This window comes from Phycicoccus sp. (genome assembly GCF_035325325.1).
GTDB lineage: Bacteria > Actinomycetota > Actinomycetes > Actinomycetales > Dermatophilaceae > Phycicoccus.
In genome coordinates this window covers 93,727-141,458 of record NZ_DAOLAC010000005.1, presented here as the reverse complement: position 1 = coordinate 141,458, position 47,732 = coordinate 93,727, and the positions used below count along the sequence as shown (strand labels likewise).

Genomic DNA, 47,732 nt, shown 5'->3' with positions numbered 1-47,732 from the left:
CGTGGTGGAGATGGGGATGCGCGGAGCCGGGCAGATCGCCCAGCTCGCCGCCCTCGCGCCGCCCGACGTCGCCTGCGTCACGGCCATCGGCCCGGTGCACCTCGAGCTCCTCGGGACGGTCGAGGCGGTCGCCGCGGCGAGGGCGTGGCCGTGGGGGGGCCGCGCCGGGGGGCTCGTCGTCGGCGGCGCGCTCGTCGCCGCCCTCGTCGGGAGACGCCGCTGGAGCGGTCCGTCGCGGCGCTACGAGGCCCCGGGCTCCGCCGAGGGCCACGTCGCCGGCCGCCGGGGCGAGCGGGTGACGAGCGCCTGGGACGACCTCTCCGAGGGGCGCGACCCGACCGACGTCGGTGACGGCGCCGGAACCTGACAGAATCGACCCCGACACCACGCACCCCGGGCCGGCCCGCCGGCCCCCGACTGCAGAGGCGGACCCCATGGACGAGCACGAGGACCACGGCCACAGCGTGGCGGCGTGGACCGCGGTCGCGATCATCATCGTCGCGGCGGTCGTCATGTGCGTCGCCGTGATGTTCCCGAACCCGTGGCTGTTCGTCGGTGGTGCCGTGCTCGCGGTCGTCGGCGCGGTCGCCGGGAAGGTCCTCTCCATGGCCGGGTACGGCGCCGCCGACCGCGACCGCGGCGAGGCCCCCTCGATCCGGTGAGCGGGTCCCGCCCGTGACCTCCGTCCTCGACGGCATCGTCGCCGGGGTCCGCGAGGACCTCGCCGCCCGTGAGCACGCCCTCCCGCTCGACCGGCTGCGCGAGCGGGCCGCCGCTGCTCCACCGGCCCTCGACGCCGAGTCGGTGTTCCGCCGGCCGGGCCTCTCCCTCGTCGCCGAGGTCAAGCGGGCCAGCCCGAGCAAGGGTGCCCTCTCCGACATCCCCGACCCCGCCGCGCTCGCGGCCGAGTACGCAGCCGGCGGGGCGAGCGCCATCAGCGTGCTCACCGAGCAGCGCCGCTTCGGCGGCAGCCTCGCCGACCTCGACGCCGTCCGCGCGGCGGTGTCGGTCCCCGTGTTGCGCAAGGACTTCGTGGTCAGCGACTACCAGGTCTGGGAGGCCCGGGCACACGGCGCGGACATCGTGCTGCTCATCGTCGCAGCCCTCGACGACCCCACCCTCGCCGCGTTGCTCGCCCGGGTCGGCGAGCTCGGGATGACCGCCCTCGTCGAGGTGCACGACGAGGCCGAGACCCAGCGCGCGCTCGACGTCGGCGCCTCGGTCATCGGCGTCAACGCGCGCAACCTCAGGACGCTCGAGGTGCACCCGGACACCTTCTCGCGGCTGCGGCCGCTCGTGCCGGCCGGCGTCGTCACCGTCGCCGAGTCGGGCATCGCCGGGCCCGCCGACGCGGCGGCGTACGCCGCGCAGGGCGCCGACGTCGTCCTCGTCGGCGAGGCCCTCGTCCGTGACGGCGACCCCCGCGCGGGGGCCGCCGCGATCATCGCCGCCGGAGCAGTGGAGGCCGCGCCGTGACCGAACCCACCGCCACCGACACCGACGCCGACACCGGCCTGACCGTCGAGGAGCTGCCGCGCCCGGGCCGGTTCGGCCGGTTCGGCGGCCGCTACGTGCCCGAGGCGCTCGTGCCGGCGCTGGAGCAGCTCGACGAGGCCCGCCAGAAGGCGGCCGTCGACCCCGAGTTCCAGGCCGAGCTGGCCCGGCTGCACGCCACGTACACCGGCCGGCCGAGCATCATCACCGAGGTGCCTCGGTTCGCGGCGCACTGCGGCGGGGCCCGGGTGGTGCTCAAGCGCGAGGACCTCAACCACACCGGCTCGCACAAGATCAACAACGTCCTCGCCCAGGCGCTCATCACCAAGCGGATGGGCAAGACCCGCATCATCGCCGAGACCGGCGCCGGCCAGCACGGCGTCGCCACCGCCACGGCCGCCGCGCTCATGGGCCTGGAGTGCACGGTCTACATGGGCAAGGTCGACACCGAGCGGCAGGCCCTCAACGTCGCCCGGATGAAGATCCTCGGCGCGGAGGTGGTCGCCGTCGAGCACGGCAGCGCCACCCTCAAGGACGCCATCAACGAGGCGCTGCGCGACTGGGTCACCAACGTCCGCACGACGCACTACGCCATCGGCACGGTGACCGGCCCGCACCCGTTCCCCGAGATGGTCCGCGACTTCCACGCGGTCATCGGCGAGGAGGCCCGCGCCCAGGTCCTCGAGCTGACCGGCCGGCTGCCCGACGCCGTCGTCGCGTGCGTCGGCGGCGGCTCGAACGCGATGGGCATCTTCCACCGCTTCGTCCCCGACGAGGGCGTGCGGCTCATCGGGGTCGAGGCCGGCGGCGAGGGCGTCGAGTCCGGGCGGCACGCCGCACGGTTCGCCGCCGACGCGACCCCCGGGGTGCTGCACGGCGCGATGAGCTACCTCATGCAGGACGACGACGGCCAGACGGTCGAGTCGCACTCGATCAGCGCCGGCCTCGACTACCCGAGCGTCGGCCCGGAGCACTCCTTCCTGCGCGACACCGGCCGGGCCGAGTACCGCTACGCCACCGACGAGCAGGTGATGGAGGCGTTCGCGCTGCTCTGCCGCACCGAGGGCATCATCCCGGCGCTCGAGTCGGCGCACGCCCTCGTCGGGGCGATGCAGGTCGGCCGCGAGCTCGGGCCGGACGGCCTCGTCCTGGTGAACCTCTCCGGCCGCGGCGACAAGGACATGCACACGGCCGCTGCCTGGTTCGGCCTCGCCCCGGAGGGGACGCAGTGACCACCACGACGACCGCCGAGGGCTTCGCCGACGTCGTCGCGCGCTGCCGGGCGGAGGGCCGCGCCGCCCTCGTCGGCTACCTGCCGGTCGGCTTCCCGAGCGTCGAGGGCTCGCTCGAGGCGATGCGCGTGCTCGTCGAGGCCGGCTGCGACGTCGTCGAGGTCGGCGCGCCCTACAGCGACCCCGTCATCGACGGCCCGGTCAACCAGGACGCCATGGCCGCGGCGCTCGCCGCCGGCACCCGCGTCGACGACGTGTTCACGGCGGTCGAGGCGGTCCGCGAGGCCGGCGCCGTCCCGCTCGTCATGACCTACTGGAACCTCGTCCTGCACCGCGGCGTCGAGCGGTTCGCCGCCGACCTGGCCGCCGCCGGGGGAGCGGGCCTCATCACCCCCGACCTCATCCCGGACGAGGCCGAGGACTGGCTCGCCGCCAGCGACCGGCACGGGCTCGACCGGGTCTTCCTCGTCGCGCCGAGCTCGACCCCCGAGCGGCTCGTCAAGGTCACGGCGGCGTGCCGCGGGTTCGTCTACGCCGCGTCGACGATGGGCGTCACCGGGGCCCGCACGAGCGTCGACGCCGACGCCCGCGGCCTCGTCGAGCGGGTGCGGGGGGTCACCGACCTGCCGGTGTGCATCGGGCTCGGGGTCTCGACCCGCGCGCAGGCCGCCGAGATCGCCGGGTACGCCGACGGGGTCATCGTCGGCTCGGCCCTCGTCCGCACGCTCGGCGGCGACGGGGAACTCTCGCAGCGCCTCGAGGCGTTGCGCACGTTGACCGCAGAGCTGGCCCAGGGCGTCCGGGAGGGGCACCGATGAGCACGACCGCCGACGAGGCGCAGGAGACGGACACCGTCGCCTGGTACCGCAACGAGCGCGTCCGCGACGTCGTCGGGCTGCTCGCCCGGCTCTTCCTCGGCATCGTCCTGATCGTCGCGGGGGCGGCGAAGGTGGGCCACCCGGTCACCTCGCAGCGCGCCGTGCAGGCGTACCAGATCTTCCCCTTCGAGCTGGCCGGCTCCATCGGGCTCGTGCTGCCGTTCCTCGAGATCATCCTCGGCGTCCTGCTCGTCCTCGGCCTCTTCACCCGGCTCGCCGCGGTGGCCTCGACCGTCCTCATGGTGGCGTTCATCATCGGCATCTCGCAGGCCTGGGCCCGGGGCCTGGCCATCGACTGCGGATGCTTCGGCGGGGGTGGCCAGATCGCCCCCGACGCGACGAAGTACCCCCAGGAGATCGCCCGCGACCTGAGCTTCGCCCTCGCCGGCGCCTGGCTCGCGTGGCGGCCGCGCTCCCTCGCATCCCTCGACCGCATCCTGTTCGGACACTGAAAGGCACCACGACCACCATGGCGAAGAACTCGACCAAGGGCCGGCCCGCGGGCAACGCGCGGCAGGCGAAGATCCAGGCCGCGCAGAAGTCCAGCGGCGGTGGCGCCAACAAGATCGTCGTGGCCACGGTGGTGGTGGTCGTCGCCATCGTCGCCGTCGTCGCCGGGGTGATCTGGTCCGAGACCTCGAAGAAGAGCGCCGTCGTCGGCAGCGGCAAGGAGCTCCCGCCCGGCGTCACGGCGCTCGGGGCCGGCTACCCGGCGTTCTCCGACGTCACGCCCGTCGCCGGCGCCCCGACCCTCGACCTCTACGAGGACTTCCAGTGCCCGGCCTGCAAGTCCTTCGAGGACCAGTTCGGCCAGACCGTCGAGGACCTCGCGAAGGCCGGCAAGGTCAAGCTCGTCTACCACGTGAAGAACTTCCTCGACGACAACCTCGGCAACACCTGGTCGACCCAGGCCGCGAACGCCGCGTTCTGCGCCGCCGACGCCGGCAAGTTCCAGGAGTTCCACGACCAGGCGTACGCGAACCAGCCGACCGAGGGCGCGGGGTTCACCGACGCCCAGCTCAAGCAGTTCGCCCAGGCGGCGGGGATCTCCGGTGCCGCGCTGACGACCTGGCAGCAGTGCTACGACGCCGGCAAGTACGTCACCTACGTGCAGTCGGTCGAGGACTCCTCCGCGCGCCAGGGGGTCACCGGCACGCCGACCCTCAAGCTCAACGGCACCCAGCTCGGCAACGCCGAGCTCGCCTCCCCGGACGCGCTGACGAAGGCCATCCAGGACGCCACCAAGTGACCCCGGCGCCCTCGCCGGCCGGGACCCCGTCGTGACGGCGTACCTGCCCAGCCCGACGGTCGCGGCCTTCCACCTCGGGCCGCTCACCGTGCGCGCCTACGCGCTGTGCATCCTCGCGGGCATCGTCCTCGCGGTGTGGCTCACCGGGCGGCGGCTCGCCCAGCGCGGCGTCGACTCCGGCGTCGCCCTCGACGTCTCCGCGTACGCCGTGATCCTCGGCATCATCGGCGGCCGGCTCTACCACGTCATCACGACGCCCGAGCCCTACTGGGGCAAGGGCGGTCACCCGATCGACGCGCTGAAGATCTGGAACGGCGGCCTCGGCATCTGGGGCGCCATCGCCCTCGGGGCCCTCGGCGTCTGGATCGGGTGCCGGCGGGCCAACGTGCCGTTCCTCCTCTTCGCCGACGCCGCCGTACCGGGCGTGGCCTTCGCGCAGGCCATCGGGCGCTGGGGCAACTGGTTCAACAACGAGCTGCACGGCGCGCCGACGACCCTCCCGTGGGGCCTCACGGTCCACGAGTGGGACCAGGCCGCGGGCCGGGCGGTCACCGACGCCTCCGGGAACGCCGTCGTCGCCGGGGTCTACCAGCCGACCTTCCTCTACGAGTCGCTCTTCCTCCTCGTCCTCGGGTTCGCGCTGCTCGCCGTCGACCGGCGGCGGCGCCCCTGGGCCGGTGCCCTCTTCGGGCTCTACGTGGCCGGCTACCCGATCGGGCGGATCGTCGTCGAGAAGATGCGCACGGACCAGGCCGAGCTGATCCTGGGGCAGCGGCTCAACGTCTGGACCAGCGTCCTCGTCTTCCTCCTCGGGGTGTGGATGGTCTGGTTCACCCGCCGGCGCGCCCGCCGGCGGGCCGAGGCCGGGCTGCCGCCGGAGCGGGAGCTGGCACCCGTCGACCACCCCCACGAGGAGCCGCTGGACACCCGGCCCGAGTCCCAGGATGTGGGATAGGCCGGCTCGAATGGCAAGACGGCAGGGGTCGGGGCTACGATTCCCGGACGTGGCCGTAGTCGTCCGCGCCTGACCTTGCCGTGCCCGGCCCCACCCGTGGAGCCGTCGACCCCGAGGACGGTGACCCGACGTGTCCGTCGCCCGCTTCTCCGCCCATCCCGACGACGTCGGCCTCTACCGCCGTGAGCACGAGCACGACGCCTGCGGCGTGGCCATGGTCGCCACGATGCGGGGCACGGCGGGGCACGACATCGTCGTCCACGCCCTCGACGCCCTGCGCAACCTCGACCACCGCGGCGCCACCGGTGCCGACCCGCTGGTCGGCGACGGCGCGGGCATCCTCACCCAGGTCCCCGACGGCTTCTTCCGGGCCGTCGTCGACGCCACGCTGCCGCCCGCCGGTTCCTACGCCGCCGGCATGGCCTACCTGCCCACCGACTCCGCCGACCGCGCCGAGGCCGAGCGCCGCATCGAGGAGATCGCGGCCGAGGAGGGCCTCACCGTCCTCGCCTGGCGCGACGTGCCCGTCGTCCCCGACCTCGTCGGCGCGGCCGCCCGCGCGACGATGCCGTTCTTCCGCCAGCTCTTCGTCGCCGCCCGCGACGGGCGCGCGGGCATCGAGCTCGACCGCGTCGCCTTCGCGCTGCGCAAGCGGGCCGAGCGCGAGGCCGAGGTCTACTTCCCGTCGCTGTCGGCCCGCACGACCGTCTACAAGGGGATGCTGACCACCGGCCAGCTCGAGCCGTTCTTCCCCGACCTGTCCGACGAGCGCTTCGCCACCGAGCTCGCCCTCGTCCACTCGCGCTTCTCGACCAACACCTTCCCGAGCTGGCCGCTCGCGCACCCCTACCGGCTCATCGCGCACAACGGCGAGATCAACACCGTCAAGGGCAACCGCAACTGGATGCACGCGCGCGAGAGCCAGCTCGCCTCGGACGTGCTCCCCGGCGACCTGTCGCGCCTGTCGCCGGTCTGCACGCCCGAGGCCTCCGACTCCGCCTCCTTCGACGAGGTCCTCGAGCTGATCCACCTCGGCGGGCGGTCGCTGCCGCACGCCGTGCTCATGATGATCCCGGAGGCCTGGGAGAACCACGAGGAGATGGACCCCGCCCGCCGCGCGTTCTACGAGTTCCACTCGACGTTCATGGAGCCGTGGGACGGGCCGGCGGCGGTCTGCTTCAGCGACGGCACGCTCGTCGGGGCCGTCCTCGACCGCAACGGCCTGCGCCCGGGCCGGTACTGGGTGACCGACGACGGCCTCGTCGTCCTCGCCTCCGAGGCCGGGGTCCTCGACCTCGCCCCGGAGAAGGTCGTGCGCCGTGGGCGCCTCCAGCCCGGCCGGATGTTCCTCGTCGACACCGCCGCCGGTCGGATCGTCGGCGACGAGGAGGTCAAGTCCGGGCTCGCCGGCGAGCACCCGTACGAGGAGTGGCTGCACGCCGGCCTCATCGAGCTCGGCGACCTGCCCGAGCGCGAGCACATCATCCACACCGCAGCCTCGGTCGCCCGCCGCCAGCGCACCTTCGGGTACACCGAGGAGGAGCTCAAGGTCATCCTCGCCCCGATGGCGCGCACCGGCGGCGAGGCCCTCGGCTCGATGGGCACCGACACCCCGATCGCGGTCCTCTCCGAGCGGCCGCGGCTCGTCTTCGACTACTTCACCCAGCTCTTCGCGCAGGTGACCAACCCCCCGCTCGACGCCATCCGCGAGGAGCTCGTCACCTCGCTGGCGAGCTCGATCGGGCCGGAGGGCAACCTGCTCGACGCCAACCCGGCGCACGCCCGCCAGGTGGTCCTGCCCTTCCCGGTCATCGACAACGACGAGCTGGCCAAGATCGTCCACATCAACGCCGACGGCGACCTGCCCGGCTTCGAGACCGTCGTCGTCCGCGGCACCTACGACGTCAGCGGGGGAGAGGCCGCCCTGCGGGCCAGGCTCCACGAGATCTTCGCGGAGGTCTCCGAGGCGATCGCCGGCGGTGCCCGCTTCGTCGTCCTCTCCGACCGCGACTCCGACCGTGACTTCGCGCCGATCCCGTCGCTCCTGCTCACGAGCGCCGTGCACCACCACCTGATCCGGGAGAAGACCCGCACCCAGGTCGGCCTGCTCGTCGAGGCCGGCGACGTCCGCGAGGTGCACCACGTGGCGCTGCTCGTCGGCTACGGTGCGGCGGCGATCAACCCCTACCTCGCCATGGAGTCCGTCGAGGACATGGTCCGCCGCGGTGACATCACCGACGTCACCGAGGAGAAGGCGGTGGCCAACCTCATCAAGGCGCTCGGCAAGGGCGTGCTCAAGGTGATGTCGAAGATGGGCATCTCGACGGTCGCCTCCTACCGTGGCGCCCAGGTGTTCGAGGCGATCGGCCTCTCCCAGGAGCTCGTCGACGAGTTCTTCACCGGCACCGTCAGCCAGCTCGGCGGCGTCGGGCTCGGCGTCATCGCGGCCGAGGCCGCCTCCCGCCACGAGATGGCCTACCCGCCGGACGGCATCCGGCAGGCGCATCGCAAGCTGCTCGTCGGTGGCGAGTACCAGTGGCGCCGCGAGGGCGAGCCCCACCTCTTCGACCCCGAGACCGTCTTCCGGCTCCAGCACGCCACCCGGCAGCGGCGCTACGACGTCTTCAAGCAGTACACGCAGCGCATCGACGAGCAGTCCGGGCGGCTGATGACCCTCCGGGGGCTGTTCCAGCTCGGTGGCGCCGAGCCCCGGCCGGCCGTGCCGATCGAGGAGGTCGAGCCGGTCGAGTCGATCGTCAGGCGCTTCTCCACGGGCGCGATGAGCTACGGCTCGATCAGCAAGGAGGCGCACGAGACCCTCGCGGTCGCGATGAACCGCCTCGGCGCCCGCTCGAACACCGGTGAGGGCGGCGAGGACCCGGACCGGCTGATGGACCCGGTGCGCCGCTCGGCGATCAAGCAGGTCGCCTCCGGCCGGTTCGGGGTCACCTCGCTCTACCTCACGCACAGCGACGACATCCAGATCAAGATGGCCCAGGGCGCCAAGCCGGGCGAGGGCGGCCAGCTGCCCGGCCCGAAGGTGTACCCGTGGGTGGCCCGTACCCGGCACTCGACGCCCGGGGTCGGGCTGATCAGCCCGCCGCCGCACCACGACATCTACTCGATCGAGGACCTCGCCCAGCTGATCCACGACCTGAAGAACGCCAATCCGGCGGCCCGGGTCCACGTCAAGCTCGTCTCCGAGATCGGCGTCGGCACCGTCGCGGCAGGGGTGAGCAAGGCGCACGCGGACGTCGTCCTCATCTCCGGGCACGACGGCGGCACCGGCGCCTCGCCGCTCACCTCGCTCAAGCACGCCGGCGGGCCCTGGGAGCTCGGCCTCGCCGAGACCCAGCAGACCCTCGTGCTCAACGGGCTGCGCGACCGGATCGTCGTGCAGGTCGACGGCCAGATCAAGACCGGCCGCGACGTCGTCATCGCCGCGCTGCTCGGGGCCGAGGAGTTCGGCTTCGCCACGGCGCCGCTCGTCGTCTCCGGGTGCGTCCTCATGCGGGTCTGCCACCTCGACACCTGCCCGGTCGGCATCGCCACCCAGAACCCCGAGCTGCGGGCCCGCTTCTCCGGGAAGCCGGAGTTCGTCGAGACCTTCTTCGAGTACATCGCCGAGGAGGTCCGCGAGCACCTCGCCGCGCTCGGGTTCCGCACCCTCGAGGAGGCGGTCGGGCAGATCCAGCACCTCGACGTCAGCCGGGCGGTGCAGCACTGGAAGGCCTCGGGCCTCGACCTCGCCCCGGTCCTCACCCGGGTGCAGAGCCCGGACGGCTCGGGCATCCGGCACCGGGTCAGCCAGGACCACGGCCTCGAGAAGGCGCTCGACCACCAGCTGATCGCCGCCGCCCGCGACGCGATCGACCACGGCGAGCCGGTCCGGGCCCGCTTCGGCATCCGCAACGTCAACCGCACGGTCGGCACGATGCTCGGCCACGAGGTGACCCTCGCCCACCCCGAGGGCCTCGCCGACGGCACGATCGACATCACCCTCACCGGCTCGGCGGGGCAGAGCTTCGGGGCGTTCCTCCCGGCCGGGATCACCCTGCGGCTCGAGGGCGACGCCAACGACTACGTCGGCAAGGGCCTCTCCGGCGGACGCGTCGTCGTCCGCCCGGCGCCCGGCTCGGCGCTCGTCGCCGAGGAGAACGTCATCGCCGGCAACGTCATCGGCTACGGCGCGACCTCCGGCGAGCTGTTCCTCCGGGGTCGGGTCGGCGAGCGGTTCTGCGTGCGCAACTCCGGTGCGACGGCCGTCGTCGAGGGCGTGGGCGACCACGGCCTCGAGTACATGACCGGCGGCACGGCGCTCATCCTCGGCCCGACCGGCCGCAACGTCGCGGCCGGGATGTCCGGGGGCGTGGCGTACGTCCTCGACCTCGACCGGGAGCGGGTCAACCCCGAGCTCGTCGACCTGCGGCCGCTGCGACCGGAGGACGAGCTCGTCGTCCACGACCTGCTCGAACGGCACGTGCGGTGGACCGACTCGAGCGTCGCCGCCCGCCTGCTCGCCGACTGGGGCAGTGCCCGGTCGGCCTTCACCCTGGTCCTCCCGCGCCAGTACCAGCGCGTCCTCGACGTGCGGGCCAAGGCGGAGGCGGAGGGCCTCGACCCCGACGGCCCCCAGGTGTGGGAGCGGATCATGGAGGCCTCCCGTGGCTGACCCCCAGGGTTTCTTGAGGACGCGAGAGCGCGAGCTGCCGCGGCGGCGCCCGGTGCCGGTCCGCATCCGGGACTGGAAGGAGGTCTACGAGGACCAGCCGGTCCCCGAGCTCCAGCGCCAGGCCGGACGCTGCATGGACTGCGGTATCCCGTTCTGCCACAGCGGATGTCCGCTGGGCAACCTCATCCCCGAGTGGAACGACCTCGCGTGGAGGGGCGAGTGGCGCGAGGCCATCGAGCGGCTCCACGCGACGAACAACTTCCCCGAGTTCACCGGCCGGCTGTGCCCGGCACCGTGCGAGTCGGCCTGCGTCCTCGGCATCAACCAGCCGCCGGTGACGATCAAGCAGGTCGAGGTCACGGTGGTCGACCGCGCCTTCGAGAACGGCACGATCCTCCCGCAGGCCCCGGAGCGCCTCTCGGGCAAGACGGTGGCCGTCATCGGGTCCGGCCCGTCCGGGCTCGCCGCCGCGCAGCAGCTGACCCGCGCGGGGCACACGGTCGCGGTGTACGAGCGGGCCGACCAGCCCGGCGGCCTGCTCCGGTACGGCATCCCCGAGTTCAAGATGGAGAAGGCCGTCCTCGACCGTCGCATCGCCCAGATGAAGTCGGAGGGGACGCGCTTCCGCACCGGCGTGAACGTCGGCGTCGACCTCACCGCGGCCGACCTCCGCAAGCGCTTCGACGCCGTCGTCGTCGCCGTCGGGGCCACCGTGCCCCGCGACCTGCCGGTCGCCGGCCGCGAGCTCGACGGCGTGATCCAGGCGATGGACTTCCTGCCGCCGGCCAACCGGGTCGCGCTCGGGCAGACCGTCGAGGGTCAGGTCACCGCCGCCGGCAAGGACGTCGTCGTCATCGGCGGCGGCGACACCGGGGCGGACTGCATCGGCACCGCGCACCGCCAGGGCGCACGCTCGGTGACCAGCCTCGAGATCATGCCGCAGCCGCCGGTCGACCGCGCCGACGCCCACCCGTGGCCCACCTACCCGATGCTCTTCCGCGTCGCGTCGGCCCACGAGGAGGGCGGCGACCGCGTCTACGCGACGACGACGAGCGAGGTCGTCGGCGACGAGCAGGGCCGGGTCCGCGCCTTGCGTCTGCACGAGGTCCGGATGGGGGAGAAGGGTTTCGAGAAGGTCGAGGGATCCGAGCGCGAGATCCCGGCGCAGCTCGTGCTCCTCGCGATGGGCTTCCTCGGGCCGCAGCCGGAGGGCCTGCTCGAGCAGCTCGGGGTCGAGAAGGACGAGCGGAGCAACGTCGCGCGCGACGGGCACTTCATGTCCTCGGTGCCGGGCGTCTTCGTCGCCGGGGACGCCGGCCGCGGCCAGTCGCTCATCGTCTGGGCCATCGCCGAGGGGCGCTCGGTCGCCCACGAGGTCGACGCCTGGCTCATGAGCAAGCCCTCGCGGCTGCCCCGCCCGGTCAACCCGACCGACCGCCCCCTGACCGCCTGAGCACCGGGTCCTGGGAGCGGGTGACCACGGTGTGGCCCGCGTCACGGTGGAAACGGTTGCACCGATAGGCTCGGGACCATGCGTCGCGCGAAGATCGTCTGCACCCTCGGCCCGGCCACCTCGAGCGCGGAGAACCTCCGTGAGCTCGTCAAGGCCGGGATGGACGTCGCCCGCCTCAACCTCAGCCACGGCACCCACGCCGACCACGAGCGGGTCTACCTCGACGTGCGCCGCGCCAGCGACGCCGTGGGGCGGGCCGTGGGCGTCCTCGTCGACCTCCAGGGGCCCAAGATCCGCACTGCGCGGTTCGCCGGCGGCCCGGTCGAGCTGGTCAACGGGGCCACCTTCACCATCACCACCCGCGACGTCCCCGGCGACGTCCACGAGGTCGGCACGACCTACTCGGGGCTGCCCGGCGACGTCCACTCCGGCGACCGCATCCTCATCGACGACGGCAAGATCGCCCTCATCGCGACCGACGTCACCGAGACCGACGTCGTCTGCCAGGTCCTCGAGGGCGGCACGCTGAGCAACAACAAGGGCATCAACCTGCCCGGCGTCGCGGTGTCCGTGCCGGCGCTGTCCGAGAAGGACGAGGACGACCTGCGCTGGGGCCTGCGGGTCGGTGCCGACATGATCGCGCTGTCCTTCGTCCGCAGCGCCGACGACATCCGCCGGGTCCACGAGATCATGGACGAGGAGGGGCAGCGGCTGCCGGTCATCGCGAAGATCGAGAAGCCGCAGGCGGTCGAGAACCTCGACGAGATCATCCGCGCCTTCGACGGCGTCATGGTGGCCCGCGGCGACCTCGGCGTCGAGATGCCGCTCGAGCAGGTGCCGCTGGTGCAGAAGCGGGCCTGCGAGATCGCCCGTCGCCGCGCCAAGCCGGTCATCGTCGCCACCCAGGTGCTCGAGTCGATGATCGAGAACAGCCGCCCGACCCGCGCCGAGGCCTCGGACGCCGCCAACGCCGTCCTCGACGGCGCGGACGCCCTGATGCTCTCCGGCGAGACGAGCGTCGGGAAGAACCCGTTCGCCGCCGTCCGCACGATGGCCCGGATCATCGAGAACACCGAGACCCACGGGCTGCACCGCATCCGCCCGCTCGGCACCCGCCCGAACTCCAAGGGTGGCGCGGTCACCGCGGCCTCCGCCGAGATCGGCGAGCTGCTCGGCGTGAAGTACCTCATCACCTTCACCGAGGGCGGCGACTCCTCGCGACGCCTCGCCCGGGTGCGCCCGCGCATCCCGATGCTCGCCTTCACCCCGAACCAGGCCACCCGCAGCCAGCTCGCGCTCACCTGGGGCATCGAGACCTTCCTCGTCGGCAAGGTCCGGCACACCGACGAGATGGCGATGCAGGTCGACGAGGTCCTCCTCGGGCTCGGCCGGGTCAAGGAGGGCGACCAGGTCGTCATCGTGGCGGGCTCCCCGCCCGGCATCCCCGGCTCGACGAACGCGCTGCGCGTCCACCGGATCGGCGACGCGAGGAACCGGGTCGCCCCGGCCTACGTCGACGCCGCGAAGGACGGACACGCCTGAGCCCGGCCCCCGGCCCCTCGATATGCTGGCGGGGCCCCGGCCGGGGTGGTGGAACGGCAGACACGGCGGACTCAAAATCCGCTGCCCGCGAGGGCGTGCGGGTTCGAGTCCCGCTCCCGGCACATGACCCAGAGTGCAGCCCCCGCCGCCCGTCGCGTCCTCGTCGCCGAGGACGAGGCGATCATCCGGCTCGACCTCGCGGAGATGCTCCGTGAGGCGGGCTACGACGTCGTCGGCCAGGCCGGCGACGGCGAGCAGGCCGTCGAGATGGCCCGCTCGCTCACCCCGGACATCGTCATCATGGACGTCAAGATGCCCGTGATGGACGGCCTGACCGCCGCCGAGACGATCGGCGCCGAGCGGATCTGCCCGGTCGTCATGCTCACCGCGTTCAGCCAGCGCGAGCTCGTCGAGCGGGCCCGCGACGCCGGCGTCATGGCCTACGTCGTCAAGCCGTTCACCCAGAGCGACGTGACCCCCGCCCTCGACATCGCGCTCTCGCGCTGGGCCGAGCTCAAGGAGCTCGAGGCCGAGGTCGCCGACCTCGGGGAGCGGCTCGAGACCCGCAAGGCCGTCGACCGCGCCAAGGGCGTCCTCATGAGCAAGCTGAAGATCAGCGAGGCCGACGCGTTCCGGTGGATCCAGAAGACCGCGATGGACCGCCGGATGGGCATGCGGGAGGTCGCCGAGGCGGTCATCTCCGGGATGGAGAGCTCCTGAGCGTCCCGTCGTCGGGGACCGCCGTGGCCACCGGATCCGTGGCCGTCGGCCTCGACGTCGGAGGAGTCCGTGCGGACGGGACTTCCCCCGGGGGCCGCGTCGGGCATAGTGTCCGTGGTCGGTGCGGCTCCCACCGGAGCCGGTGATGGTCAGGAGGCGAACGTGGCGCGACGTCCCGTCGAGGTGTCAGCGGTCGGGGCCGACCACGAGGCGCTGACGACGTTGTGGCGCGAGGCCAAGGTCGACTCCGGCACCTCGCCCGAGGTCTGCGACAGGGCCGTCTCCGACGGCCGCCTCGCCTCGGCCCTGCGCCGCCCGGGGGTGCAGGCCTTCGTCGCCCACCTCGACGGCGAGCCGGCCGGCTACGTCATCACGACCGACAACCCGTTCGGCCTCGCACCGACCCCCGAGGTCGCCATCGAGCAGCTGTGGGTCACCCCGACGGCGCGCCGGCACGGAGTCGCCAAGCAGCTGCTCTCGGCGGTCCTCTCCGCGGCCGAGCGCGCGGGCTGCGAGCACGTCGTCTCCAACGTCCCGACCCCGAGCCGCGAGGCGCACCGCTTCTTCGCCCGGCTCGGCTTCGGCTCGGTCGTCACCCGGCGCGTCGTCGCGACGAGCACGCTCCGGCGGCGGATCGCCCCGGAGACCGCGGAGACCGGTCTCGAGCTGACCCGGCGGCGCCGCAGCCTGCGCCAGCGGGCCTTCTCGACCCGCTCGGCCTGACGCGCGCTCCGGCGCGGGGTCAGGCGCGGGCCGCGAACATCCCGAGCCGCCCGGTGGGCACGCCAGGCAGGACGGTCGAGGCCGTGAGGCCGCAGCGCTTCTCGAGGATCTCGGCGAGCACGACCCGGTAGTCGGTCGTCGCCCGGAGGTCGCCGGCCTGGAGCTGGTCGGCGGCGAGGCCCGGCCAGCTGCCGTAGACCGTGCCGCCCCTGACCCCGCCGCCGAGGACGAGCGAGACGTTGCCGTAGCCGTGGTCGACGCCGCCGGAGCCGTTCTCGGCGACCCGCCGCCCGAACTCCGAGAGCGTGACGAGGGTGACCCGGTCGGCCGCCGTCCCGAGGTCGGTCATGAACGCGGCGAGCGCCTGCCCCGCCTCGGTCAGCTGGCGGAACATCCAGCCGCCGGTGCTGCTGCCGAGGTCGGAGTGCATGTCCCAGTTCCCGGAGTCGATGGTGACGGCGCGCAGCCCGACGCCGGCCTTGACCAGCCGTGCCGTGTCGCGCAGCGCGTCGCCGAGGCCGCCCGAGGGGTAGGTCGCGCCGGTGGCGGGGGTGTAGCCGGCGGCCTTGAGGGTCGCGGCCGTGCCGAGCGCGTCGAGGGTCGTGCGGGCCGGGACCCCGACGACGTCCGGGGCGCCGGCGTGCAGGGCCCGCAGCGCGGTGGTCCAGCGGGCGGTCTCGGTGGCGTCCCAGGCGCCGCTCAGCGCGAACGAGTCGACCGAGCGGAGCGCCAGGTCCGGCTGCGGTCCGAGGAGGGAGCGCGGGGCGCTCGAGCTGCCGATCGCGGTGCCGGCGAACGGTCCCGGGGTGGTCGTCGCGCCGACCATCCGGTCCAGCCACCCCGTCCGCAGGGAGGAGCCGGGAGCGGCCCGCTCCATCTCGTCCAGGTCGGTGAAGTGCGAGCGGGTCGGGTTCGGCTGGCCGACCGCGTGGACGACGGCGAGCTTCTTCGCCGTGTACAGCGGGAGCAGCGGGGCGAGCGCCGGGTGCAGGGCGAAGCGGGTGTCGAGCTGCAGGCCGCGCGACTGGGGCACGGCGATCGACGGACGCGCGGCGTAGTACGCCGGGTCGCCGACGGGGGCGACGACCGAGAGCCCGTCGATGCCGCCGCGGAAGGACAGCACGACGACGGTGTCGCCGGTGTACCCGGCGTCGGCGAAGGTGAGCCGGGTCAGCGCCTCGGCGGGGGAGGCCAGCGCCAGGGTGGCCCCGGCCGCGCCGAGGGCCGAGGCTCCGGCGAGGACGATGCGCCGGCTCGGGGCGAGCGGGCCGCCGCCCTCGGGGCAGCCGCACGCTGCGTGGGCGGGGGTCGCCGCGTCGGAGACGGAGGTCGTCGGGGTCGTCATGTCGTCCTCAGCGGGTCGCGAACTCGGGCGTGTCGAGGACGAGCGCCACGACGTAGGGCAGGCGCCAGCCGACGGCGGGGTCGGTGGCCTTCAGCGGGGCGGCGGCCGTCTTGTCGAGGAAGGCGCACACCGCATCCCGCTTGGCCGCGGGCAGCGGCCCGAGGAGCAGCCGGGCCGCCAGGGCGTCGACGAGCCCGCCGTGGGTCGCGGGGAGCGTCGCCGGGAGGAGGGTGCGCAGCGCCGGGTAGGCGACCCGGGTCTGCGGCACCGCCGATGCCGTCCAGCCCTGGCCCATCGTCCAGTTCCAGCACGCCAGCGTGACGCCGGCGCCCGCCCACGCGCCCGCGACGTCGGGGTAGCCGTTGGGCGCCGGCCAGCCGAGTGGCGCCTGCCCGGCGACGCGCGCGTTCCACACGAGCTCGGAGAGCCAGGCGCGGGTGTCCGTGCCGGGGGCGACGCCGAGGGCCCGGCTGGTGGAGATGATGCGCTCGAGGGGGCGCTTGGTCTTCTGGCCCGCGGAGGCGGCGAACTCGGCCGAGGTGAACAGGGCCCGCAGCACCGGCGCGACCTGCGTGCCGTGGTCGAGGTAGACGCGGGCCAGGGTGTCGACGAGGCCGGCGGGCGGGGTGTCCGAGACGAACCGGACGGCGAGCTTGGTGGCGACCCGGCGGGCGGTGCTGGGGTGCTGCGCGAGGTGGCGCAGGTACGCGATGCCGACGCCCTCGCCGCGCGGGGACGCGTTGGCACTGGACCAGCCGAGGATCGACAGCGGCCCGGTGTGGTGGCGGATGTGCCGGTAGAGGTACTCGCCGGACTCGTCCTCGGTCGAGATGCCGGTCAGCGCGAGGGCGGAGGTGCGGACGTCGGACTCGGCGTAGCCGCCGTCGACGCCGACGGTGTGCAGCTCGAGCACCTCGCGGCCGAAGTTCTCGTTCGGGGCCCGCTTGCTCGAGGACTCGTTGTCGAGCTGCGCGAGCATCGCCGGGTGCATCGCCGCCGCGACCAGCAGGTCCGAGTAGCGCCCGAGGGCGTGCCGGCGGATGACGTCCTCGTGGTAGCGGTGCACGCAGTCCCACGTCTCGCCCCAGGGGGCGGTGACGACGAGGTGGTTGGTCCAGAAGTCGACCATCACCTCGAGCAGCTGCCGCTTGGACCACAGGGCCCGCGCGACGTACGCCTCGACGACGTCGGTGCCGAGGTCGCCGGTGCTGTTCGGCCAGTACCGGTCGCGCACCTGCCACGTCTCGAGCCGCAGCCGGGGGAAGAGGTTCGCGAGCAGGCCGTCGACGACCGGGTCCGCGATGCCCTGCGGGCTGAGCTGCGCCTCGAGCCACGCGGCGCCGCCGACGGCCGTGATCTCGTCGACGAGGGCGGGCGTCGCACCCCAGGTGGCCCGGCGGGCGAGGTGGAGGGCGGCCGCGTCGCTCGTCGAGCCCTTGGCGAGGCGTGGTGCGGTGGCCCGCAGCGCGGTCGTCCGGGGGCGGGTGGCCGCCCATCCGGTGACCGCCGCCCGCGGGGTGTACGCGGCGTCGACGGCGCGGGCCGCCGCGGTGGTCGACGGGGCCGTGACGGCGGCCGGCTCGCTCCTCGGCGCGGCGGGCGCCGGGACGGGCGTGCGCGCCGCCGTGGCGCGCGCGGCGGCGCGGGCCGTCGCGGACGGGTCCGGGACGACCGCGCCGGCGGCGCCGAGGGCGGCCTGCAGCGCGGCCGAGCGGCGGGTGACGGGGGAGGACACCCGATGATGGTCCTCGGACCCAGGGGGGTGTGGCCTCGGCCGTTCGGACGGCCCCGGGTGGCCCCAACGGACCGCGGCACAGGGGTTCTGACCTGCGCTTTGCCCTCCCCTTGCCGGCGCCTGACGAAACCCTCAGGAACCGGGGGCGGCGTCCCGGATGAGGCAGGTGATGCGGCTCGTGCAGACTCGGCGGCCGTCCTCGTCGGTGACGACCACCTCGTAGCAGGCGAGGGTGCGGCCCAGGCTGAGCGGCGTCGCCGTGCCGGTGACGAGGCCGGAGCGCGCCGCCCGGTGGTGGGTGGCGTTGATGTCGAGCCCGACGACCGCCTTGTCCTCGCCGGCGTGCAGGGCGGCCCCGATCGACCCGAGGGTCTCGGCGAGGACGACCGAGGCGCCGCCGTGGAGCAGGCCGTATGGCTGGGTGTTGCCCTCGACGGGCATCGTCGCGACGAGGCGCTCGGGGCTCGCCTCGACCACCTCGATGCCCATCCGGTCCATCAGCGAGTCGGGGTTCATCGCGCGCATCCGCTCGACGCCGGCCATGAGGTCGGGGGCGGGGTCCGGGGCGCCGGTGGTGTCGGTCATGGTCGATAGGCTGCCACGCGTGAAGCTCCTCCTCCTCGACGGACACTCGCTGGCCTACCGGGCGTTCTTCGCCCTCCCCGTCGAGAACTTCTCGACGAGCACGGGGCAGCACACGAACGCCGTCTACGGCTTCACGGCGATGCTCATCAACGTCCTGCGCGACGAGGCGCCCACGCACGTCGGCGTCGCCTTCGACGTCTCGCGGCAGACCTTCCGGCTCGAGGAGTACAGCGAGTACAAGGCCGGGCGCAGCAAGACGCCCACCGAGTTCTCCGGGCAGCTGCCCCTGCTGCGCGAGGTCCTCGACGCCCTGCACATCCGGCACGTCGGGGTCGAGGGCTTCGAGGCCGACGACGTCATCGCCACCCTCACCCGCCAGGCCACCGAGGCCGGCCACGAGGTCGTCATCTGCACCGGCGACCGCGACGCCTTCCAGCTCGTCACCGACAAGGTCACCCTGCTCTACCCGGTGCGCGGGGTCTCCGAGGTCTGGCGGATGGACCCCGCGGCCGTCGAGGAGAAGTACCTCGTGCCGCCGGAGCGCTACAGCGACCTCGCCGCGCTCGTCGGCGAGTCCAGCGACAACCTGCCCGGTGTCCCCGGGGTCGGTCCGAAGACCGCCGCGAAGTGGCTCGGCCAGTACGGCGACCTCCAGGGCGTCGTCGCCCACGTCGACGAGATCAAGGGAAAGGCCGGCGAGAACCTGCGCGCCCATCTCGACGACGTCCTGCGCAACCGCCGCCTCAACCGGCTCGTCGACGACCTCGAGCTGCCGCTCTCGGTCGCCGACCTCGAGCGCCAGGGCTGGGACCGCGAGGAGGTGCACCGGGTCTTCGACGGCCTCGAGTTCAGGGTCCTGCGCGACCGGCTGTTCCAGACCTTCGAGGTCGAGTCCGACGAGGTCGAGGGCGGCTTCGACCTCGGCGGCGAGGTGTTCACCGCCGACGACCTCGTGGTGCGCTTCGGCGACGGCGCCCCCGGCCGCCGGGTGCCGCACGGCCTCGTCGTCTCCGGCCACTACCGCGCCGGCGCGGGCGACGCCGGGGCGGTCGCCCTGGCCGGCGAGGACGGCGCCACCGGCTACCTCGACCTCACGACGCTCACCCCGGAGCAGGAGGCCGTGCTCGCGTCCTGGCTCGCCGACCCCGACGCGCCGAAGGTCCTGCACGACGTCAAGCCGCAGCTGCAGGCGCTCTCCTGCCGGGGGATGACGCTGCGCGGCGTCACGAGCGACACCGCGCTCGCCGCGTACCTCGTGCGCCCCGACCAGCGCTCCTACGACCTCGAGGACCTCGTCGTGCGCCACCTCGGCCGCGAGCTGACCGCCGAGGGCGACTCCACGAGCGACCAGGGTGCCCAGGTCACGTTGTCCTTCGACGTCGACGCCGACGACGACACCGCCGAGCGTGACGCGATGGTGCGCGCCCGGGCGGTCCTCGAGCTGTCCGCGGCCCTCGCCGAGAAGGTCGCGGAGACCGGCGGCACGGCGCTGCTCGCCGACCTCGAGCTGCCGCTCGTCGACATCCTCGCCGAGATGGAGCGCACCGGCATCGCCGTCGACGAGGACGCCCTCACCGCGCTGGAGGCCGACTTCGCGGCGAAGATGCGCCAGGCCCAGCAGGACGCCTACGACGCCATCGGCCGCGAGGACGTCAACCTCGGCAGCCCGAAGCAGCTCCAGGAGGTGCTCTTCGACCAGCTCGGCATGCCGAAGACCAAGCGCACCAAGACCGGCTACACGACCGACGCCGACGCCCTCGCCGACCTCTTCGTCAAGACCGAGCACCCCTTCCTCGAGGCGTTGCTGCGCCACCGCGACACCAGTCGGCTGCGGGTCACCGTCGAGGGGCTCATCAAGTCCGTGGCCGCCGACCGGCGCATCCACACGACCTACCTCCAGACCATCGCGGCGACCGGTCGGCTGTCCTCGACCGACCCCAACCTCCAGAACGTCCCGATCCGCACCGAGGAGGGCCGCCGGATCCGCGAGGTCTTCGTCGTCGGCGAGGGCTACGAGTCGCTGATGTCGGCCGACTACAGCCAGATCGAGATGCGGATCATGGCCCACCTGTCCGGCGACGAGGGACTCATCGAGGCCTTCCGCACCGGTGAGGACCTCCACCGGTACGTCGGGGCCCGGGTCTTCGCGGTGCAGCCCGAGGACGTCACCCTCGAGATGCGCAGCAAGGTCAAGGCGATGAGCTACGGCCTCGCGTACGGCCTCTCGGCGTTCGGGCTCTCCAAGCAGCTGACGATCAGCACCGGCGAGGCGCAGGGCCTCATGGACGAGTACTTCGACCGCTTCGGCGGGGTCCGCGACTACCTGCGCGAGATCGTCGTCCAGGCCCGGGCCACCGGCTACACCGCGACGATGCTCGGCCGGCGCCGCTACCTCCCCGACCTGCTGAGCGACAACCGCCAGCGTCGCGAGGGGGCCGAGCGGATGGCCCTCAACGCCCCCATCCAGGGCTCGGCCGCCGACATCATCAAGCTCGCGATGAAGGGCGTCCACGCGGCCCTGCAGCGCGAGGGCGCGAGGAGCCGGATGCTGCTCCAGGTGCACGACGAGCTCGTGCTCGAGGTCGCGCCGGGGGAGCGGGCCGACGTCGAGTCGCTGGTCCGGCGCGAGATGGGCGCCGCGGTCGAGCTCGACGTGCCGCTCGACGTCAGCGTCGGGGTGGGCCGCTCCTGGCACGACGCGGCGCACTGACCCCCGGCTCCTCGCGGGCGGGCCGCCGGGCGGCGCCGTGCCGCACGAGCAGCGCGACGCCCCAGGCGACGACGACGAGACCGCCGGCGAGGAGGGGCAGGGCGACGTCGGCGATGCCGCCGTGCCGCCATCCGACGACCGCGACGACGACCGCCGCGACCGTCCACACGACCAGCCCCATCCGGTGGTCGCCGCGGGAGAGCCGCCAGTAGACGAGCACCTGCGCGACCGACCAGGTGGCCCCGACGGCCGCGAAGAGCGGGGCCAGCGGGGCGAGCTCGGCGTACCGCTCCCCGCCGACGACGAGGACGAGGGGCCGGGCGAGCAGCGCCGCGCCGCCGACGACGGCGACACCGATGCCGGCGGTGGCCCAGACGGCCGCGAGGGCCGCCCGACGTCCGGAGCCGGTGGCCATCCGCGGGTAGAGCAGGGTGGCGAGGAACGCGGGTCCCCAGTAGGCGGCCTTGGCGAGGACCGCGAGCACGGCGTAGCGGCCGGCGTCGTCCGGGTGGAGCAGCGCGCGGGCCAGCGGCACGTCGAGGTTGGTCACGACGAGCAGGGCCGCGGTGGCCGTCGTACCGCGCAGGACCTCGCCGACCCAGGTCGGGCGCGCTCGCGCCCACGCGGCCGGCAGCCCGTCACGCACGAGGACGAGGGCAAGGCCGGCGGCCAGCCAGCTGGCCAGGACCGTGAGCCCGAGGACGCCGCCGACCCCCCAGCCGAGGCCGCCACCGACGACGGCCGCGGCGAGGCGGCCGACCGCGACGGCGACGAGCACGGCGCCGAGCGCGACGAACCGCTCGCGACCCTGGAGGCAGCCCTGCGCGGCGTAGGCGAGGTAGACCGGCAGCACCGCGAGCGCGAGGAGCACGGCCAGCCAGCCGCTCGGCAGGTCGAGCACGGCCGACAGCACGGGCGCGAGGGCGAGGACGACGGCGGTGCCCCCGAGGCCGACGACGAGTCCGGTGCGCAGCGCGCTGCCGACCGCGGCCGGCAGGTCGGCCGGAGGTGTGGAGCGGGTGCGTGCCACGTGTCGCGCCGTGACCAGCTGCAGGGCGAGGGCCGGGACGCCGGCGATGACCAGCAGGTTGCCGAGCGCCGAGAAGGCACCGAGGTCGGCCGGCGTGAGGGCCCGGGCGAGCACGAGGAACACGCCGTAGACGAGGACGTTCGCGCCGAGCGTCGCGGCCGCCATCACGCCGGCGGAGGCCCGCAGGCGTGGACGGGCCGGGCTCGGTTCGGACACGCGCACAGGCTAGGGGCACCGGCCCGACCCCGTGCCCGCCTAGGCTTCCGGCGTGCCGAGCCTCACGTCCGACCCGCCGGGACCGGCCAGGACCGGTCGGCCCGTCGCCGTGGCCGTCGTGGTGGGGGCGGTGACGACGGCCGTGCTGCTCTTGGGGAGTGTCGGGTCCCGGATCCGCCTGGTCCGTGACGACGTGACCGTGCCCGACCCTGCCCGGCCGCTGCACGGGTGGTTCCCATCGTCGGCAGCCGAGCTGCGGGCATGGCCGCTCGACGGCGTCACCTGGCTGCTCACCCGGGTCGCGCCCTCGGGGGTGGTGCAGTCGGGCGTCACCGTGCTGGCCGTCCTCGGGGCCGGCGTGGGGGTCGGCGTCCTGCTGCGTCGGCACGGCGCCGCGGCGGTGGTCGCCGGAACGGTCGCCGCGACCTGGAACCCCTACGTCGCCGAGCGGCTCCTCGTGGGCCAGCCCGCGGTGCTCCTCGGGTACGCGGCGATCCCGTGGGTCGTCCTCGTCGCCCGGAGCACCACGCGGCTCGGCCGTCGCCTGGTGCTCCTGGCGCTGGTGGCGGCTCCTGCCGCCGTCACGCCCTGGGGCGGCCTCGTCGTCCTCGGGGTCGCGCTCGCCGCCTCCGCCTCCCCGCCCGGACGGGCCTGGCGGGACGTCCTGCCGGTCGGACTCCTCGGCACGCTCTGGTGCGCACCATGGCTGGTGCCCGCGCTCGTCGCGGGCGGGGTCGGGGCCGACCCGGACGGCGCGGCGGCCTTCGCCCTCGCCGACGACACCGGCGGCGGCGCGTGGCTCTCGGCCGTGCTCGGCGGCGGGATCTGGGCGACGGGCGCCGTCCCGGGGTCCCGCGCGAGCGTGCTCGCCCTCGGCTGCTCGCTGGCGCTGCTGGCCGCGGCCGTCTGTGGTGTCGTCCTCGTCGCCCGGCGCGACGGCAGGCGCGGGGTCGTGGCCGTGCTGCTGCTCCTCGGGCCGGCGACGCTCCTGGCCGTCGCGTCCGGTCCGGCACTCACCCTCGTGACCCGGGCGCAGGCGATTGCGGGCGTCGCACTGTTCCGGGACCAGCACCGACTCCTGGCACCGGCGGTGGTGGCCACCGCCGTCCTCGTGGGGCTCGTGGCCGGCCGAGCGGCGTCGTGGGGCGCCCGCCCGGTCGGTACCGGCGTCGGGCTGGTCGTGGTGGCGCTCTCGGTCGGCACCGTCGCCGACCTGCCGACACTGCTCCGGGAGTCCTACCGACCCGTGTCCTTCCCCACGGACTGGCCGGAGGCCGTGGGCGCCGCCGGCGCGGGCGACGGAGCGGTCCTCTCCCTCCCGTGGCAGCCCTTGCGGCGCCCGGGGTGGCGCGGTCCCGGCCCGGCGTTCCTCGACCCGACGCCCCGAGCGGTCGGCACGCCCGTGCTCACCTCGGTCGTCCTCACGGTCTCGCGGGACGGTCGGGCCGTCGAGGTCGACGACGCGCCCACGGCCGACGGGACGGACTGGGCCCGCGGGGTCGTGTCGGACGAGTCCCTCCGGCGGCACGGGGTCACGCGGGTCGTCGAGTGGCTCGACACCCCGGGGGCGCTGCCGGTCCCGGGACCCGGGTGGGTGTTGCTCCACGGGGGGCCGGCCTTCCGTGTCTGGGACGTCAGCCGGGCTTCCCGAGCGTCGTGACGGACCCGGTCGGCGAGTCCGTGGTGGTCTTCCGGGGGACCCGCTACGATGCGCAGGATACTGATGAGTAGGAAGGCCCTCTTCGCATGAGCCAGACCCCCGCGATCGGCGCAGGCCGCGCCGGCATCGTCATGCTGCTCCTGAGCATCATCGTGGGGCTGGGGATCTCGTTCGCCGCCGCGGCGACGATCATCCAGGCGAACGGGCCGAAGGACTCCAACGCGGTGACGACCGGTCCCCAGGACGTGCTTCCCGCCGACCAGCTCCTGGGCTACGGCAGCTGAGACCCGAGGGCCGCGGCCGGGTCCACCGGTGACACGGTGTCCGTCCCACCGACGGGCACCGCCCCCGCGACCTGCGCCGCCAGCAGCCGCTCCCACGCCGAGACGGTGGCCGGCCAGGTGAAGTGCTCGGCGTGCAGCACCGCCTCGGCCCCGAGCGCCGCCCGTGCGTCCGGGTCCCGCAGCAGGGCCTCCACCGCGGCCACCATCTCGTCGAGGTCGTCGACGAGCCGGCCGGTGTGACCGTCGACGATGGACTCCGACAGGCCTCCGGCATCGCGGTAGGCGACGGTGGGGGTGCCGTGCGAGGCCGCCTCGACCACGCACAGCCCCCAGCCCTCCTTGACGCTCGGCGCGAGGGCCAGCCAGGCCGACGCCAGCTCCCGGTGCTTGGTGACCTCGTCGACGTGGCCGAGGAGGTCGACGCGGTCCGCGACGCCCAGGGCCTGCGCGCACGCCCGCACCTCGTCGGACCACCACCCGTCGCCGACGACCCGCAGCCGCAGGTCGGGGTGCCGGTCCGTGAGGCGGGCGAGCGCCTCGACGGCGTGCTCGACGCGCTTGTGCGGGACGACCCGGCCGAGGACCACGACGCGGGGGGACGGGTGCCGGGGGGTCCCCGTCGCGAGGGCCGGCTCGGTGCCGTTGTGGATCACCGTGACGCGCTCGGGCTCCACCCCGAGCTCGGCGAGCTCGGAGCGCGTCCGCTGCGACACGGCGACGTACTGCAGGCCGCGCAGGGCGACCGGTGCGAGCCGGGACTCGACGAGCCAGCCGATCCGGGACTGCACCGGACCGAAGACGATGGGCCACTGCTCGCGGTGGACGTGGTGGACGAGCACGACGACGGGCGCGCGGGTCGCCAGCCGGGCGAGGAAGGGGACCCCGTTCTGGGTGTCGACGACGACGTCGAAGGGACCCTCGGTGCGCTCGAGGCGGCGCAGGGCCCGCAGGCTGGCCGGGTACACCCCGAGGCGCCCGCCCTGACGGAGCACCCGGACCCCCTCGCGCAGCTCCTCGGTGCGGGCGTTCCCGTGGTGCGCACAGAGCATCGTCACGTCGTGCCCGCGGGCCGCCAGACCGGCGCAGACGGTCTCGGCGTACTTCTCGGCGCCCCCACCCTCGGGGTGTGTAGAGTCGCGCCAGTTCAAGAAGGCGATGCGCACGTGTGCCCTTCCAGGAGACCGGAGACGGATGGTACCCCACGCCCTCGCGCTTCCCGGTGCGCGTGATGGACGTGCGACGCTGGCTCGCTCGGTCGCCCTCTTCCGGGCCTTTCGCGTCGAGCAGACCGACCCCGACCACTTCTACGGCGCGCTCGCGGCCGACTCGGTGGCGATGATGCGTCGCTGGGTCGCCCTCAGGGGTGCGAGCGTCCTCGACGTCGGCGGCGGGCCGGGGTACTTCGCCGACGCCTTCGCGGCGGCCGGAGCCCGGTACGCCGGACTCGAGCCGGACGCCGGTGAGCTGACCGCTCGTGGGGGCGTCACGGGCAACACGGTCCGGGCCTCGGGGCTCGCGCTGCCGCTGGCCGACCGCTCGCTCGACGTCGCCTTCTCGAGCAACGTCCTCGAGCACGTGCCGGATCCGGTCGCGATGGCCGAGGAGATGCTTCGCGTCACCCGCCCGGGGGGTGTCGTCTTCCTCTCCTGGACGCCCTGGCTCTCGCCCTGGGGTGGGCACGAGACCTCGCCGTGGCACTACCTCGGCGGGCACCGGGCCGCCGACCGGTACGAGCGCCGCCACGGCCACCGGCCCAAGAACGACCTCGGCCGCACCCTCTTCGCCTGCCCGGTCGGGCCGATGGTCCGCTGGGCCCGCGGGGTCGCGGACGACGGCCGCGCCGAGCTGCTCGCCGTCCTCCCGCGCTACCACCCGTCGTGGGCGCAGTGGGTGATCCGGGTCCCCGGACTGCGGGAGGTCGTCAGCTGGAACGCCGTCATCGTCCTGCGGGCTCGGGCGGAGTGAAGCCCCAGCTCGGCGATCGCACGAGCCCCGACGACGTGGAGCTGCGCGCCGACCAGCAGACCCTGTGGCGGTTTCGCCTCGGGGCGGGGGTCCTGCTGCTGGCCGCCCTGTCGTTCAACCAGTCCGGGGGGCGCGTCGTCCCGGATACCAAGCTCGACCTGACCGCCGACCCCGGGCCCTTTCTCGCGCGCGCCCTGCACATGTGGGACCCCTCGGGCGCCTTCGGCCAGCTCCAGAACCAGGCGTACGGGTACCTGTTCCCGGTCGGCCCGCTGCACTGGGCCCTCGGCGTGGTGGGAACACCCGCGTGGATCGTCCAACGGCTCTGGTGGACCGTGGTGCTCGCGACGGCGTTCGTCGGGTTGTGGCGGCTCGCCGGCGCGCTGCGGCTGGGGACCCCCTGGAGCCGGTACGTCGCGGCGCTGCTGTTCGCCCTGTCACCACGGTTCGTCTCGGAGGTGGCCGTCACCTCGGTCGAGGTCTGGCCGATGGCGCTGGCCCCGTGGGTGCTCCTCCCGCTCGTGGACCCGACGCCGCGCAGCTGGCCCGCCCGGCTGGCACGGTCGGGGGCCGCGGTGGCGCTGCTCGGGGGCGTCAACGCGGTCGCCACGGGCGCGGCCCTCGTGCTGCCCACGGTGTGGTTCGTGACCCGCCGTCCCGCCGGACTCGCCCTCCGACGCCTCGCGCAGTGGTTGACGGTCGTCGTCGCCGTCAGCCTGTGGTGGCTCGTCCCCCTGCTGCTGCTCGGGCGCTACAGTCCACCGTTCCTCGACTGGATCGAGAACGCACCGGTCACCACGCGCTTCGCGAGCCCCTTCGAGTCGCTGCGGGGGACGACGACCTGGCTGTCCTACCTCAGCGGCTCCGGGGGCCCGGCCTGGCCGGCCGGGTGGCAGTACGTCACGGTCCCTGCCCTGGTCCTCGCCACCGCCCTCGTCGCCGTCGCAGGGCTGGTTGGCATCGCCCGGGTGCCGGAACGGCACCGTGCGTTCCTGGTCAGCGCCGTGCTCGTCGGTCTCGTCCTCGTCGGCCTCGGACACACCGGGCCTGCCGCGTCACCGCTCGCACCGTCGCTGCAGGCCCTGCTCGACGGTGCGCTGGCGCCTCTGCGCAACACCCACAAGTTCGAGCTCGTCCTGCGCGTCCCACTCGCCCTCGGCCTCGCAGTGGCTGGGGGGTCGATGAGCGCGGCGGTCCGGCGCACCGGACTTGCGCGCTGGCTCGCTCCCGTCGTCACCACCGCACTCGTCCTCATTGTCTGCGCGCCAGCCGTCGTCGGGGGCATGGCCAAGCCGGAGGGATATCGCGCAGTCCCGACGTACTGGCACCAGGCCGCGGACTGGCTCGATGAGCGGGCGGAGCCGGGCACGACACTCGTCGTCCCGGCGGCCGGCTTCGCTGACTTCGTCTGGGGCTCGACGAAGGACGATCCCCTGCAGGCGCTGGGCTCGGCGGCGTTCGCGGTCCGCGACGCGGTTCCGCTCGGCAGCGCCGGCGGCACCCGATGGCTCGACGACATCGAGAGCCGACTGAGGTCCGGCCGTCCGGGGGACACCCTGAATGCCGAACTGGCGTCGGCCGGAGTTCGGTTCGTCCTCGTCCGCAACGACATCCGCCCCGACGCAGCTGATCGCTCGAGCGGCACCCTGCTGCGCCTCCACCAGTCGCTCGCGGTGGCCGGCCTGCAGCGCGTCGCGTCCTTCGGCGCCCCGGTCGGGGTTCCCAAGGGGGTGCCGGAGTCGCCGGACACGACGACCGACCAGCGATCCCTCCTGCCTTATCCCGCAGTCGAGGTGTACGCCACCGGGACCGGCGCCGACGCGACGTTCGTCGACGGCGGTGGCGTCGCGGTCGTCCGGGGCGGCCCCGAGGACGCGGCGGACGTCGTGGCCGCCCTCGGTGGTGACCGGGTCGCCGTCCTCGCGAGGGATGCCGGTCCGCTGGGTGCCGTGCCGGAGGTCCTCACCGACGGCGACCTGGACCGCGAGGTGTTCTTCGGCCGGGCCGCCGACAACACCTCCGCCGTGCGCACGCCGGGGGAGGCGCGTCGGACGCCTGCTCGAGTCAGCAGCTACGTGGTCGACCCCCCGGCGCCGCTGACGGAGCGGGCGTGGACCGGTGACCTCGCCTCCATGTCGGTGTCGTCCGCAGCCTCGGACGCGAACGCCTCGCTCCGACTGGGGCCGGGTTACGGGGCGCAAGCCCTCGTCGACGGGGACCCCGCGACTGCGTGGGTCTCGGGTGATTTCGGTGCGTCGGTCGGGCAGTGGGCCCAGCTCACGATGCGCACCCCGGTTGACCCCGCAGGTCTCTCCGTCGGGCTCGAGGGTGCCGTACGCCTGGCCCAGCGCCCGACCCGCCTTCGGGTCGACACGGACCGGGGCTCGCGGACCACCGCCGTACCCCCCGGGGTGAGGACCGTCGTCTTGGCGACTGCCCCCGGGACGACGAAGCGGATCCGAGTGACGGTGCTCGGGACGGATGCGGGGCTCGGGGGTGCCGGCGTCGCCCTGACCGAGGTCACGGTGCCGGGCGTGCAGGTCGGGTCCGCGCTCGTCGTCCCTCCGGCGGTGGGGAGTCGTCCCACGGCGCTCGTGCTGCGCCGCGCCGCAGATGGTCGCTCGGCCTGCCCCCTGGTCGGGCCGCGTCCGCTGTGCCTCGCGGGCACCGGACGACAGCCGGAGACCGAGGGAGGCCTCCGCCGTGTCCTCGACCTCCGCGCTGCCGTGACCGGCGACGCGAGCGGCACCGTGACCCCGCGACCGGGCGCCGCGCTGGACCGTCTCCTCGACGGATTCCAGAGGGTCTCGGTGACGGCCTCCAGCCGGGCGGTCGCCGACCCAGCCGGCCGGCCCGGCGCCGCGGTCGACGGAGACCTCGGGACCGGGTGGGTGGCCGGTCGAGACGACCAAGAGCCCCGGCTCACCATCACCTATCCCTCGGCCGTGACCTCGGACGGCCTGCAGCTGCAACGAGACGCGAGCCTCGCCGGCTCGGCCGCGCGCGAGGTGGCAGTGACCTTCGACGGTCGCGGCACCCGCCAGCTGCGCGTTGACGACGAGGGCTTCGTCCGATGGCCGGCCACGACCTTCAGGGTCCTGGAGGTCCGCGTCGTCTCGACGACGCCCCTCCGATCGACCGACTCGGTGTCCGGTTTCGTCGACACCCTGCCGGTCGGCGTCTCCGAGCTCGTGGTCCAGGGGGCTCCGCCGCCCCGCGCAGTACCGGTCTCCATCCCCACGGGGGCGCCCTGCGGTTTCGGGCCCGACCTCGTCGTCGGGGCCACCTCGTACGCCACCCGTGTGACGGGGACGGTGGGCGACCTCCTCGGTGGCCGGCGCCTGCGGTGGAGCACGTGCGGCGCGGGGATGGTCACCGTTCCCGCTGGACGCTCCGACCTCGTCGTCGCCCCCTCGGCCGAGTTCGACCCGAGCGAGGTCGTGGTTGCTCCGGCGGTCCCCCGTCCGGATCGGGCCCCGCGCAGCGTCGTCCTCCACCGGAAGGATCCGGCGACGGTCCAGGCCAACCTGACCGCGCGCGACACGTGGGGGCTGTTCGTCATCCACCAGAACGACAACCGCGGCTGGACCGCAAGGGACGCCACAGGACGCACCCTGACGCCGGTACGGGTCGGTGGCTGGCAGCAGGGATGGCTGGTGCCACCAGGGGATGCGACGACCCTGACCGCCACCTTCGCTCCGGACGGGGCCTACCGCGCCGGCCTGCTCGGCGGCGGAGTCCTGGCGCTGGTGGTGCCGGTGGGCCTGGCGTGGCTCGGTCGCCGTGGCACGGAGCCTGTCCTCCCGTCACGGCGGCCCCGCGGCACCGGCTGGACCCTGGCGGTCGTCGGCCTCCTGTTCGTCCTGGCCGGAGGGTGGGGACTCGGGTCCGTCGGAGTCGCCGCGCTTGCCGCGCTCCTACTGCCGCGCAGCCGGGCGGCCGTCGTCGGGACGGTGGGGCTGCTCGCGGGGCTCGTCGCGGCATTGAACCCCTGGACACGGGGCCTGGCAGGTGTCGACGGCCTCGCGCCTCAGGCGCTCGCGTTGGTGGCGGTCGCGACCGTCGCCTGGGGGGAGACCCGGATCCGCCGCGTCCGGCGGCCGCGCCTCATCACGGGCCGCTCGAGGAGGTAGTGGCTCGCCGCAGCGACGACGAGGGTGAGGACCACCGTGGGCACCCACAACCGGAGGAAGCCACCCGAGAAGATCCTGTAGTCCATGGCCTGTTCGAGCAGGCCGAGGACGATCAGGTGGTAGCAGAACACGCCGTAGGAGACGTCGCCCAACCATCGTGCGACCCGTCCGCCGAGCGGACGCACCAGGGGAGGCACCGACTCGGCCGTCGCCGTCGCAGGGAGGACGACGAGGAGCGCGAAGACGGCATAGAGCAGGCTCTTCGAACCCGCCTCGAACGGCGTCGGAGGAGCCAGCGAGTACGGACCGGCGACCGGCGAGGCGAGGACGAGGAAGAGGGTCGCGGCGAGCGCCCAGGCGGTGGACGGGCTGCCGGCCAGCAGGTCGAGGCGGCCACCCCGCAGGAGCCCGGCCTCCCGTGCAGCCTGCCAGAGAGCCAGTGCCATCCCAACGCCGAACCAGCCGACGAACCCCGGCAACCAGACGGCCATGAGCGGATGACCCGCGGTGGACGAGAACGCCATCCAGGCCGCGCCCGCTAGGGGTGTGGCGAGCAGGACGAGCAGCCTGGCCCCGACGGCGCGCGGCGTCGGCCGCCCCCGGGTGACGACGTAGGCGGCAAGAGGCAGGAGTACATAGAAGGCGCCCTCGGTCGCGAGGCTCCACATCTGCGTCAGGCCCTGGGCCTCGTTGCCCCCCGTGTAGATCTGGGTGAGCGTGGCCGTCCGCAGGTAGGCGGCCAGCGGCACGTCCCGCTGCTCGAGGAGGAGTGCCGAGCCGAGCACGGCGAGCCACAGGGCCGGCAGGATGCGCAGGGCTCGGTGCCTGAGATAGGTCATGAGCCGGGGGCCCGGCGCGCCCTCCAGCCATGCGACGACGTGCGGCCGAAAGAGCAGGAAGCCGGACAGGACGAAGAAGATGGCGACGCCGGAGTCCATCCGAGACAGCAGCCCGCGGAACTCGGTGTTGAGCGAGGCCCCGCTGTGGAAGCCCACGTGCGTCGTGACGACGAACAGGGCACCGACCGCGCGCAACCCGTCGAAGGCCGGGAAGCGGCGTCGGGACCGTACGGGCCGCGTCGTGCTCACTTACCGACCGGATTCCCGACCTGGACGTCGCCGACACAGACGTTCACCCGGGGATCCATCCCCTGGAGCTCGACCTGCGGCCCCGACCCGACGAGGGGGAGATATACCTCGCCGAGCCCCTCGCGGAGGTGCACAGTGCCGGTGCCCGTCCCGAGCCGCACCGTGGCGGTGGTGTCCCCGTCGGCGAGGTAACCGATCCGGACGGCCCATCCCCAGGCGAAGACGTCGCTCCCCAGCGGGACAGTCACCGTGCCGTTGCGGGCCACCCAGCCGCAAGCTCCGGGGAGGGGAGCGGGCGAGGCGGCACCGTCGACCTTCATCGGGACGAAGTGTCCGGACGCGTCGAGGATGTACGGCTTGGTCAGCTCGGGGCGGGGGGTGAGGTTGCGGCGGTTGGCGGAAGTGATCTGAGGTTCGATGAAGCGGCTGACGAGGTTGTACTCCTGAAAGATGGGGCCCACGATGTCGACAGGCAAGGCGGTGTCGTACAGCTGCGCGTCCCGGGGGAGTGTCCGCATCGACGCCGCCGTCGACTCGACGAACGGCCGGTAGGGGTTCGCCGAGCTGATGGAGGCATAGGCGTTCATGGAGTACAGCGACAGCGCGAGGACCGCGACGAGGGACAGGGCGCCGACGCGGCGGGCCGAGCGGCGCAGTTCGAGCAGGGGGCGGGGTACGGGGTACCACGCGTCGGGCTCGCCACGCAGGGGCGAGAGGGCGGCCCCCAGCGCGACGGCGAGCGGGACGGCCGCGTCGCCGAGGTAGCGCGTTTCGAGCGCCATGATCGCCCCCCCGAGAGCCACACGGCCCGCCGCTAGGGCGGCGAGGCCGAAGACGACGTAGGTGCCGAGCGCCGCCCAATGACGAGCCATCCGTCGCCGGAGCGCAACCGTGACTGTGATGACCAGGGCCGCCACCACGAGGGCGACCCAGTCGAACAGGCGCGGTGAGTCGACGATCGCCCCGCCGTAGCCGACGGGGGCCCAACTCCACGGGCCGCCGAAGGAAGAGGGCACGAAGGTGCGGAAGACGCTGAGATAGGTGAAGTCCCACACCTGCCCGGCCGTGGGCACGTAGAGCGATTCCGCGCCCTCGTCCCGCGCCAGCGAGACGGCGTAGGCCACGAGGTAGGCCCCGGTGAGGACGGCGTACAGGACCCAGACCGTAGGGCGACTCCGGACCACGCGACGCACCCCGGAGAGCGATACCCGGGAGCGGGGCAACACCGCGAATGTCAGGACGACGAGGTAGGGCAGGACGACGAGCGTCTTCTCGAAGGAGAGGAGCCCCAGCGCGAGGAACAGCACGGCCACGACGGCGTCGCGGACCCGACCCGTCCGCAGATAGCGCACGTGCCATTTCGTGGTGCCGGCAACCGATGCCATGAGCGGCACCCAGAGGATCGCGGCCGAGAGCCACGTCGTGGCGGGAAGGGTCAGGGGCGTGAAGCAGAACAGCCCGTACGGCACGAGGACGGTCCACCGGCGACCGAACAGCTCGACGAGGAGGGACCAGACGAGGAGGAAGACGACGAGGAGGCCGGCGAGCATGACGGCGACGGCGGCACCCCAGTTCCACGGGGCTACATGGGCGAGCACCCACATGACCGCGAAGCCGACGGGCTCGAAGTGGCCGGTGTGGACCCGTCCGAGATAGTCCCACCCGAACGGCGACTCGACCGCGCGGGAGGACAGCATGAAGTCGTCGGTGATGAAGAAGCTGTCCCGCAGGACGTTGAACCGCACCGCCAGGGCGATGACCGTGACGAGGACGAACACCGTGCGCAGGGGATCCCTGAGGAGCCACTGACGGTCCGCGCGCTCGCGCGACCGGAGGGGGTCGGGCTCGGCCCACGGCTCGTCGAAGTGGTCATCGGTGGGAGTGGCTGGGCTGGTCACGAACACCTTCGGACGTCGAGGGGGCGAAGCGGCTGCAGCCTACCCTCGGCGGGGTGCGGACACGCTGCGCTACTCACTGGTAGGGTCCAGCCACCATTCATGCAAAGGAGCGTGACCATGCGTCGGGTTCTGGGGTTCGTCCTCATCGGCCTGGGGGCCCTGTTCCTGGGGCTCGGCATTCTCGCCAAGCCGTACCTCTACAAGGGTCTGGCCACGGTCCCGCTCAACCAGGACTCGACGTCCGTCTCGGAGGGGCGGGGGATGTCGGTGCTGTACGCCCACGTCGCCGACGGAGCGCCGGCCGTCGACAAGCTGACGGACGTCGACGTCAAGAGCACGCGCGAGATCCGGGGCATCCCCGGTCGGGTCCCCGCCGACAAGCGCGACAAGAACGTCTTCTGGCAGACGACCGTTCGCTCGCAGGCGATGGTCGACGGCGCGCCCGTCGACCTCAGCTACAGCGATGCCGGGGTGTCCCTCGACCGCGTCAGCGCCGAGGCGTCGAACTGCTGCGGCGACTACCGCTCGGTCGGCGACCTCACCGACCCCACGAAGACCGAGAACGCCACCTACGAGGGCCTGTACTTCAAGTTCCCGTTCGACGTCCAGCAGCGTGACTACCAGTGGTACGACACGACGTTGAAGCGTGCCGAGCCCATCAAGTTCGTCAAGCAGGACTCGATCGACGGCACGCCGGTCTACGTCTTCGAGCAGAAGCTCGGGCCCGAGGCGGTCCAGACCATCGACGCCCCGGCGAGCCTGTTCAGTGACGGCGCCTCGGGCGACGTCACGGCGACCGAGATGTACTCGAACACCCGCACCCTGTGGGTCGAGCCGGTCACCGGTGTCCTCATCGACGGCAGGGAGCAGATCAACGACGTCTACCAGGCGGAGGGCTACGACCCGGTGGCCAAGACCGTCGGCACGATCGGCTTCAACGAGCAGACCGTCTCGGCGAACGCCAAGGACTGGGGCGCGAAGGCCAAGCTCCTGTCCTTCATCGACCACTGGGTCCTGCTCGTCGGCGTGGTCATCGGGATCCTCCTGCTCGCCCTCGGTGGGTTCCTCGTGCTGGCGGGGTCCCCGGCCCGACCGGCGGCCGGGCCGCGGGCCGACACGAGGGTGCGCGCGCGGGCCTGACCCCGCAGCGGACGACCGGCGCTCAGGCCGGCTTCTCGGTGACGAGGATCGCCGTCCCGGGCAGCAGCCGGCCGCGCAGCGGCGACCAGCCGCCCCACTCCTCGGTGTTCCGCTCGGGCCACTCCGGCTCGACGAGGTCGAGCAGCACGAGACCGGCGGCGACGACCTGGCGGACCAGGTCGCCGAGGGTGCGGTGGTGCTCGACGTACGTCGCGACCCCGGCCTCGGTCTCGACGTAGGGCGTGCGGTCGAAGTACGACTGCGACACGGTGAGCCCGGCCGGCCCGGGCACGTCCGGGAACGCCCAGCGCACCGGGTGCGAGGTGGAGAAGACGAACCGGCCCCCCGGACGCAGCACGCGGGCCGCCTCGCGCAGGACCGCGCCGCTGTCGGCCACGAACGGCACGACGCCGTAGGCGGTGAAGACCCGGTCGACCGAGGCGTCGGCCAGGGGGAGCGCCGTGCCGTCGCACTGCAGCAACGGCAACGCCGCACCGCCGGCCGAGGCGTCGAGGCGGCGGGCGGTGCGGAGCATCCCCGCGGAGAGGTCGCTCGCGACGACCCGCACGTCGTGGGCGCCGGCCAGCCAGCGCGAGCACTGCGCGCCGCCGGCGCCGATCTCGAGCACGGTCATCCCGTCGCGCACGCCGAGGAGGTCGAGCTCGGCCTCGGTCCAGCCCTCCGGCCCCCAGACGAAGCCGGCCTCGCCGAGGAAGGCGCCGTGCTCGGCGTGGTAGTCGTCCGCCTCGCCGTCCCACCACGAGCGGTTGGCCGAGCGGGTCTCCGCGTCGTCGGCCCCGCGCCGGCCGACCCCCGCCGTCACCGCCGGACCCCCGGCCCGGGCGTTTTGCCCGGCACCCGCCGACCCGAGTAGGCTGAGCGAGCACTCGTGTGCCCGTCGTGGGTCACGCGTGCGCGCGAACCATCCCACCGAGTCCATCTGTCCACATCGGAGTTCCTACTACATGACTGCCAGCACGGTCGACACGACCGCCCCTCAGGTTGCCATCAACGACATCGGCACCGAGGAAGACCTCCTCGCCGCGATCGACGCGACGATCAAGCACTTCAACGACGGCGACATCGTCGAGGGTCGCATCGTCAAGGTGGACCGCGACGAGGTCCTCCTCGACATCGGCTACAAGACCGAGGGCGTCATCCCCTCGCGCGAGCTGTCCATCAAGCACGACGTCGACCCCAACGAGGTCGTCGCCGTGGGCGACGAGGTCGAGGCCCTGGTCCTCCAGAAGGAGGACAAGGAGGGTCGGCTGATCCTGTCCAAGAAGCGCGCCCAGTACGAGCGCGCCTGGGGCACGATCGAGAAGATCAAGGAGGAGGACGGCGTCGTCACCGGCACCGTCATCGAGGTCGTCAAGGGCGGCCTCATCCTCGACATCGGCCTGCGCGGCTTCCTCCCGGCCTCCCTCGTGGAGATGCGCCGCGTCCGCGACCTCCAGCCGTACGTCGGCAAGGAGATCGAGGCCAAGATCATCGAGCTCGACAAGAACCGCAACAACGTGGTCCTGTCGCGCCGTGCCTGGCTCGAGCAGACCCAGTCCGAGGTCCGCACGACCTTCCTCAAGGAGCTCGGCAAGGGCCAGGTCCGCACGGGTGTCGTGTCCTCGATCGTCAACTTCGGTGCGTTCGTCGACCTCGGCGGGGTCGACGGCCTCGTCCACGTCTCCGAGCTGTCCTGGAAGCACATCGACCACCCGTCCGAGGTCGTCGAGGTCGGCGACGAGGTCACCGTCGAGGTGCTCGACGTCGACATGGACCGCGAGCGTGTCTCCCTGTCGCTCAAGGCGACCCAGGAGGACCCGTGGCAGCACTTCGCCCGGACCCACGCGATCGGCCAGGTCGTCCCGGGCAAGGTCACCAAGCTCGTCCCGTTCGGTGCGTTCGTCCGCGTCGACGACGGCATCGAGGGCCTGGTCCACATCTCCGAGCTCGCCGAGCGCCACGTCGAGCTGCCCGAGCAGGTCGTGCAGGTCGGCCAGGAGATCTTCGTCAAGGTCATCGACATCGACCTCGAGCGTCGCCGCATCTCGCTGAGCCTCAAGCAGGCCAACGAGGACGGCGCCAACCAGGTCGAGTTCGACCCGACCCTCTACGGCATGGCCGCGGAGTACGACGAGAACGGCAACTACAAGTACCCCCAGGGCTTCGACCCGGAGACCCAGGAGTGGCTCGAGGGCTTCGAGACCCAGCGCGAGGCCTGGGAGAAGCAGTACGCCGAGGCGCACGCGCGCTGGGAGGCGCACCGCGCCCAGGTCGAGGCCGCGGTCAAGGCCGACGCCGAGGCCGCGGGCGAGTCCGCCGCCACGTCGTACTCCTCGGAGAGCGCCGACGAGAGCCCGTCGGCCCGCCCGGCCGCTCCGGCGTCCGAGGGCACGCTGGCCTCCGACGAGGCCCTCGCCGCGCTCCGCGAGAAGCTCACCGGCAACTGAGCCACCGCGCCGCCCGGCGCACCGGCTCGCCACGAGGGGCCCGGACCACCACGGTCCGGGCCCCTCGTGCGTGCCCACGACCTGCGGGTGTGCCCAGTTCCCGGTGTTCCACCGCGCGACGGAACTCGTTCACACGCAAGCCCCCACGGGGTAACCGCCGCCGTTAGGGTCGGCGGCGTGCAGTCGACGTCGACCCCCGAGCCCGACGTCGCAGTGGGGGGGAGGTCCGGTCCGCCGGAGCCGGTGGGCCCCCCGCCGCGGCGGTCCTCCGGTCGTGCGTGGGAGTGGACCCTCGCGGGCCTGCTCCTCGCCCCGAACCTCGTCCTCCTCGCAGTGTTCACCTACCGGCCGCTCCTGGACAACATCCGGCTGTCCTTCACGGACTGGAACATCTCGGCCCCGATCGCCAACCCGGTGGGCTTCGCGAACTACGTCGAGTGGTTCGGCCGCGACGACACCCGCACGGTCCTGTTCAACACGCTGGTCTTCACGGTCGCGACGGTCGGCATCTCGATGGGCCTCGGCCTCGCCCTGGCGATGCTGCTCGACCAGCGGCTGCGCGGCCGCAACCTCGTGCGCTCGGCCGTCTTCGCGCCGTTCGTCATCTCGGGTGCCGCGGTCGGGGTCGCGTTCCAGTTCGTCTTCGACCCCAGCTTCGGCCTCGTGCGCGACCTCCTGGCCCGGATCGGGGTCGAGTCCCCGGACTTCTACCAGCGCTCGGGCTGGGCGCTGTTCATGGTGACCTTCACCTACATCTGGAAGAACCTCGGCTACACCTTCGTCATCTACCTCGCGGCCCTGCAGGGCCGGCGCGCCGACCTCGACGAGGCGGCCGAGATCGACGGCGCCTCGCCGTGGACGCACTTCCACAGGGTGCTCCTCCCGCAGCTGCGCCCGACGACGTTCTTCCTCTCGATCACCGTGCTGCTCAGCTCGGTCCAGGTCTTCGACATCATCAACGTGATGACCCGGGGCGGGCCGGTCGGCAACGGCACGATGACCCTCGTCTACCAGGTGTACCGCGAGACCTTCGTCAACCAGCGGGCCGGCTACGGAGCCACCGTGGCGACGGTCATGTTCCTCATCCTCCTCGTCGTGACCATCGTCCAGGTCCGCGTCATGGACCGGGGGCAGCGCTCGTGAGCGGGTTGGCGCACGGGGCCGAGGCCGCCTCGCACCGGTCGCGGGGGATGACCGTCGCCGGCTACGTGGCGATGGTCCTCGTCCTGCTCGTCGTCGCCGTGCCGTTGTTCTGGATCGTCATCACCTCGCTCAAGGAGCGCCAGGACATCTACGTCCGTCCGGCGCAGTGGTTCCCCCAGCCGGGCACGACCGCGAACTACCACGACGTGACGACGCGCATCCCGTTCCTCGACTACTTCCGCAACTCGCTGGTCATCACCCTCGTGCTCTCGGCGTCGAAGATCGTCCTCGGGGTGATCAGCGCCTACGCCCTCTCGCTGCTGCGCTTCCCGGGGCGGGGTCTCGTCTTCCTCGTCGTCATCGCGGCGCTCATGGTGCCGAACCAGATCACGGTGATCAGCAACTACGCCCTCGTCGCGCAGCTCGGCTGGCGCAACACCTTCCAGGGCATCATCGTCCCGCTCGCCGGGGTCGCCTTCGGCACCTTCCTCATGCGCAACCAGTTCCTCAGCCTGCCGGGCGAGATCATCGAGGCCGCCCGGCTCGACGGCGCCGGCCCGCTCAAGCTGCTCTGGCGGGTGGTCCTCCCGATGTCGTGGCCCACCCTCGTCGCCTTCTCGCTCATCACCGTGGTCAACGAGTGGAACGAGTACCTCTGGCCGTTCCTCATGTCCGACGACGAGCGCACGGCGCCACTGCCGGTCGGCCTGACCCTGCTGCAGAACAACGACGGCGTGACGAACTGGGGGCCGGTGATGGCCGGCACGGTCCTCGCGATGCTCCCGGTCCTCGTCCTCTTCCTCGTCCTCCAGCGCCAGATGATCAAGGGCCTCACCGCCGGGGCCGTCAAGAGCTGACCCGCACCGACCACCCACACCACCGACCCCGGGCACAGCGCCCGGTCCACCAGGGAGGGCACCACCGATGAACAACCTCACCCGCCGCGGCTTCCTCGGCCTCGCCGGAGCCGCCGGCGTCACCGGGCTCAGCGCCTGCGCCGGCACCGGCACGAGCGCGACGTCCGACAAGGGCGGCTCGAGCAACACCATCGAGTTCTGGAGCAACCACCCCGGCAACAGCAAGCCGGTCGAGCAGCAGATCATCCAGGCCTTCCAGAAGGAGAACCCGGACCTCACCGTCAAGCTGGTCGACGCCGGCAAGAACTACGAGGAGGTGGCGCAGAAGCTCAACGCGGCCCTCGTCGGCGGCCAGCTGCCCGACCTCGTCGTCGTCTCCGACGTCACCTGGTTCAACTTCGCCCTCAACAAGCAGCTCGCCCCCATGGACGACCTGCTCTCGAGCGCGAAGGTCGACACCTCCGACTACGTCGACGCCCTCTTCAACGACTACAAGTACGCCGACGGGCACTTCGCCCTGCCGTACGCCCGGTCGACCCCGCTCTTCTACTACAACAAGGAGCTGTGGTCGAAGGCCGGTCTCGAGGACCGCGGCCCCAAGGACTGGGACGAGTTCAAGCAGTGGTCGGACGCCCTCAAGGGGGCCGTCGGCTCGGGCAAGCACGCGATGGAGCTGGCGGACGGCTCGAACTACCTCGACTGGTACTTCCAGAACATGGTCTGGGACTTCGGCGGCGCGTACTCCAAGGAGTGGACCCCGACCTTCTCCGACCCGAACACCGTCAAGGCCGGCCAGTACCTCCAGGACCTCGCGAAGAGCGGCGTCGTCAAGTTCAACGCGACCCCCGAGGCCGACTTCTCCGCGGGGCTCGCCGGCTGCATCCTGCAGTCCACCGGCTCGCTCGGCGGCATCTCCAAGGACGCGAAGTTCGAGGTCGGCACCGCCTTCCTGCCGGGCACCGACAACTGCCCGACCGGTGGCGCCGGCGTCGGCATCCCGGCCAAGATCTCCGACGAGCGCAAGGCCAACGCGGTGAAGTTCGCCGAGTTCCTCACGAACGCGAAGAACACGGTCACCTTCACCCAGGCGACGGGGTACATGCCGGTGCGCAAGTCGGCCGTCGACACCGCCGAGGAGAAGGCGTACCTCGAGAAGAACCCGAACGCCAAGACGGCGATCGACCAGCTGCCGCACACCCGCTCCCAGGACAACGCCCGCGTCCTCCTGCCCGGCGGCGGCGCCCGCATCGGCAAGGCGCTCGACCAGGTCGCCCAGGGCCAGGACGTCACGAGCGTCTTCGCCGGCCTCGACAAGGAGAGCCAGCAGGTGTTCGACAACCAGATCAAGTCCAAGCTCTGAGGAGAGCCACCCGATGGCAACGGTCTACTTCGACGCGGCGACCCGCCGGTACACCAAGGACGGCCCGCCGGCGGTCGACGCCGTCACCCTCGACATCGACGACGGCGAGTTCCTCGTCCTCGTCGGCCCGTCGGGGTGCGGCAAGTCGACGACCCTGCGGATGCTCGCCGGGCTCGAGCCGGTCGACGACGGGCGCATCCTCGTCGACGGGCACGACCAGAAGGGCGTGCGCCCGAGGGACCGTGACATCGCGATGGTCTTCCAGAGCTACGCGCTCTACCCGAACATGACGGCCGCGCAGAACATGGCCTTCGCCCTCGACAACTCCGGGGTGCCGAAGGCGGAGACGCGCTCGCGGGTCGAGGAGGCCGCTCGCATCCTCGAGCTCGGCGACCTCCTCGACCGCAAGCCGGGGCAGCTCTCCGGCGGCCAGCGCCAGCGGGTGGCGATGGGGCGGGCGATCGTCCGCCAGCCCAAGGTGTTCTGCATGGACGAGCCGCTCTCCAACCTCGACGCCAAGCTGCGCGTCTCGACCCGCAGCCAGATCGCCGGGCTGCAGCGGCGGCTCGGGGTGACCACGGTCTACGTCACCCACGACCAGGTCGAGGCGATGACGATGGGCCACCGGGTCGCCGTGCTGCGCGACGGCCGGCTCCAGCAGGTGGCGAGCCCGGAGGAGCTCTACGACCGCCCGGTCAACACCTTCGTCGCCGCGTTCATCGGGTCGCCGGCCATCACCCTCGTCGAGGCACCGGTCCGCGAGGGGCGTGCCGACGTCCACGGGGTCCCCGTCGCCCTCGACCGGGAGGTGGCCGCCGGTGCGGGCGACCGGGTCGTCGTCGGGCTGCGGCCGGAGTCGTGGCGGCTCGTCGGCGCCGACGAGCCCGACGCGCTGGAGCTGACCGTCGAGCTCGTCGAGGCGCTCGGGTCGGAGTCGTTCGTCTACGGCCGCCGCCCGGGCGCGGGGGAGGGCGACGACGAGCGGGTCACCATCAAGACCGAGAAGCGGGCCGGCGTGGAGGTCGGCGAGACCGTGCGTGTCCGTCCGGTCGACGGCGAGGCGCACGTCTTCGACGCCGCCTCGGGGGAGCGGCTCGCCGGCTGAGCGAGTCGCCCCGGGTCGCACCCGGCCGGCGGCTGACAGGGGAGGGGAGCCGCCGACCGGGTGCGGGTCAGTGCAGCCGGACCCGGGGGTCGAGGACGGCGTAGACGGCGTCGACCGCGATGTTCGCGACGACGACCGCGGTCGAGGCGAAGAGGACGATGCCGATGATCACCGGCAGGTCCTGCTGGTTGATGGCGTCGACCGCGGTCTTGCCCAGGCCCGGCAGGCTGAACACCTGCTCGGTGACGATCGCGCCGCCGAGCAGCCCGGCGACGTCGATGCCGAACTGGGTGACGACCGGGGTCAGGGCGCTGCGCAGGGCGTGCCGGACGACGACCCGTCGCTCGCTGACGCCCTTCGAGCGCGCGGTGCGGACGTAGTCCTCGCCGAGGACGTCGAGCATCGAGCCGCGGGTCAGCCGGGTGTAGGTCGCGGCCTGGACGAGCGCGAGCGTGAACCACGGCAGGAGCAGGTGCTGCAGCCACGTCCCCAGGCCACCGGCGAGGGGCGAGTAGCCGCCGGCCGGCAGCACCGCGAGCCCGTGGAGGGTCAGCTGGTAGTAGAGGAAGTACAGGAGGACGAGGCCGAGGAGGAAGCTCGGCATCGAGTAGAAGAAGAGCGAGAAGACGGTGAGCGAGCGGTCGGTCACCGAGCGGGGTCGCACGGCCGAGAGCACGCCGTTGGTCACGCCGAGCCCGACCCAGATGACCGCCGCGCCGAGCACGAGCGAGGCGGTGACCGGCAGCGCCGCGCCCATGATCGTGGTCACTGGTACCTGGTGGTAGTAGTCGTACCCCAGGTCGCCGTGCAGGGCCCGCCACACGAAGTCGAGGTACTGCTTCCAGATCGGCTGGTCGAGCCCGAGCCGGTGCGAGATGAGCGCGATCGTCTCGGGGGACGCCTGGCGCCCCGCGAGGGTGCGCGCGACGTCGTTCGGCGCGATGTAGAAGAGGGCGAAGACGGCCATCGTGATGAGCCACAGGACGACGACGCCCTGGAGGACCCGGCGGAGGAGGAACCTGACCACGGTGTCCTCCTCAGTGCCCGATGAGGCGGTCGCTGCGCGGGTCGAAGGCGTCGCGCACCCCGTCCCCGAACAGGTTGAAGGCGAGGGTCGTCACGAGGAGGGCGAGCCCGGGGAAGAAGACGAACCACCAGGAGGTCGTGTAGTAGTTCGTCGCCTCGTTGATCATCCCGCCCCAGTCCGGCGTCGGGGGGGCGAGGCCGAGCCCGAGGAAGGAGAGGGAGGCCTCGGTGAGGATGACGATCGGCACGAGCAGCGAGGTGTAGACGATGACCGGCGCGAGCACGTTGGGCAGCACGTCGACGAACATGATCCGCCGGTCGCTCGCGCCGAGTGAACGTGCCGCCTCGACGAACTCGCGCTCGCGCAGCGAGATCACCTGGCCGCGGACGATGCGCGCGACCGCCGCCCAGCTGAAGAAGCCGATGACGACGATGGTCACCGTGAGGCTCGGCCCGGTGATCGACACGAGGGCGAGGGCGACGAGGAGGAACGGCATCGACAGGACGATGTCGACGAGCCGGGCGAGGACGGTGTCGACGACGCCGCCGACGAACCCGGCGACGATGCCGACGACGACCCCGATGGCGACGGTGAGGGCGGTGGCGACGACGCCGACGAGCAGCGACACCCGCGCGCCGTACGCGATCCGGACGAGCACGTCGCGGCCGAGGTCGTCGGTGCCGAACCAGAACTCGCCGTTCGGGGCGACCGGCAGGCCCTGCGGCGACAGGCCGGTCTCGCGGAACTGCTCGTTCGGCGGGTGCCCGGTCACGGCGGCGACCACGGGGGCGAACACCGCGACGAGGACGACGAGGACGATGACGCCGAGCGAGGCCATCGCGACCCGGTCGCGACGCAGCCGCTGCCAGGCGAGGGCCCACGGCGAGCGGCCCTCGATGCGGCGGCCGGTGCCCGGCGGGGACGACGTCGGCTCGACGTCGTCGGGGACGGTACGGGGGTCCTGGTCGATGGTCATGCCGACAGCTCCTCCTCGGTCGCGGTGATCTCGCTGTCCCCGACGGCGGGCCGGTCCGCGGCGAGGTCGTCGCCGTCGCCGAGCGGGTGCAGGCAGGCGGTGCGGTGCTCGGGCCGGTCGCCGAGCACGGGCTCGACCGGCGGGACGGTGCTCGCGCAGTCCTCGCGGGCTCGTGGGCACCGGGTGTGGAACCGGCAGCCGGCCGGCGGGTTGGTCGGCGTCGGCAGGTCGCCGGCGAGGACGATGCGGCGCCGGCTGTCCGAGACGTCCGGGTCGGCGACCGGCAGGGCCGAGAGCAGCGCCCGGGTGTAGGGGTGGCGGGGCTGGGTGAACAGCTCGGCCGACGGCGCCACCTCGACGACCTTGCCGAGGTACATCACCGCGATCCGGTCGCTGACGTGGCGCACGACGGACAGGTCGTGCGAGATGAAGACGTAGGTCAGCCCGAACTCGTCCTGGAGGTCCAGGAGGAGGTTGAGCACCTGCGCCTGGATCGAGACGTCGAGGGCGGAGACGGGCTCGTCGCAGATCATCAGCCGGGGTCGCAGCGCGAGGGCCCGGGCGACACCGATCCGCTGCCGCTGGCCGCCGGAGAACTCCGCCGGGAAGCGGTTGTAGTGCTCGGGGTTGAGGCCGACCCGCTCCATCAGCTCCTGGACCGAGCGCTTCCGCTCGGCCGGGGTGCCGACGTCGTGGATGACGAACGGGTCCCCGATGATCGAGCCGACCCGGCGCCGCGGGTTGAGCGACCCGTAGGGGTCCTGGAAGACCATCTGCACGTCCCGCCGGACACCGCGCATCCGGGCCCGGGAGTGGTGGGTGATGTCCTCGCCGGCGAAGACGATCCGTCCGTCGTCGACGTCGTGCAGCCGGGTGATGCACCGGGCGAGGGTCGACTTGCCGCAGCCGGTCTCACCGACGAGGCCGAGGGTCTCGCCGGGCATCACCTCGAGCGAGACGTCGTCGACGGCGTGGACGCGGTCGGTCCGGCGGCGGAACAGGCCCGCGCTGGTCACCGGGAAGGTCTTGGTCAGGTGCTCGAGGGAGAGCAGGGGCTCGGTCACGGTGCCTCCTGGAGCTCGCGGGCCGCCGGAGCGGGCACCTCGCCGGTCGTGGTACCACGCGACGGGGGCAGCCAGCACGCCGAGAGGTGGTCGGGTGACCCGCCGACGGGCCGCAGCGGCGGCTGGTCGTGGCAGTCGGCGAAGGCGTGCGGGCAGCGGGGCCGGAACGGGCACCCCTGCGGCGGGTCGAGGAGCGACGGCGGCGCGCCGGGTACCGGGACGAGCCGGCTGCCCGGCTCGCCCCGCGAGGGCAGCGAGCGGAGCAGTCCCTCGGAGTAGGGGTGGTGCGGGTGGTAGAAGAGCTCGCGGCGCGGCGCGACCTCCATCGCCCGCCCCGCGTACATGACGACGACCTCGTCGGCCATCTCGGCGACGACGCCCAGGTCGTGGGTGATGAGGACGATGGCCGTGCCGAACCGGTCCTGGAGCTGCTGCATCACCTCGAGGACCTGCGCCTGGACGGTGACGTCGAGCGCGGTCGTCGGCTCGTCGGCGATGAGCAGGTCCGGGTCGAGCGCCACGGCCATCGCGATCATCACCCGCTGGCGCATCCCGCCGGAGAACTGGTGCGGGTAGTCGTCGACCCGCCGCCGGGCCCGCGGGATGCCGACGAGCGAGAGCAGCTCGGCCGCCCGCTCCCGGGCCATGGCCCGGGTGACGGTGCGGTCGTGCGCCCGGATCATCTCCGCCACCTGCCAGCCGACCGTGTAGTACGGGTGGAGGCTGGAGAGGGGGTCCTGGAAGATCATCCCGATCCGGGCGCCGCGCACGGCACGCAGGGTCTCCTCGGAGGCGCCGAGCAGCTCGGTGCCGTCGAAGACCGCCGAGCCGGTGACACGGGCGCCGCGGGTCAGGCCGGTGATGGTCTGGGTCGCGACCGACTTGCCGGAGCCGGACTCGCCGACGACGGCGAGGGTGGAGCCGCGCTCGACGTCGAAGGACAGCCCCCGGACGGCGTGGACCACGCCGTCCGGGGTGTCGAACTCGACGTGCAGGTCGCGGACCTCGAGTAGGGCCATCTCACTGCTCCTCGTGTCTGTCCCGCGGTCCGTCAGCCGCCCTGCATCCCCGGCGCCAGCCAGACGTTGGTCGGGTCGAAGTTCTGGAAGGCCGGGATGTAGACCGCCCCGTGCACCTGCGCCGCGTGGTAGTTCGGGGTGCGCGGCTCGGTGATCGGGAAGAAGGCCGCGTCCTGCATCACGAGGTGGTCGGCCTGGGCCCACAGCGGCGCGGCGTCCTGCGGGGTGGCCGCCTCGGAGGCCTTCGCGACGAGGGCGTCGACGGCGGGGTTCTCGTAGAAGCCGAAGTTGCTGCCGGCCGGCGGGTAGGCGGCCTTGCCGTTGAAGAGCGGGCCGAAGTAGGACAGGGCGGCGTTGCCGTACCAGTCCGGGCCCCACCCGGAGATCGCGACGTCCCAGACGCCGCGCTGGGCGACCGTCGGCACCTGGAGGTACTTCGTGTAGAAGTCCGCGTTCGGCGAGGCGACCCCGACGACCGTGACACCGGCCTTGCCGAGGTCCTGCTGGAGGGTCTGGAAGGTCTTCGTCGCCCCCTCGGAGGCGTTGCGGTAGAGCACCTTGACGGTCAGCCCGTTCGGGTAGCCGGCGGCGGCGAGCATCTGCTTGGCCTTCGCCGCGTCGAACGGGTAGTCGTCGAAGGAGTTCTCGCCGCCGACGATGCTCGAGGGCAGGACGTGGGTCAGCGGGCTGTTGAGCAGGTCGCCGCCGAGGACCTGGACGATGTTCGCCCGGTTGATCGCCGTCGAGAGGGCCCGGCGCACCTCGACCTTGCCGAGGGCCCCGCCGTTGTTCGGGGACTTCGTGTTGTAGACGAGGTAGGGGTTGCTCGACGCCGTGTCGCCGATGTGCAGGTTCGGGTCCTTCTTCGCCACGAGCGCCGGCACCCGGGAGGCCGGGGTGAGGTTGTCGAACTGCATGTCGGCACTCGGCGTGCCCGTCTCGAGCTGCTGCTGCGTCGAGTCCTGGCTCACCGTCTCGTTGACGAGGATCTTGTCGACGTAGGCCTTGCGGACCGGGTCGCTGGCGGCCTTCCACGCGGGGTTGCGCTCGAAGGTGATGCTCTTGGTCGGCGTGTACGCGGTGATGCGGTACGGCCCGTCGGAGATGGTGTGCTGCGCCAGCTCCGCGCTGGCGGGGACGTACGCGTCCCACTCGGCCGGCGCCGCGCTGAACGCCGGCAGCGTCAGCATGTCGACGAGGTAGCTCGCCGGCTTGGTGAGGTGCATGACGACGGTGCTGGGATCGGGGGCCTGGAGGCCCTCGACGTCGTGGCCGTTGAGGTAGTCCGCGATGGCCGAGGCGGTCGGCGCCACCTTGGCGAAGCCGTCGCAGAAGGCGCTGAACCCGACGATGAGGCTCTCGTAGTCAGGCAGCCCGCCGAACGGCTGCGCCGGGTTGCACGTGCGCTTGACGCCCCGGACGAAGTCCTCGGCGGTCACCGCGCGGGCCGGCGTCGTGTCCCACATGACGCCCTGCCGCAGCGTGAACGTGTACGTCTTCCCACCGTCGCTGATGCCCTTGCCCTCGGTGGGGATCGACTCGGCGAGGTCGGGCACCGCCGTCGTCGCCTTGCCCTCGACGGCGGGGTAGGTGAACAGCTGCCGGCTCCACATCCGCAGCGCGGTGTAGCCGTTCGAGTAGTAGCTGATGTTCGGGTCCATGTAGTCGACGTCGCCGCTGCCGAGGAGGTTGAGGGTCCCCCCGCTGACCGGCTGGCCCTCCGCGGTGGAGCCTCCCGCGCTCGGTCCCGAGGTGCTGCAGCCGGCGGCGGCGAGGCCGGCGACGCAGAGGACGGCGAGGGTGGCGAGACGGGACGGTCGTGGTCTCATGGCATCTCCCTGACGAGTGGGTGCCGGGCGTGCCGGCGGTGCGTGGGTCGCACGTGGCGGCACCGTAGGATCGGCGGTGCACCCCCGGGGAGGGGCACGGGCGGAACGACACGCGACCGACACGGTTCCGTCACAGAGGGAAACGGTCGTGTGACGGAACGGTGTCGGGCGGGTCTCGGTCGTGACATGCCCGGCGCA

The 47,732-nt window shown here is 73.0% G+C and carries 37 protein-coding genes and 1 tRNA gene; 25 read left to right on the top strand and 13 right to left on the bottom strand.

The annotated features are described in order from the left end of the window. The 14 genes from PKA89_RS05755 to PKA89_RS05690 all read left to right on the top strand — a co-directional run. A partial coding sequence (locus PKA89_RS05755; RefSeq protein WP_324417464.1) for a Trp biosynthesis-associated membrane protein occupies window positions 1-367 on the top strand: 367 nt, incomplete at its 5' end. 67 nt (window positions 368-434) lie between these two features. Continuing rightward, window positions 435-662 (top strand): HGxxPAAW family protein, encoded by a 228-nt coding sequence (locus tag PKA89_RS05750; RefSeq protein ID WP_324417462.1) that lies wholly within the window; start codon window positions 435-437, stop codon window positions 660-662. Between the two features lie 13 nt (window positions 663-675). Next, on the top strand, window positions 676-1,476 hold the full coding sequence (trpC, locus tag PKA89_RS05745; RefSeq protein ID WP_324417459.1) for an indole-3-glycerol phosphate synthase TrpC: 801 nt from the start codon (window positions 676-678) through the stop codon (window positions 1,474-1,476). A 38-nt stretch (window positions 1,477-1,514) separates the two neighbouring features. Further along, the gene (gene trpB, locus PKA89_RS05740) at window positions 1,515-2,726 is read left to right on the top strand and encodes a tryptophan synthase subunit beta (RefSeq protein WP_324417563.1); all 1,212 of its coding nucleotides are present in this window, start codon (window positions 1,515-1,517) and stop codon (window positions 2,724-2,726) included. Beyond that, the gene (gene trpA / locus PKA89_RS05735; RefSeq protein ID WP_324417457.1) at window positions 2,723-3,544 is read left to right on the top strand and encodes a tryptophan synthase subunit alpha; all 822 of its coding nucleotides are present in this window, start codon (window positions 2,723-2,725) and stop codon (window positions 3,542-3,544) included. Before trpB ends, trpA begins: the two co-directional genes overlap by 4 nt. Then, window positions 3,541-4,056, top strand: coding sequence for a MauE/DoxX family redox-associated membrane protein (locus PKA89_RS05730; protein WP_324417455.1), 516 nt, complete (start codon window positions 3,541-3,543; stop codon window positions 4,054-4,056). The genes trpA and PKA89_RS05730 overlap by 4 nt, the downstream gene beginning before the upstream one ends. Window positions 4,057-4,073: 17 nt before the next feature. Further along, entirely contained in the window at window positions 4,074-4,853 is a 780-nt protein-coding gene (locus PKA89_RS05725; RefSeq protein ID WP_324417453.1) for a thioredoxin domain-containing protein, read from the top strand. Window positions 4,854-4,884: 31 nt separating this feature from the next. Further along, the gene (lgt, locus tag PKA89_RS05720) at window positions 4,885-5,808 is read left to right on the top strand and encodes a prolipoprotein diacylglyceryl transferase (RefSeq protein WP_324417452.1); all 924 of its coding nucleotides are present in this window, start codon (window positions 4,885-4,887) and stop codon (window positions 5,806-5,808) included. 130 nt (window positions 5,809-5,938) lie between these two features. Beyond that, the gene (gene gltB / locus PKA89_RS05715; RefSeq protein ID WP_324417450.1) at window positions 5,939-10,480 is read left to right on the top strand and encodes a glutamate synthase large subunit; all 4,542 of its coding nucleotides are present in this window, start codon (window positions 5,939-5,941) and stop codon (window positions 10,478-10,480) included. Continuing rightward, window positions 10,473-11,933: a glutamate synthase subunit beta gene (locus PKA89_RS05710; protein ID WP_324417448.1), complete on the top strand. Its 1,461-nt coding sequence runs from the start codon at window positions 10,473-10,475 to the stop codon at window positions 11,931-11,933. The genes gltB and PKA89_RS05710 overlap by 8 nt, the downstream gene beginning before the upstream one ends. Before the next feature lie 78 nt (window positions 11,934-12,011). After that, window positions 12,012-13,475 carry a pyruvate kinase gene (pyk, locus tag PKA89_RS05705; protein ID WP_324417446.1) on the top strand — a complete coding sequence of 488 codons (1,464 nt, stop codon included), beginning with the start codon at window positions 12,012-12,014 and terminating at the stop codon, window positions 13,473-13,475. A 39-nt stretch (window positions 13,476-13,514) separates the two neighbouring features. Further along, window positions 13,515-13,597: transfer RNA gene (locus tag PKA89_RS05700), tRNA-Leu, on the top strand. A 1-nt stretch (window position 13,598) separates the two neighbouring features. After that, window positions 13,599-14,195: a response regulator gene (locus PKA89_RS05695; RefSeq protein ID WP_324417444.1), complete on the top strand. Its 597-nt coding sequence runs from the start codon at window positions 13,599-13,601 to the stop codon at window positions 14,193-14,195. A gap of 162 nt (window positions 14,196-14,357) precedes the next feature. Further along, on the top strand, window positions 14,358-14,918 hold the full coding sequence (locus PKA89_RS05690; RefSeq protein WP_324417442.1) for a GNAT family N-acetyltransferase: 561 nt from the start codon (window positions 14,358-14,360) through the stop codon (window positions 14,916-14,918). A gap of 19 nt (window positions 14,919-14,937) precedes the next feature. Here the strand turns inward: PKA89_RS05690 and PKA89_RS05685 are convergent, their stop codons facing one another. The 3 genes from PKA89_RS05685 to PKA89_RS05675 all read right to left on the bottom strand — a co-directional run bounded on the left by PKA89_RS05685 (window position 14,938) and on the right by PKA89_RS05675 (window position 18,541). After that, window positions 14,938-16,263 carry a DUF1501 domain-containing protein gene (locus PKA89_RS05685; RefSeq protein ID WP_324417440.1) on the bottom strand — a complete coding sequence of 442 codons (1,326 nt, stop codon included), beginning with the start codon at window positions 16,261-16,263 and terminating at the stop codon, window positions 14,938-14,940. Between the two features lie 7 nt (window positions 16,264-16,270). Next, window positions 16,271-17,998, bottom strand: coding sequence for a DUF1800 domain-containing protein (locus PKA89_RS05680; protein WP_324417438.1), 1,728 nt, complete (start codon window positions 17,996-17,998; stop codon window positions 16,271-16,273). 132 nt (window positions 17,999-18,130) lie between these two features. Continuing rightward, window positions 18,131-18,541 (bottom strand): hotdog fold thioesterase, encoded by a 411-nt coding sequence (locus PKA89_RS05675; protein ID WP_324417561.1) that lies wholly within the window; start codon window positions 18,539-18,541, stop codon window positions 18,131-18,133. A gap of 40 nt (window positions 18,542-18,581) precedes the next feature. Between PKA89_RS05675 and polA the strand changes: the two genes are divergently transcribed. Beyond that, window positions 18,582-21,293 (top strand): DNA polymerase I, encoded by a 2,712-nt coding sequence (gene polA / locus PKA89_RS05670; RefSeq protein ID WP_324417436.1) that lies wholly within the window; start codon window positions 18,582-18,584, stop codon window positions 21,291-21,293. Here polA and PKA89_RS05665 read toward each other — a convergent pair. Then, window positions 21,250-22,539 (bottom strand): hypothetical protein, encoded by a 1,290-nt coding sequence (locus PKA89_RS05665; RefSeq protein WP_324417434.1) that lies wholly within the window; start codon window positions 22,537-22,539, stop codon window positions 21,250-21,252. The genes polA and PKA89_RS05665 overlap by 44 nt on opposite strands. A gap of 52 nt (window positions 22,540-22,591) precedes the next feature. Between PKA89_RS05665 and PKA89_RS05660 the strand changes: the two genes are divergently transcribed. Further along, entirely contained in the window at window positions 22,592-24,199 is a 1,608-nt protein-coding gene (locus tag PKA89_RS05660) for a hypothetical protein (RefSeq protein ID WP_324417432.1), read from the top strand. A gap of 86 nt (window positions 24,200-24,285) precedes the next feature. Next, window positions 24,286-24,483, top strand: a complete 198-nt coding sequence (locus PKA89_RS05655) for a hypothetical protein (RefSeq protein ID WP_324417430.1) — start codon at window positions 24,286-24,288, stop codon at window positions 24,481-24,483. On the opposite strand, the gene PKA89_RS05650 is transcribed toward PKA89_RS05655, so the two are convergent. Next, a complete protein-coding gene (locus PKA89_RS05650) occupies window positions 24,471-25,646 on the bottom strand; it encodes a glycosyltransferase family 4 protein (protein ID WP_324417428.1) in 1,176 nt (391 codons plus the stop codon). The two genes, PKA89_RS05655 and PKA89_RS05650, sit on opposite strands and share 13 nt — an antisense overlap. Window positions 25,647-25,674: 28 nt before the next feature. Between PKA89_RS05650 and PKA89_RS05645 the strand changes: the two genes are divergently transcribed. Further along, the gene (locus tag PKA89_RS05645) at window positions 25,675-26,448 is read left to right on the top strand and encodes a class I SAM-dependent methyltransferase (protein ID WP_324417426.1); all 774 of its coding nucleotides are present in this window, start codon (window positions 25,675-25,677) and stop codon (window positions 26,446-26,448) included. Then, window positions 26,445-30,581 (top strand): alpha-(1->3)-arabinofuranosyltransferase family protein, encoded by a 4,137-nt coding sequence (locus PKA89_RS05640; protein WP_324417424.1) that lies wholly within the window; start codon window positions 26,445-26,447, stop codon window positions 30,579-30,581. The genes PKA89_RS05645 and PKA89_RS05640 overlap by 4 nt, the downstream gene beginning before the upstream one ends. Here PKA89_RS05640 and PKA89_RS05635 read toward each other — a convergent pair. Next, complete coding sequence (locus PKA89_RS05635) at window positions 30,479-31,669, bottom strand: acyltransferase (protein ID WP_324417422.1); 1,191 nt, start codon at window positions 31,667-31,669, stop codon at window positions 30,479-30,481. The genes PKA89_RS05640 and PKA89_RS05635 overlap by 103 nt on opposite strands. Continuing rightward, entirely contained in the window at window positions 31,666-33,567 is a 1,902-nt protein-coding gene (locus tag PKA89_RS05630; protein ID WP_324417421.1) for a hypothetical protein, read from the bottom strand. Before PKA89_RS05630 ends, PKA89_RS05635 begins: the two co-directional genes overlap by 4 nt. Window positions 33,568-33,684: 117 nt before the next feature. On the opposite strand from PKA89_RS05630, the gene PKA89_RS05625 reads away from it, so the two are divergent. Further along, window positions 33,685-34,707, top strand: a complete 1,023-nt coding sequence (locus PKA89_RS05625; protein ID WP_324417420.1) for a DUF3068 domain-containing protein — start codon at window positions 33,685-33,687, stop codon at window positions 34,705-34,707. Between the two features lie 22 nt (window positions 34,708-34,729). On the opposite strand, the gene PKA89_RS05620 is transcribed toward PKA89_RS05625, so the two are convergent. After that, entirely contained in the window at window positions 34,730-35,530 is an 801-nt protein-coding gene (locus PKA89_RS05620; RefSeq protein ID WP_324417419.1) for a methyltransferase domain-containing protein, read from the bottom strand. 142 nt (window positions 35,531-35,672) lie between these two features. Here PKA89_RS05620 and rpsA point away from each other — a divergent pair, with 142 nt between their 5' ends. From rpsA to PKA89_RS05595, 5 genes are all read left to right on the top strand, one after another. Further along, window positions 35,673-37,154: a 30S ribosomal protein S1 gene (rpsA, locus tag PKA89_RS05615; RefSeq protein ID WP_324417417.1), complete on the top strand. Its 1,482-nt coding sequence runs from the start codon at window positions 35,673-35,675 to the stop codon at window positions 37,152-37,154. A gap of 177 nt (window positions 37,155-37,331) precedes the next feature. Beyond that, window positions 37,332-38,297, top strand: coding sequence for a sugar ABC transporter permease (locus PKA89_RS05610; RefSeq protein WP_324417415.1), 966 nt, complete (start codon window positions 37,332-37,334; stop codon window positions 38,295-38,297). After that, window positions 38,294-39,154: a carbohydrate ABC transporter permease gene (locus tag PKA89_RS05605; RefSeq protein ID WP_324417413.1), complete on the top strand. Its 861-nt coding sequence runs from the start codon at window positions 38,294-38,296 to the stop codon at window positions 39,152-39,154. Before PKA89_RS05610 ends, PKA89_RS05605 begins: the two co-directional genes overlap by 4 nt. 67 nt (window positions 39,155-39,221) lie before the next feature. Beyond that, window positions 39,222-40,514 carry an ABC transporter substrate-binding protein gene (locus tag PKA89_RS05600; protein WP_324417412.1) on the top strand — a complete coding sequence of 431 codons (1,293 nt, stop codon included), beginning with the start codon at window positions 39,222-39,224 and terminating at the stop codon, window positions 40,512-40,514. Between the two features lie 13 nt (window positions 40,515-40,527). Continuing rightward, window positions 40,528-41,619, top strand: a complete 1,092-nt coding sequence (locus PKA89_RS05595) for an ATP-binding cassette domain-containing protein (protein WP_324417410.1) — start codon at window positions 40,528-40,530, stop codon at window positions 41,617-41,619. A 67-nt stretch (window positions 41,620-41,686) separates the two neighbouring features. On the opposite strand, the gene PKA89_RS05590 is transcribed toward PKA89_RS05595, so the two are convergent. Genes PKA89_RS05590 through PKA89_RS05570 form a run of 5 tightly spaced genes read right to left on the bottom strand, consistent with a single transcriptional unit; the run spans window position 41,687 to window position 47,534 of the window. After that, the gene (locus tag PKA89_RS05590) at window positions 41,687-42,646 is read right to left on the bottom strand and encodes an ABC transporter permease (RefSeq protein ID WP_324417408.1); all 960 of its coding nucleotides are present in this window, start codon (window positions 42,644-42,646) and stop codon (window positions 41,687-41,689) included. Between the two features lie 10 nt (window positions 42,647-42,656). Further along, window positions 42,657-43,622 (bottom strand): ABC transporter permease, encoded by a 966-nt coding sequence (locus tag PKA89_RS05585; RefSeq protein WP_324417406.1) that lies wholly within the window; start codon window positions 43,620-43,622, stop codon window positions 42,657-42,659. Further along, window positions 43,619-44,686: a dipeptide ABC transporter ATP-binding protein gene (locus PKA89_RS05580; RefSeq protein ID WP_324417405.1), complete on the bottom strand. Its 1,068-nt coding sequence runs from the start codon at window positions 44,684-44,686 to the stop codon at window positions 43,619-43,621. Before PKA89_RS05580 ends, PKA89_RS05585 begins: the two co-directional genes overlap by 4 nt. Further along, window positions 44,683-45,705, bottom strand: coding sequence for an ABC transporter ATP-binding protein (locus tag PKA89_RS05575; protein ID WP_324417403.1), 1,023 nt, complete (start codon window positions 45,703-45,705; stop codon window positions 44,683-44,685). Before PKA89_RS05575 ends, PKA89_RS05580 begins: the two co-directional genes overlap by 4 nt. Before the next feature lie 32 nt (window positions 45,706-45,737). Continuing rightward, window positions 45,738-47,534 carry an ABC transporter substrate-binding protein gene (locus PKA89_RS05570; RefSeq protein ID WP_324417401.1) on the bottom strand — a complete coding sequence of 599 codons (1,797 nt, stop codon included), beginning with the start codon at window positions 47,532-47,534 and terminating at the stop codon, window positions 45,738-45,740. Between the last annotated feature and the right edge of the window lie 198 nt (window positions 47,535-47,732).

Coding starts and splice junctions, on each gene's coding strand:
- PKA89_RS05585 (WP_324417406.1), bottom strand. CDS start 43,622: ATGACCATCGACCAGGACCCCCGTACCGTCCCCGACGACGTCGAGCCG.
- PKA89_RS05725 (WP_324417453.1), top strand. CDS start 4,074: ATGGCGAAGAACTCGACCAAGGGCCGGCCCGCGGGCAACGCGCGGCAG.
- PKA89_RS05730 (WP_324417455.1), top strand. CDS start 3,541: ATGAGCACGACCGCCGACGAGGCGCAGGAGACGGACACCGTCGCCTGG.
- pyk (WP_324417446.1), top strand. CDS start 12,012: ATGCGTCGCGCGAAGATCGTCTGCACCCTCGGCCCGGCCACCTCGAGC.
- PKA89_RS05575 (WP_324417403.1), bottom strand. CDS start 45,705: ATGGCCCTACTCGAGGTCCGCGACCTGCACGTCGAGTTCGACACCCCG.
- PKA89_RS05595 (WP_324417410.1), top strand. CDS start 40,528: ATGGCAACGGTCTACTTCGACGCGGCGACCCGCCGGTACACCAAGGAC.
- PKA89_RS05625 (WP_324417420.1), top strand. CDS start 33,685: ATGCGTCGGGTTCTGGGGTTCGTCCTCATCGGCCTGGGGGCCCTGTTC.
- PKA89_RS05600 (WP_324417412.1), top strand. CDS start 39,222: ATGAACAACCTCACCCGCCGCGGCTTCCTCGGCCTCGCCGGAGCCGCC.
- polA (WP_324417436.1), top strand. CDS start 18,582: ATGGTCGATAGGCTGCCACGCGTGAAGCTCCTCCTCCTCGACGGACAC.
- PKA89_RS05570 (WP_324417401.1), bottom strand. CDS start 47,534: ATGAGACCACGACCGTCCCGTCTCGCCACCCTCGCCGTCCTCTGCGTC.
- PKA89_RS05750 (WP_324417462.1), top strand. CDS start 435: ATGGACGAGCACGAGGACCACGGCCACAGCGTGGCGGCGTGGACCGCG.
- rpsA (WP_324417417.1), top strand. CDS start 35,673: ATGACTGCCAGCACGGTCGACACGACCGCCCCTCAGGTTGCCATCAAC.
- PKA89_RS05685 (WP_324417440.1), bottom strand. CDS start 16,263: ATGACGACCCCGACGACCTCCGTCTCCGACGCGGCGACCCCCGCCCAC.
- PKA89_RS05675 (WP_324417561.1), bottom strand. CDS start 18,541: ATGGCCGGCGTCGAGCGGATGCGCGCGATGAACCCCGACTCGCTGATG.
- PKA89_RS05645 (WP_324417426.1), top strand. CDS start 25,675: ATGGTACCCCACGCCCTCGCGCTTCCCGGTGCGCGTGATGGACGTGCG.
- PKA89_RS05695 (WP_324417444.1), top strand. CDS start 13,599: ATGACCCAGAGTGCAGCCCCCGCCGCCCGTCGCGTCCTCGTCGCCGAG.
- PKA89_RS05655 (WP_324417430.1), top strand. CDS start 24,286: ATGAGCCAGACCCCCGCGATCGGCGCAGGCCGCGCCGGCATCGTCATG.